Genomic DNA, 56243 nt, shown 5'->3' on the forward strand with positions numbered 1-56243 from the left:
GTGTTGTATTGTCATGCTGGCAGTAGCTTTTGCGAGATTGCAGCGTGGGATAAAAGAAAATCTTTCCTCTGTTGCATATCTTACATAGGGGGTGAAAAAAAAGTTACCAACGGTTTCAAGGGGGTTTTGGTAACCACCTTTGGTAACCACCTAGGTATACAGAGAGTTTATATAGGAACATGATGCTATGAATATTCTGTCAGTTGGCTTATTAGGTAAGTTATAGAGCCTGGGATTATCCCATCTGTGTTTGCTTTTTTAGGTAGATTGATTAAATAAACAGAGGTTAAGAATTGTTTACAGAACAAGATAGAAATTCTCCTGTCTCAGCCGGCGGTGTCCATGATGTCACAATTGATGGCATTGCCAGAGAGGGAGATGGAATAGCACATATACAGGGTTTAGTGATTTTTGTGCCAGACACGAAGATCGGAGACCATGTAACGATAAAGATCGAGCGGGTCATGCGAAAATTTGCAATTGCAGCCCTTGCTGAAAAGAACTAAGAAAATTAAATCAACGGAGATACATACATGAATTACGAAAATCGAGGCAGCGGCGGTTTCAGACCGAGTGGTCCGAGAGAGATGCACAAAGCAACCTGTGCAGACTGTCATCAGGAAACCGAAGTACCATTCAAACCATCCGGCGACAGGCCGGTATACTGCAGAGAATGCTACCAGAACCATAAACCAAAGAGATATTAAATAAATGCAAAACGGGCGCAGATATTACAATATCGCTGCCCGTATCTTTTTTATTATTTATTAGTGATTAATCTATATTTTTGCCTTATATTGAGGTTACATAACTGATCTGAGTAAGCATTAGCCCCAAACGTTTCTACATACGTAGGTGGCGTTTCCAGGGTATTGGTGATGGCGCTGGAAAATAATAATATGTGAAGGGAGCTGAAACTAAAGGTAGAATTGATCCTTACTTTTCCCAGGTTTATGCAAATAATCCTTATATGATGAAGGCAAATAAGGGACGCCATGAAACTCAGTTTCTCATCCCTAGCGCTCGTAAATGACCCATTTGACTGGGCTTATGACCTTGAAGAACTGGGCTTTACAGGCTGGGAAGTGGTTAGCGAAGGCAAGCAGCAGTTAAATGATGAAACGCTCTCAAAAATAAGGAACATTGTCGAAACCACAGATCTTGTTCTCACGCTCCATCTCCCTTTTTCAGACCTGAATCTTGCCAGCCTGAACCATCCCATCTGGAAAGAGACCACGAGGCAGATGTGCAAATGTCTTGAAAGAGCATCTGATTTTATAGAACTTGCGGTAGTCCATCCGGGGCACCTGTCGCCCCTTGGCATGCAGCTTCCGGAGATGGCGTGGCGGCAGAATATTGAAGGATTGCGGTCAGTATGCGATTTCGCAGGCGATTACGGCATTTCCATAGGGGTTGAGAATATGGTTAACATGCAGCATATTTTTGGAAAGCAGCCCGGTGAGATCCTGGGGATGATAGAATCTCTTGAGCGGGAGAATGCAGGACTCACGCTTGATATGGGACATGCCCATACAAACGGCATGGTAAGTGAGTTCCTGAAAGACCTGGGTAGGGTAATCCATGTCCATCTTCATGATAATAAGGGAAGGCGCGATGACCATCTCGAACTCGGTAAAGGCAACATAAAATGGGATGAAGTCATGGGGAAATTCGACGGATATAAAGGAAGGTTCGTGATCGAGGCGAGGACCGTGGAGGAAGGGACAGCCAGTCTAAAATATCTCCACAATCTTGATATGTAGAATATGGAAAAAGTCAATTTCAAGACAAAAGACGGGGTCACGATCGCTGGCAATTATTTCAAACCCCAGAAAGAACATGCACCGGCATTTCTTCTGCTGCATATGATGCCGGCTACCAAAGAGAGCTGGAACGATTTCGCATCTCGTCTTGAAAAAGGAGGTTTTGAGGCTCTTTCAATCGACCTGCGGGGGCACGGCGAGAGCATTTACAAGAACGGTAAGAAAATAGATTATAAAGATTTTAAGGATGCGGATCACAAAGAATCGATCATCGATATAGCCGCGGCCAGGGAATTCCTTAAAATTAAAGGGGCCGACACAACCAGATTTGCGATTGCCGGTGCGAGCATAGGTGCAAATCTTGCCATCTGGCACGCATCGATGGATAAGGATGTCAGGCTGCTCGTGCTGTTATCTCCGGGTCTTGACTACAGGGGAATAAAGACACCTGAGCTTGCAAGCAAATATTCAGGCCCGGTGTATATCCTCTCGAGTGAAGGGGATACCAAATCTGGAGATAGTGGCAGGATATTGTACGATATATTTCCGGACGATAAGAGACTGAATATCATTCAGGGAAGCTCGCATGGCACGGATATATTCATCTCAAGGCCAGAACTCATGGATGAAATATTGAATTGGTCAGTTTCAAGATTATTGTAATATTTCAATACGCTTTAGTGTTGAAAATCAACCTGATGGGCTTGCATTGCGGGATTTCATGAACCCTCAGATGAAGTGAGTTAAGTTAATATAATACTTGGTCAAATAATATTACGAGGGGAAAACATAATACCGCAACAATTTTTTTCAATCATAAACCCAAATTTAGGCTGTCCTAAGATAATTTCAGTCGATGAAATCCTTCATGGAAAAGTGACTATTGATATAATTATCGCAGAAAAGAATAATGATTTTATTTTTTATTCAAAAGACTCATTTAAAGATGCATTCAAGCTTGTATCCTCTTATCCGGAAGATTTGAAGAGTCAGATTGACCTGGAAGTTCTCGATGACCCAAAGGAAATGATCGAATGGAATAAACTCTTTGATTTTGCTAGCCCTGAGGAGACGCAATTGCTCATAAATAGTGAGGTTCACTATAACGTATTTGGTGAAGGGACAAGATACTGGCTGATCAAGACAGCGCCGAAGACCCTTGATTCGGAAGAGCGTGAATATGAAAAAATCTTGCGGAAGGGCAGGAATGGCGGATGGGCACCAACTCTGTACGATCTAGTTTATACCAATTCCAATACCAAAAACGTAAACTATCATGCTGTTCAATTTGTCGAGACTTATACAAATGGTCTCAATTTTATCCATCTGACCGATCTCCATCTCGCTCAGCGTAACGATGAAATTCTGGGAGAGGTACTGAAAGAATGCAGGAAAGGTGTCAGGAGCAGGAAAGAGATCGAAGAGAAGTATATCAACTTCAACGACAACTTCAGGAAATTCATTCACGTAGCTAATGAGCTGGCAGAGAGGGGAGAACTGGATTTTGTAATGATAACAGGAGATATAGTAGATTTTGCGGGTCATGGCTGGGAGGATGAAATCAGCCAATCGGAAAACAATTGGAAAATATTTATCGAAATGGTAACAGGACTTGAAATCAACAAAAGTTTCCGGTTGCGCAGCGGTGATAAAGAGCCTGACATGTTCAATCGTGGAATAAAGGTTGCAGTATTTACATCAACTGGCAACCATGACTGGCGTTTGCATCCGTATAGCCTGCTGCATTATGTCCCAGGGAGGTCGGGCGCATGTGAAAATTTTGGTCTCAGGGAAACTGAGGCTGAGAATTTCAATTACAAATCCTTCGATTCTTCTGAATACCCCTTGGATGAACGCAAGAATTTATCCGACGAATTGACAAAGGAGTCCTTAAAGAGGTTGAACTTAGATGCACTGGACGAAAAATGGTCAATCAACTCCGTTCGCGTATTGGAAGGAAGTTGGCTTAGAGGTCTTTTGAGCCCATTGGGCATTACTGGATTGATGGGTTTGGGAGGAGCAGTTGGAAGATTTTTCTCATTCGGCGCGGCTCTGATCGGGCTGGCAACACCTGTTGCAGTAAAGTGGTTTGCTGAATTTCACATAAGAAAGTGGATGGATTTTTTGATTGATAACCCTCTTCATGCCGAAGTTAAGGCAATGCATTATTATTTCACGAATATAAATCCCTATTTTGATTATGCATTCAGCATCGGGGATAACCACTTTATTCTGATGGATACAGGCGCGGATGTAGTGACAATCAGGGCCGGGGACCTTATGGATGGAAAGGAGTTAAAGGATTTGAAAAAAGTAAGTATCCAGGACAATTTGATTGGAATTTCACCCGATACAATGGCGTTCGATGATAGGGAAGCATACTATAATTGGTCACAGATCGTGTGGCTGGATAAAGTCCTTTCCACAGTAAGTCTTAAAAAGCAAAATGCAAAGAGCGGGAGAATAATTCTTGGTCTCCACTCCCCGCCTGTAAACAATGATCCAAAATGTAATATGGATATGTTGCTCGAAAGCAAAACACATGAGTACATCCCGGAAGACAAATGCAATCTTACCCATGGAACTATCAACCATTTTCTGAGCCAGTTCTTTTTCCTTTGTCAGGGTTTACGAGAGAATCCCGATAAAAAAAGCCAGAGAGTAAGCAACGATCTGGAGAAGGTTGATCTTGTTCTTTCGGGGCATGTTCATATGGACGCGGAATTCAGGCTTGGAGTAGGATACGATAAAGAAGTAAAGGAGAATAAAATCCGGATTTACCATGATAAATATAGCAGCAACCCCGGCCAGTTCGATGAAAAAAAGCCTTTTCTGGTGATAACTGCAGCTTGCGGCCCTCACCAGGGAAAAAATACCGGTACGCCTTACTGGAGGTCTATCAAGATAGACGAAAAAAATCGGATCAAATGCTTCAGACAGGAAAATCTTGAAGATTGGTTATTGTCTCATCCGTCTTAATCAGACCCGATGCAGTATATATGGCAAGGCTATCCTTCATAATGAAGCTCCGGGCATTTTTCAATACTCACACAATTCTGGATAGATCTATTTCAAACAACTCACTTTCGTAGCCGGGAGCGATTGCCATCCAGTCGAACCAAAATTGATAAATACTAAGAAAACAATTTTACATGATGAGGAGAAATGGGGTTTGTAAATTTATTTCTCTACATCTTATTCCACATCTTTATAATTGTATAAAAAGGAGGAAAATGGAAACTTTGCCAGCAACCGGGACTGTTCGAGGTGTGTTTTTCAGTCTAGGAACTACCCCGGCCACGAATGATTCCAAGTTTGACTGCGCAGGGGCAGTTATCGGCCTTTTCAACCAGGCAAAGAAGACGGCTCATATTGCCATATATTCCCTGACCGAGCCCGAGATTGTCAATGCAATGATTGCCGCCAATAAACGGGGTGTGAAGGTTGCGGTCTTGGCGGACGCAACGGAGAGCAAGAATGCGAATCAAGCTGCAATGATAAAAGCACTCACACAGGCAGGGATCGATGTTCGCCTCGCAGTTCGCCAGACGGCTTTGATGCACAATAAGATCGGCATCTTCGATGGGAAGACAATATGCACCGGTAGCTTCAACTGGACGACTAACGCAGAGAAGCATAACGATGAAAATCTGCTGGTCGTGGATGGTGTGGATCTGGCAGCAGATTATGAAAAATACGTCTTCCAGCGGATTCTTCAAAACGAAACGCTGATAAGAGCAAAGTAATAGAGCTTAAAAATTAAAAAGAAATTTAAAAGGAGTGAAATATATGCCAGAACAAAAGAAAGTTACAACAACAAAGAGTAGTGGAACGAAAAAATCCGGTTACGGGTGGGTGCCTGACTTACCCGATCATCGGGATTTTATGTATAGTGCAGTTCGAAAACCAGCCAAACTACCATCGTCCGTCGATCTGCGTCCCGGATGTTCCAAAGTCGAAGACCAGGGACAACTCGGCAGTTGTACAGGAAATGCCCTTGCGGGTGCACTGGAATTCCTGGAAATGAAGGACAAAGTTCCCTATATCGAATTGAGCAGACTGTTTATATACTACGATGAACGCGCCTTTGAACATACAGTAGCGTCGGATTCAGGCGCCCAGATCCGCGATGGGATAAAGACTCTTGCCAAAAAGGGAGTGTGTTCAGAAAATTGTTGGCCTTATGACATTTCGAAGTTCACTGTGAAGCCAAGCCCACCCTGTTACAAAGAGGCTGCAAGCCATAAAATTACATCATACCAGCGCATCCAGACAGTCGATGAAATGCGGGCCTGCCTTGCGGATGGATATCCATTTGTATTTGGCTTTTCAGTATACGAAAGTTTTGAGTCCCAGCAAGTCGCCCAGACGGGCATAGTACCAATGCCTCAGTCTGGCGAGCAGCAGGTAGGTGGCCATGCTGTGGTGGGGGTGGGTTATAACGATTCCACGAAACGATTTATCGTACGCAACTCCTGGGGGGAAGATTGGGGCATGAAAGGCTACTTCACAATACCTTATGACTATCTTGGGAACAGGAATTTGTCTGACGATTTCTGGACGATCAGACGTGAGGCAGGATTTTAGGTTCCACCCAAATGGAAGTGCCAGCCAAGATTGAGCTTAAGGCCGGAGAAAAATATACATTCAGGCTAAAAGGACTGGGAGCAGCAGGATATAATTGGGAGTACTCGATTGAAGAAACAAAAAAGGTGGTTTCTGTATCATTGGAATTTGTAGATGACCAGAAAAAGGCTAAAAGAATATTGCCCCCTGGTTATAGCAAGGATGTGATGGTTACAGTTGAGGCTAGGGAATCAGGGCAGGCAACAATTCGCTTTGTGCAGCGTCGGTCATGGGAAAAGGTCCTTTCAAGAGAACATATTATTGAAATCAGCGTGAACTAAACGAGCTTATCGTTGAACAGACACGCTGCACATCTGTGTCCCGTGCGCGAGAAGCGAGTGGGATATGTTCCGCCAAGAAAAGAATGCTTTAATCTTTAGCCGAACATTCTAAAAAAAATTTGTCCTAACCGAAAGTTTAATACATGATGATGAATTAGTCTAAACTGGAAGGTGGCGAATTTCCAAAGCGCATAAGCCAAGAAGTTTTACCTGAAACATGAGTGGATAAGAAAGTTTTAGAGTGGAGGTAAGTCTATGGTTAAAAAAAAAGTTATTGTAGAGATAAGGATACCGAAGGTACCAGAATCCAGATTAGCTGCATCAGCAATTGATCTGGTTTCTCAGCTTGACATACCTGGGTTTCAATTAGATAAAGATTCCAAACCAGTTCCTGTGAATCCGCCTGACTATCTTGCTGCGAGCTTCGCTGCCTCCAATGAAACCGTTATGCTTGTGCGGGGTGAGATAGAGGAGGGAAAGGAAAAAGAACTTGAGTCCAAACCAAATGTCATCAAGGTCTGGACTGATGCAAGAATAGAGCCTTCCTATGATTGTGATACGGACACATCAAAAGGGGACATTGACAGTGTTGCCAGATATTTGGGCGTGGATGAAATATGGGCAAAAGGGGTACGGGGAAAAGGCATCGTCATAGGGATATGCGATGATGGTGTCAATGCCCTGTCTTCTGATATCGTGGTTGACGGTTGGTCGCCCCCGAATTGTTCCCGCTATGGAGCAGAAGGCGGGCACGGCAACATGACAGCTACAGATGCAACAGGGATGTGCCCCGAAGCAAGAATTTATGATATTGGGGTTCTTAAGAACCCGCCTGGAAGCCTTCCTGATATCGGCGGTGCGATTTCCAATGCTATAGCCGGGTTCCAGTGGGCTATTGAGCGCCACAGGAAAGACGGCACCCCGCATATTCTTTCAAATAGCTGGAACTGTTACCAGGAGTCGTGGGCTCCCGATTATGCGAGGGATCCCAACCATCCCTTCACGAGAAAAGCCGTTGAGGCGATAAGGGAAGGAATAATAGTCTGCTTCAGTGCCGGGAATTGCGGCAAGAATTGCAAGGACAAAGATCCAAGGTGTGGTTCGGATGAAGGCCAAGGGCGTAGTATCTGGGGTGCGAATGGGCATCCGGAGGTTATAACAGTCGGCGCGGTGAATGTCAAGGGAGAGCTTGCAGGCTATTCAAGCCAGGGGCCTGCAGCCCTATCAAATGAAAAACCCGACTTCTGCGGGATTACGCATTTTAAAGGATACAACGATCCCGATACCGGGACATCGGCAGCGACACCGATAGTGGCGGGAGTTATCGGTCTTCTAAAATGTGCCAAGCCCACGCTGACACATGCAGAGGCAAAAGCCGTATTGAGAAAAACAGCTAAAGATATCGCCGGAACGGGTTTTGATGCAGAGTCGGGATACGGGATAATCCAGGCGCGCGCGGCTTTCGAACTCATAAAAGGGCAACCCAAACCTGAGCCTAAACCAAAGCCAAAGCCCAAACCTAAACCAAAGCCGAAAAAGGTAAAATAGGAAAGGAATGACGAAGCTCAATTTTGACCAAAGGTGTCTATGAAAATTACAGGTTTACGCTTCTAAAAGGCAGTTTACAGTAACTGACCTTTTGGATATAAAAGGGAGGAAAATATGTTGAAAAAGAGGTTGGAAATGAGATTTCCTAAAAATGTGGGAACTACGGAAAGAATGGGAACAACTGTTCGAAGCATTATCCCTCCGCATATGCTTAAGGAGCTCGCAAAGAGGGGAGATGATAAGCAGCGCGAAATGGCGTTAAGGCATTTGATGATATCCGAAAAGATACGCGGTCGGCGCGAAGCGTTCGGTGAATTCTATGTCGCAACGCCTGTGAGCGGCGTGAAGTGCCTGAATGTATATGACGCCAAGGAAGGACAGACACTTCCAGGGGATTCGATCCAGGATCCGGGTAACGGCAGCGACCCGGCCGCAAAAGAGGCTTATGATGGCGCAGAAGCCACGTATAATATGTACAATGATGTATACGGGAGGAACTCTATCGATGACAAGGGCATGTGCATAAACTCAAGCGTGCATTACGAGCAGGATTACGACAACGCTTTCTGGGACGGGCGGCAGATGGTCTACGGCGATGGCGACGGGAAATTATTCAATCGGTTTACTATATCCATAGACGTGATAGGGCACGAATTGACACATGGCGTTACCGAAAATGAGGCAGGGCTTGTTTATTCATACCAGCCTGGCGCGCTGAATGAATCAATATCTGACGTCTTCGGTTCTCTCGTGAAACAGCGCTCGCTCAACCAAACAGCTGATGAGGCAGACTGGCTTATCGGTGAAGGTCTTTTTACCTCAAGCGTAAATGGCAAAGCTCTGCGCTCGATGAAAGATCCGGGAACCGCCTATGATGACCCGAAGCTCGGCAAGGACCCGCAACCCGGGAATATGAAGAATTTCAAGAAGTTGCCTCAATCAGAAGATAACGGAGGAGTGCACATAAACTCAGGGATACCGAACCGTGCATTCTGCATGACCGCAATCGAGATCGGTGGAAATGCTTGGGAAGAGGCAGGGAAGATATGGTATATCACAATGAGGGACAGACTCAGGCCCCAATCCAATTTCCAGGATGCTGCGAACAAGACCTTCCAGGTGGCGGGGGTTGTGTTCGGCGCAGGGAGCAAAGAGCAGGGAGCTGTGAAAAAAGGCTGGGCAGCGGTCGGGATCAATGTGAGTGCAAAGAAATAGTAATTAAAGGATAAGGATTGTGGATGACAGTATGTTGATTCATCTGGAACGAAGTGGCGGCTTTGCGGGTATACGGACAGAGGTTACGCTGGATACCGAATCGCTCCCTGCTGAGGAAGCCAAAAAGCTGCTGGAATTGCTGGAATCAGCCGATTTTTTCAAGATGCCGGCAAAGTTCGCGCCCCCGAAACGAGGTGCGGATTACTTCCAGTACAGCCTTACGGCTAAAATTGAAGGTAAAGAGCATACAGTCGAGTTGAGTGAACCGTCTGTCCCAGAGAATCTCAAGCCGCTTCTTCGATCCCTGATGAAGTATGCAAAAAAGTGAAGGTAATGGATTCATCGTGTCATTTACTTTCCAAGCAGCTTGCATGTCTTGCATATGCTCTCGCTGCTTGGTTCAGCGCATATTTCGCATTGCTTTATCGGTGTGCCTGCCGAGCGCAGCGATTCCGAGATAGCCTCAAATCCCGCGAGCAAAGAATATTTTGTTCCGGGATGTTTTATCTCATAATTATTTATCATCCCGCGAATCTCATTACGAAGCGCCTGCCCGGCATACGGGCATTCATCCGTGCTCAGGGGCAGCTTATTTAAGAACCCGTAGAGAGCCACCTCTTTTTCAGGGATGCTTCGAAGCGGCTTGATCCTCAGAACCAGGCCGGGCTGCATTTCCCCTGACATTCTTTTCAGCCTATCCACATCCCCCCGCAGGTAGTTCATCAGAATGGTCTGGGATTCATCATCCAGATTATGACCCATAGCCAGCTTATCTGCGCCGAGTTCTCGAGCGGCTCTGTTCAGGAGGTTTTTCCTCAGCACTCCGCACGGAGTACAGGCAGCATGTTCATTTTTGCGGGTAAGCTCATCAAGAGTTATGCCGAAACCTTCCTTGAATGATTTTATCGTGAGAGGAATTCCAAGTTCGTTGGTGAGATTTACAGCGTGTTCAAGCGTATGTTCCCTGTATCCATGGATCCCTTCATCGATCGAAATGGCAAAAATTTCGAGGTCTTTCCTATTTTGAAAGATCTTATTGAGGACGTAGAGAAGAACAGTGCTATCCTTTCCACCGCTCAATGCGACAGCGATCCTTTCCCCCTTTCCGACCATTCTGAATTTCCTGATATCCCGCTTGACCTTTCTTTCCACATCCTCGATAAAATGTACTTTGCACAGGTGGGCATTGGAGTATTTCTGGAATAAGACCGCTGTTTTATTACATCGCTGGCATTTCATGTATCGGGATAAAATGCTATGCTTTTATTAATAATCTGTCATAACCTTAATTATGCCCCGGGCGCAAAGTTACAATGGAAGGATTTTCCATTATCCTGTATCCTTCATCCATGTCTTTTCCTATTTTGACATCTCCCTTCCGCCCGACTGTGGCGGTAAAAAGATAATCCTCCCCGCTATACACATCCACAGTTTGACCCGATAATTCTGCCACATTCAGAATCACAAATTTTTTTGTTCTCTCCACTCTTGGGATGAAACTTGAGATTCCGCTCTTCCTTTCAACTGTCTTTTTACCTTTTTCCGTGCGTTCTCTCTCGCGGATCTCCAGATGAATACCCAGCCTTTTCTCGATCTGATCAATATTCTTTCCACCCTTCCCTATAACACCGGGGATATCTTCCTCATCCATATATACTGTAGCGGAAGAATCGGAATCAACTTTTACGTCCACGGAGCCGCGGGTGAACTTCTGAATCTCTTTCCTCATGGCATCTGCGGCAAGTGTCCAGGTGCCTGGCCTTTTTTCTTTAATTTCGCTTACAGGCATCACTACGACCTGTTCCCCGTAGGTGTATATTTCATATTCAACACTCCATGTCTCGAAATCTGCCACTGTTATCACAGGCCTGGCCAGATCCTGTTCCACCATCCCGCTCGGAACTTTCACCGTGAATTCAATATCGTATACCTTTGCAACTTCCCCCTTTTCAATAAAAATAACGGTATCCACGACCTGGGGTATGATCCCGAGTTCAACGCGCCCTATCAGTCTCTGGATCGCATCCACTGCTCTCGTGGCATGTACCACGCCTATCATTCCTACGCCTGCCATCCTCATATCTGCGAAAACATGGAAATCCTTTGTTTTCCTGACTTCATCATATATCGTATAATCTGGTCTAACGAGTAGCATAATATCAGCTGTTTTTTCCATGTCGCGCTCTAATGGTGCGTACTGGGTTATGGCGTCAGAAACCTGCAGATCGCGCGGTGATTCCATAGTTTTCACGATAAAATCCTGCTTGTGAAGGAATTCTGCAAGACTGGCAGCAAAAGTGGATTTTCCTGCGCCGGGTGGGCCGGCGACAAGGATTCCCCTCTGCTTTTCCACAATTCTATCCTTAAGTTCCTTCCCGAGCCTGTAATCATCAAGGCGCACCACTGCAATCGGTCTTACTGCCGTTATTTCCATTCCGTCTGAAAACGGAGGCTGGGCCACAGCTATGCGCATTGAACCTATCTGTAACACTGTTGCACCGGAATAATCTATCTCCAGAAACGAGTCAGGGTCACGCTTCGTCCTCTCTATTAATTCTCTGGTTATTGCATGAAGCTCTGTTTCCGTGCAAACCTCATTCCGGATTTTCATGAGTTTTTGTTTTCCTACCGACCCTCTTTTTGCCATTGGAGGGACATTGACCTTTAGATGGATTGAAAGAGTATCTTCAGTGAAAAACCTGTTTATGCTGAGTTCTTTTAACTCTTCCATTCTTGGATACAGATATTCCACATTCAATCCTTTTGCACGGGCGACCTCTGCCTGCACTTTATCGCTGGTAATGAAAATCGCATTGTTTTCCACAGCTACGGCGCGAATAATGGCATCGATCTCACCGGAAGAAGCAAGTTTTATTTGCTCAAGAGATGGCCTTTTCCCGGTGAATTTAAGCTTTATCTCATCTTTTTTTGCCATCTCGCTGAGTTCTTTTAACTCGTCAAGCCCCTTAAAACCAATTTCTTTACCCTTGTTAGCCTGCGCTTCCAGCTCCGCTATCAACGCTTCAGCAATGATCACGGTCGCAGGTTTATATTCGCCTGCCTTTAATTTTGAGGTAATCCTCCCATCAATGATAACGCTTGTGTCAGGAACAATACAAGACTCATCTGTCATAACAAATAGATACACATCATAAAGCTAAAAATGTTCTGGCTTCGACCTAAAATTTCCCGCCTATAAGTACATCATAAAAGATAAGTAGTTTGATTGCGATTTAAAGCCCAGTCCCGTAGGGTAGTGGTCAATCCTTCTGGCCTTTGGAGCCGGAGACGACGGTTCGAATCCGCCCGGGACTATTTTTTTACTGATTTTACGCTATATTTGTCAATGCAAAAATGTGAGCATTACCATAATAACCATAAGAAAGGATAAATATTAATATATCATTAAGTATAGCTATGGGATTTTCCGACTTTATACTAGGAAAAAAGAAAAGCAATCCAGACAATGCGGTCAAAAACATGGAATCACCGAAACAGAAGGCGATTCCGGAAAAGATGAGCGACAAGTCCGGTGGCAATGGTACAGACTCAGCTAACACTTGGGGCAACAAGGGCAATACTCTGGTTGAAAGCAGCATGTATGCAGAAGCGATCCAGTGTTTTGATAAAGCCCTTGAGATAAATCCAAGATCAGCGGAGATATGGAATAATAAAGGCCTTGCGCTGGCTAGAACCGGTAGATTTGCAGATGCTATCAAGTGTTATGACAAGTCCCTGGAGCTTAAGCCTGGGGACGGAGAAGTGATTTATAATAAGGGAGTGACCCTGGCGCAGCTTGGGCAGACTTCCGAGGCAATAGCGTGTTATGACAAGCTTTTGGAGATGAATCCTCGCGACGCAGATGCCTGGTGCAGTAAAGGTGATGTGCTGTTTGAGAGTAACAATTTTGAAGAAGCTCTTCGTGCATATGATAAATCCATAGAGATCGACCCGAAGGATGAGACTGCATGGAATAACAGGGGATTGACGCTTGTAAAGCTTAACCGCCTGCCTGAGGCTGTTGAATCTTATGACAAAGCCCTTGAGATAAATCCAAAAGTCGAAAAGATATGGAGCAACAAAGGGCTTGTCATTGCAAGAATGAGGGAAAACGAAGAAAAAGTTGATTTGCTGAAAATCGCAAGTACAATGCCAGCGGAGGATAAGGTTACTTCGTCCCTCCAGCCAAAACCGGTTGAAAAAGTTAATGCAATACCTGAAAAGCATAAAATGGAATCGGATCCATTTGTTGGCGGACCGGAACCAGATGAAAATACAATAACTGATTTAAAATCTTTAATTTTAGATCCCGCACCTGTGGTAAATTCAGATCCTTTGATCTCAAAGCGCCCAGATCAACCATCCGAAATTTTTTCTGATAAACGCGACCCAAAACCCATGCAAGCGAATGAGAATTCAAGCTCATCTGCTCCTTCCAAGAATGGTTTGGAAAAAGTAGTTGTCCGTGTTGGGGAAGATGAAGATAAGATATCTGTTATCAGGGCGGACCAGGTCGGGCAGGATGTCCAATCAGTTAATATCAAAACCAAACCCCTGCAGCATGAAAGTAGTGGCCCATCAAATGTCAAAAAATCGGATGAAAATCTTGTCCTGGGAAACGCCATGTATTCCAAAGGCCAGTATCAGGATGCAATAGAATATTTCAATAAATCGCTTCAGATAGACCCTGAAAATAATACTATCTGGAACAATAAAGGGCTTGCTCTTGCCAAGCTAGGAAAAATCGATGAGGCCATCGAATGTTATGATAGAGCGCTTCGGATTAAATCAAAGGATTACGTTGTCTTGAACAATAAAGGTGGGGCCCTATATAAGAAAGGACAGGTTCAGGAAGCACTCGTTTGCTATAAATCCGCCTTTTCGTTGAATCCGGAAAGTAAGGCTGCGATGCGAGGGATGGATATCTGCCTGAAATCTATTAATTCCGGGAAACCGAGCGAAAATAAATCGGCGGATGGTACAAATCAAAAATAAGCTATAATTCAACCCGGAACTCCAATTCTCTCAACATCCTTAATAGGGTACTGTCTCGCGAAAATACTACAGATGTAACTGTTTTTTGAGTTAAGTTTAAGCCGGGTTTGCATTCCTGCCGTCCATTATAATGTAGATTTGAATATGCATTATTATCATGGTTAGCTTTATTATATAACAGTAATAAAAGTAATCCGAAGAAAAGAAATGGCAGCAGCAAAAAAGGCAGGTTCGGCTCAAACTCTTATATCACAATCCCAGGAGGTTCAGCCAAGCTCTTCGATCGCTGAAATTGTTCCGAAACAGGTCAATCGATCTACAGCGATCCCTATATTAGATCGTACCCTGGGAGGTGGATTACCATCGGGTGCGGTCGTATACATATTCGCGGATGCAAAATCCATGGCTGAAGTTTTCCTTTATCAGTTCACACAGGCACGAAAAACATATTATTTTTCAAACGAAAGGCATCCGAAGTACATATTGCGTGACATCAAGAATTATGGTTTCAAGACGGACAATATTAAATTCGTTGATATCTACAGTGCGTATTATCTTACGGCTCATGGAGAGATGGTTGACAATGTTGGAAATGAATTCGTCGATGCCAAGATTGTTGAATTCACTGAATCAAACGTAAAAAAAATTATGACGGAAGGAGAAGGGGAAATGGATATAAATCTGATCTTCGACTCCTTTTCCTTTTACCTGAACCTCAAAGTCAATCCGGGTATAATCAAGAGACTCATCAATGTGATATACGAAGTGACAAAAGACCTGAACTGCCTGTCTTTCTTATACGGCCTCAAAGATACTCATGAAAGGAACCTTGAAAACGAGATAATGAAATCCTGCGATGCAATATTCGAGGTAGACCTTGACAAGGATTCGGAGAAGCTATCAAGCCGCCTGTCAATGCCCAAATTGAGAGGCAGGACCCCCGCATCGGAGATGCTGAAGTTCAAGGTGGGAGAAGGTATCCAGATCGATACCACGAAAGATATCGCCTGAGTGCAAATGCGGATACTTCAGGTTTCAATATCTGTGGAAATATATCTCTTATACCACAGGTTTTGAACGGGCTATCCGTATCATATTACCGTTGATTGCACCATATTTGTGCCTGAGTTCTGAATATTTATATTCCAAGAATGCACTTAATTCAGGATGTGCTGTAGCTTTTATATATTCATCAGTAAAGATATTAATAATATTGTCATATTTTTTTCGCGAACTGCCGTGGGCGTAATTCTTACCTGAAAATCGTCTAACATCCCCATTAAATAATGGCGAGATATGATATAATTCATGCAACACGGTCGCAAGTTTGTTCTTATGATCTTTATGATTGAGGAAACGGGGTAAGTGGAAATATACTATATATAGAATGTCTTTTCCATTAATGTTTACTTCAGGCGTGATGTATTCAATCCCGCGATGTACTCTGGTTTTTGACCCGCCTTCATATCTCATGGGCCGCATTTTTGCGACAACACCATTCCTGCTTCCATTTGAGGGAGATATCGCAATAAGAATATTATTCAGCTGAATATGACTGAAAGAAGGGTGGGTTTTAGCAATATCCTCCACAAGAAGGGTCATGTTGCCAGTAAAGTCAAAACCCTCTGGATTATTTTTGTCTGAATTTCCTGGCCGCATCCTTCAATGCCTCGATCCCCGGGAGTTTTTCTCCTGCTAAAAAATCAATGCAAGCGCCGCCGCCAGTGCTCACATGGGAGAATCTACTGGAAATTCCCATCTGTTCTGCGGCAGCAGCGATATGCCCCCCGCCAATGACAGAGAATCCTGATTTTGCCCCGGCTTTCATGAGCTCATGAGTTCCAAGGGCAAACGCCTCTTTTTCAAATACTCCTGCAGGGCCGTTCATAACCACTGTTTTTGCGGAGCTTATTTCGCGCGAAAATTTGATCATTGTTTCGATACCTATGTCGTGAATTGGCAGCTCGGTTTTCAGATTTTGGACTTTTTCTTCCACACGTTTCTCATTTTTATTCAATGCCACATCCACTGGCACCCCGATATTTTCCCCGAAGCGGGAAAGAAGTTCGCGGGCTATGTTTATCTGATCGTTATAACCCTGTTTTTCAATAAAGCTCAAATTCAAGGGCCCAATGTTCACCCCAGATGCGGCAAGGAATACATTGGCTACGACACCTGTGACCAGGACCCTGTCGGCACATCCCCTTTCAAGCACATTCTTTGTGACCTTGATGGAATCGTCCACCTTCGTGCCCCCGAGCACATATATGCAGGGGCGTTCGCCGCAGGATAAGCCTTTGTTCAGCGAGTCTATTTCCTTTTCCATGACCCTTCCCGCGATGCTCGGCAGAACCTCAGTGAAACCTGTAACAGAAAGATGGGACCTGTGGGAAACAGAGAAGGCATCATTTATGAAAATATCGCAAACCGGAGCAAGCTTTTTTACCATATGGGTTCTGGTATGTTCTTTAGGAGCACGCTCAAGGGATTCTTCTGAATAGAACCGGGAATTTTCAAGCAGCAGGATGTCCCCATTGCTCATCCCATTTATGGATTCGACAGCATGGGAACCAAATATGTCATCGATATAATCTATGTTCCTGCGCATTAATTTTGACAAAAGTTTTGAATGCGGTTCCAAAGTGGTAAAATCGCTTTTACCCGGGCGGCTCTGATGGGACAGGATGACGACTTTAGAATCTTCCAGCCCTCTCAAAGTTGTAATGTGGCTTCTGAACCTGCTATCGTCGAGTATGATCCCTGTGGGATCCATCGGCGAGTTCAGATCCAGCCTGCATAAAACAGTCTTCCCCTCAGTATCAACGTCGTCAAGCGTAAGATAATCCCGAATCATATAGAGTGGGTTAATTCTTAGAAGATAGCTATATAAATAACGGATAGATTTTCTAATGAATATAATACCTGTTGAAGTATGAAATTGCTGTGTGTTTAAATGTTGATCTCGATACCGTACACCTTTTCAGGATTCTCTTTATGGATCTTCCAGAACGGCTCCTCACCCCATTCCGGAATGAGCTGTTTTGTCCTTTTCGGGACGGTCTTTGGCCCGAGAACCGAGCCCGGCCTTTTCAGGTCGTCTATGTAATCCGTTTCCATCATAAAACGCGTACCTTCGGAAAGGGCTTTTTCTATGGCATCTTCACCAGCCAGCACGCTTGGAAAAATACCATATTTCTCGCATGTTCTTACCATTGCAGGCGCGAAATGCTTCACTACCTTCTCAGGCGCCAATCCGGCATCTCTAGCTATTCTCACTATTTCCCCCAATCCTTCCTCAGTGGCGCTCTCGGTATGCAGCTGCACCGCGCAGCCAGCATCCTTTGCCAATTCAAAGCTGTGGCGCATGATTTCATTCGAGGCTTCCCAGAGCTTTGGTTCCACTTCATAATGAGGTCGCCCGGATTTCAAACCAATGGCAAGACCTTTATCCACATATTCGCGCGCCACTTCAAGCCCGCCTTTCATTACCTCCACAGAGCGCTCAAATCCCAGCCGCCCATAGTATTTGGTAAGCTCAGCGGGGTGAACGCCCAGAACAACGAACACCTTCACTTTTTCTGCTTCCTCGGCGCGCCGCGCTATTTTGCGGACTTTGTCAAACACCTGCCTGTAATCTTCGGGCGCGTTTATCTCGATGCCCAGCGACCAGGGCGGAAGCGATACAAGGACGATATGCGTACCCCCGGCGCGCGCGAATTCGCGGACTGCGTCGAGGCAGCGCCCGGAGGGGTTTAGGTGCATGTGGTTGTCCAGGATGGGGAGGGTGGGGGTCATGAGATTAAGGCTCTATCTTTAATCCTTTAGCTTGACTCCATTTTGCTTCCATAGCCGAACTCTTAGCTTCTCTATATTCACTTTTTTCGACTTCAATTCCGCTCGGGCCGAATTTAAACGTTTTGAACTGGTGATATAAGAGAATAAGGATCAGCAGGGCGATTAAAACGGTTGATTGAGCGGCGAATACCACATCAGAAAACTTAGTAGTAGTCAAAAATAAATAAAAAGATATAATTAGATATAACAATACTACTGTTGCAAAGAAAATCTGGATTTTGGAGATTTCTTGCCCAGAGATTTTCGTTGCGCTATCAAATTTCTCAAGCTCCCGAAGATTGCGCCTTGCCTTCATATTCATTGGATTAAAATCAATCGCCATTTTGAATTCTTTCTTAGCTTTTTCATATTGTTTTAATTTCACGTATACATAGCCGAGTTTATTATGATTTTCTGAGATTGAAGCATTCTCAATAGAAGCCGAATTTTTTAATGCCTCATGATATTCCTTCTCCGCCATTTCAAAATATTTCTCATCTGAAAGTATATCTCCCAGAATTATATGTGCGTGGAAGTTTGTTGGTTCAATTTTAAGTGAGGTTCTTACCTCATTCTCAGCTTCAATAAACAATTTTTTTTCCCTCAAAAAAATTGCATAGTTATTGTGTGCCCACAAATACTTGGGGTTTAATTCTATTACTCTTTTAAAGTATTCTTCAGCTTCGTTTTTCCTGCCGAGTTTTTTGAGTAAGAGTGCATAATTGTTTTGCGCTCGTATATATTTTGGATCTAATTCTATTGCTTTTTTGTAGTGTTGTATTGCTTCAGCTTTCTTACCAAGTTCTACGAGCAGGAGTGCATAATTATTATGAAAATCTACATCTTTCGGGTTTAATTTTATTGCTTTTTCATAATGTTCTTCAGCTTCAATTTTCCTGCCCAAGTCTTCAAGTAAGTTAGCATAATTGTAATGCGCGTCAGCATCTTTAGGGTCTATTTGTATCGCTTTTTTATAGTAATCTTCAGATTCTTTGAATTTTCCAATATAATTCGCTGCAATACCTGCATTAGAATACGCTCTTGCTTTGTTTTCTCCTTCCAGACCAAGTGCCGCCGCAAGTGTTATTATATATTCAGACTCATACTTCTCATCACGGCCGATCTTGACAGATAAATCTAGTAAATCCTCCGCCCCTATTCCCATCTCCCTCGCCACCCGCGCCGCCTCCTCCACGCACGCCTCAAGCTCGCCGCGCTCGATGCAGGGCGCGAGTTTTTTCAGGAATTCCTCAGCTTTGTTATCCATAATCGTTAAGCCATCTAATACTTTTCATTCTGTTCAAAATCGAATAAGGATTTAGCCTTCAATAGCCCTACGACCTCCTCCGTAGTATAAGCATCCGCAACACCCTGCTGTTTGAAATGCTTATCGTTCGACCATACCGCGCAATTTAACTGCAATGCCAGAGCCAGAAAAGGAGTATCTTTTTCATCTATGCTTTTCATTACTTCATAGGCGTAATTCATTCTATTGGAATATAATTCAGCAGGTATTACATGAACAGATTCGAGTATAAACTTCAAAGCGTACTCAAAGCTTTGTCTTTGTAAAATTTTCTTTCTTTTAGGATAAATATGTTTTTTATAATATTCTAATTCTTTTAATCCATCTTCAGGATAATATACGTCCAAAAATTCGGATTTCAATAATTTTGCCGTAAAGGTTTTGTCTTTTAGCAGAGCCGACAATAAAATATTGGTATCAACTACAAGCCGTATTTTTTCTTTGTTTCTTTCCATGCATCTTCTCTTGCTATTTCCAGTTCTTCCATATCTTTCTCACTCAATGAAAGCTCTTCTATGCATTTCTCAAACAAAACCCATTTTATTTCCTCCTCTTTTACCAGCTCATCGATCTTTCTTTTTAGATTGGATACTGGAATTTCTTTCGGAACTTGTATGATTATTTCGCTCATCTTAATTACCTGATGTTCTTACAGTGTTATATAAACTTGGAAGATGAGATAAACATTCTAACATTCATCCCAAACCATCAGTTTCTCCCCCCATCTCCCCCGCCAGCCGCGCCGCCTCCTCCACGCACGCCTCAAGCTCGCCGCGCTCGATGCAGGGCGCAAGTTTCAACAGGAATTCCTCGGTTTTGTTATTTTCAGGCATAATTTTTAAATTCGTTTTTGTTCTGATTTATTATCCAAAAATTTAAACAGTATTTTTTATAATCTTGTTCGAAGAAAGTTTTGGATTTTGTGCGTGCCATGTTACAATTTTAGTTTTTATTTTTTCCAAAGCTCTTTTTTAATCCTTTCCAGATTTTTCAAGTCCCGCTCTCTAATATCTAATTTTTCTTTTGTCTCTTCGATAATCTCACGTTTTTTCTGATTTTTGATATTTTTATCCAATGGCTGCACCATCCTTTGCAGAGTAGAGTAATTTACCTTTAAGAATTTCATTCACGAATGGATTCCCTTTTCTTCTTATCTCTTAAAATTCTTGTTCCGTATAGCACAGCGGTTCTATCGGCAGCTCTGTCATTTCAAGAATTTTATCAGTGCGGTCTAAAAAGCGTTCTCTGAAATCACCTATGATAGCAAGGTCGATATCGCTCCCTTTATTAAAGTCATTGCGCGCCACTGAACCGAACATATAGACCTTTTTAATATCGATATTAGAAGCAAGTTTCTCAACAAACCCATCTATCTTGCCAAGAAGTTCCTTACTTCTACTAATATCGATTCTGCATATTTTATGCATTTGTCCGCATCCTCTCTCGTATAGTATTCATAGGCGAGCCTGATGGAAGCGCATCCGGGTAGCGTGGGGGGATATAATGGTTGTCAAGCTCCCAGCCAGCTTCGCTATTTAAGAAAGAAAATAAGGCCTACAGCAGCCCCAGCCCATCAAGCTCTTCCACGATCTTCTCCACAGCGGCAACGGCATCCTCGGGTTTCTTACCTCCTGTGACCACGAGTTTTCCGGAACCGAAGAGCAGCATGACAACCTTGGGATTTGATAACCTGTACACGAGACCCGGGAACTGCTCAGGCTCATATTCTATATTCTCAAGCCCAAGACCAATGGCGATGGCATTCAGGTTAAGCACTGTCCCGAGGTCTGCAGATGCCACGATATTCTGTATCGTGATCTCTGGCTTCTTCGGGATGGAAACTCCCATAGCTTTTAATTTTTCAAAAACCTTTGTGAGCCCGCTGCTCACGTCCTCGATGCTCTTGGCCCCGGTACATACGATTTTCCCGCTTCCGAAAATGAGAGCTGCAGTTTTTGGGGAAGCGGTCCTGTAAACCACTCCGGGGAACCGTTCTTTATTATAATCCGCCCCTTCAAGAATCCTGATGACTTCATTAAGGTCAAGTTTTGCCCCTATACCCGTTGATGCAACTACATTCTCAATCTTTATCGTTTTTATTGGTTCTGTTGATTTTGACATAAACACCAGTATATAAAGGGTATTTAAAGCTTTAAATAGATTGGGGTAAAAAATCCGGATGGTTCGTGGTATCAGGAATCTTTAACTACAATGAGACCAGTTATGGCACCCAAGCGGCGGGATAAGATCCCGCAGGGATGTGGCCCTATTGGGCTGAACCGTAAAACAAAGGTGACTACAATGAAATCAATGTATGCGTACATAAGAGACGCGTGGAAAAAACCGGAGGAGTCCTACGTTGATGAACTCCTTTGGGAAAGAAGGCAGGAATGGAGACGAGAGCCCACAGTGACAAGAGTGGAACACCCTACAAGGCTTGACAGGGCAAGGGCCCTGGGCTACAAGGCAAAACAGGGGATAGTCGTCGCACGTGTGAAAGTAAGAAGGGGCGGAAGGCGCAAGTCAAGATATGTGCGTGGGCGAAGAACAAAACACATGGGCGTGAACAAAATAACACCTGGAAAGAGCATCCAGAGCATAGCTGAAGAGCGCGTTGCAAGAAGATTTCCGAATTTGCAGGTTTTGAATAGCTACTGGGTTGGCCAGGACGGCAAGCATAAGTGGTACGAGACCATACTTGTGGATACAAGCCATCCCGTAATTAAAAGCGACAAGAACCTGAAATGGATAACGAATAATACCCAGAAAGGCCGTGTTTTCAGGGGAAAGACAAGTGCGGGCAGGAAAGGCAGAGGTCAGAGCACAAAAGGCAGAGGAACTGAAAAGACGAGACCGAGCTTAAGTTCGCACCAGAACAAAGGCAAATGATAGAGTGAATGGATATAAATAATATCACACTTCGAGCAATTGTTCAGGCAACAGAAAGTGAAGACAGGGTATGTACTGCTCTGTCGCTTTTTCTTTTTGACAGCGAGATAGAAAGGATTAGAACGGAAGGGCATTTCGGGAATCCGATCACCATCCTCCAAGCGCGCATAACAGGAAAAAAATGCAGCCAATTTATTGAACTTCTAAAATCAAAGCTGCCAGAAAGTGATTTAGAAAAATTGAAAAATGAACGCTGTGAAAGGATAGACGAGGATTGTTGCTTTCATATCAGATTTCATAAACAGGCTGCATATAATGGGAAAGTACAATTGGCTACAACAACAGATACTATAGCGGCTGAGATCAAGATCAAGGTGTATCCTGCTAAACGGGAGAAAGCCCTGGCTGTTTCCGAAACGATTTTTTAGCAAAGCATTTGCTTTGTTTCACGGCGTTCTGGAACAAAACATTTATCCTTTTCAGATACATTAACGGGGATACCCCATCGTTAAACCCCGTATTTAAATACGGGGATTCAAGGTGCCTGGGTGGGGTAGCTGGTCATCCTATGGGACTGTGGATCCTACGACTCGGGTTCGAATCCCGACCCGGGCCCCATTTCAATACTTTATGAAATGCTGTTGATAATCGTATTGTAAATTCGATATATTTATATATTAAAAAAAAGGATTTAATTTCGAGGGTATCTATGGAAGACAAATGTCCGAAATGCGGTAATACTTTAATAACGAAGACGATCACTAAAGAACTGGCCCTCGGCAGTATTGACTATCCTGTTGCACAAATATGTCCGAATTGCAATTGGACCAGGGATTTGACCGGGGCAAGCGATATAATCTATAAACCGTCCCCGATGGAGAAAAGTGAAATAAGAAAGGTGGAGGAAAAACCGAAAGCTATTAAGCCTCCAAAAGCGCAGCCAAAGCCCGGGCCTTCTTTTGAAATTAATAAAATAGTGATAATAGCTCTGGCAATAATTGTTCTTGCAGGGATGGTATGGGCGTTTTACCCGCCATCGCAGAAACAGGTGCCAATACCCCCAACACCCACTCCAACGCCAACAATTACAGCAACACCCTCGTCTGTTATCAGTACGCCTGTCCCTGAAATTACACAAACGGGTAATACATCAACTGGTAAGTCGGCTTTGGTGAAATTGAATTATTACAGGGGCTTCATGCCGGTTACCCAGACAATCAAGCCAGGTGATGAAATCCTCTGGGAGAATTATGAAGTAGAAACTCTAACCCTGGTGAGCAGTGAAGGTCTCTTTGATCCCTGGACATTGCCATACGGCAAACGCGCAACATATATATTCAAAAAGACAGGAACATATATGTTTTATCTTAAAGAAAATAAAAACCTGAACGGGACCATTGTTGTAGAACCTTAAACCATGGTCCAATCAAGCTGAAGACCATCCAGGGTCATAAGTATTATTTTTTGGGTGATGCCCGGAAGTTCGTAGGGCGTATCTTCATAGCCTATATACAATTCATCTCCCTGGTTGATCTCTGGTGGCGGGTTGATAACCTTCCCAAAGAAATATTTCTTATTTGTCTTGATATCCACGACCACGACATTTCGCCATGCTTTGGCCTGCGCGACACGGACCACAGTGCATTTCCTTTTGATTTTTTTCAATTTCTTTTTGATTCCGCCGATTTCTGTTTCGGTCATCTGGACAACATCAACATCTTTATCGTTCATTTTTAATCCACCGTAAGATACCTTGATATACCCGTTTCATGTATTAAAGTTACTATTGAGGTGATCAATATGGGACTTCCACCAACAAAACGACATTTGATAGAATTACTCCATAAATTTAAACTTACTTATGAACAGGTAGGCAAATACTCCGGGATTCCGACAGAAAGAATCAAAGCAATCAAGAAAGGTGAAGAACCTACCCCCGAAGAATGTATTAAAATAAAAGAAGTCGCATATTCTCTTTCCCAGCTTCTCCAGAAAGACACTGGCGAAACAATGGATTAATTCGTAGTGCAGGGTTTAAACGAACATCCCTGCAACTTCTTCTTTTGTTTCTTTGACTATCATCTTGTTATAGGCGTCCTTGAAGTCTGACATTGTGACGGCTTTACCTTTTCGCCTGATTACAAACATTCCTGCCTCGGTGACGATTGCCTTTAGATCGGCCCCGCTTAAACCTTCAGTCAATTCCACAAGTTCATTCAGGTCAACGTCCTCCAGCTTCATATTTCGTGATTGTATCTTGAATATTTCCAGGCGCCCTTCAGCATTCGGCAGGGGTATCTCTATTATCCTGTCAAACCTTCCGGGCCGCAATAGTGCCGGATCAAGAAGATCGATGCGGTTCGTAGCCGCAACGATTTTAACATCCCCGCGCTTATCGAAGCCATCGAGTTCTGCAAGCAACTGAACCATGGTCCTGTTGACTTCGGAAGAGCCGGTGGTGCCGTCGTAAGTTCGCCGGCTTCCAACGGCATCTATCTCATCAATAAAAACGATACTCGGGGCTTTTTCACGTGCAATATCGAATACATCTCTTACAAGCCTTGCTCCCTCTCCGATGTATTTTTGAACAAGCTCTGTCCCGCTCATCCTGATAAAAGTGGCCTTAGCCCTGTGCGCCACGGCTTTGGCAATGAGTGTTTTTCCTGTACCGGGAGGGCCGTAAAGCAGGATGCCATGAGGGGGTTCGATCCCAACTTCAATAAAAAGCTCAGGATTTGTTAGGGGAAGCTCAAGGGTTTCGATAACTTCCTCTATCTGCTTCTGCAGGCCGCCTATCATATTGTAATCGACGTCCGGGGCTTCTATCAGTTCCATCACGCGTGCCCTGACGTCGGCGGATCGTGAAAATACTTTGACGATTGAAAGATTTCCTGTAACAGCGACACGTCCTCCTGCTTCCATATCCGGCTTTATTTCATCGGGTATTTTTGTAATAATTTCCTGATTGCTGCCATGCTGCCTTAACAGCGCCATATCATCAAAAAGTTCCACTACGGTGCAGATGAACAGGGGCGGTTTCTTCAACTGCTCAATCTGCTTCTGATAATCCTGTATCGTTTGAACATATTTATTATTCAGAACGGCTGCCTCAAGTAATCGCGAATGCATCTCCTTTATCTGGTTTTTAAGGGATTCTACGGTCTCCTGCAATTCTTTTAATTCAATCTCGCCATCGTTTTTTATTGCGCTGCCCACAGCAGGACTTTTTGCCATTGCATCTTCCATACGGGTTATATTTCGGGCTTATTACATATAAACATTAGGTGGATACATTTATCATCTACCAGCCAAATTAACCCGTTCCATGAAACTTATTGCATTTGTCGGCATGCCGGCTTCCGGAAAATCGGAAGCGGCAGCTGTAGCAAGGCGCCTATCCATCCCTGTAGTCAGCATGGGCGATATTGTAAGACAGGAGGCTGCAAAGAGCGGACTGTCTCCCACAGACGAGAACCTTGGCGGAACGGGGACAAAGTTGCGCAGGGAAGAAGGAATGGATGCAATTGCAAAACGCTGTGTTCCTGTAATACGCTCGCATGACTCTCCTGTCGTAGTGGTTGATGGCACACGGAATATTGAGGAAATTAATTATTTCAAAAAGGAATTTGGGAGCGATTTTCTCCTTATAGCGATCCAGGCACCGTTCGAACTGCGGTTCGAAAGGGTAAAAACCCGTGTGCGTTCTGACGATATGTGCAGCGTTGAGGAATTAAGAAAACGCGATGAGCGCGAAAAGGGCTGGGGACTGGACAAGGCGATCGAAATAGCGGAAGTAAGTGTCAATAATACCGCATCCCTTCAAAAATTCCGCAAAGAAATAGAAAAAAAGCTCCGGATCTTATGAACGTAATCGTAAGGATCTCTGCATTAGTCTATCCAACTGAGATTGAAGAAAAAGTTAGTACCGCCATAACAAATTTATTTCCTGTGATATTACAGCGGCAGGATTTTGGGACGCCGCGTCTTTACGGCGAGGGGGACATTGAAAGCCTAAGACGGCTGCATCGCCTTTTAAGAGAGGAGCAGGTGCTCGATACGGCGCGTCACATTCTTCTTTCGGGCATTGAAGGGAATGCCACGCAATTTAGATTGAATAAACAGGTCGCTTTCGTGGGAAAATTGAATTTTCCTTCCGGAGAGGAGAGCCTGGGTTCAATATATGTTGAGTTATGTGCAGATAATGAAAAAGACCTTATGAAAATTATCGACTGGCTTGCGCCTGAGACAGTTGAAGGTGAACCAGTTGTGGAGATTGAACTTTAATGAGTTTTTCACAATACCTGGCCGCAAGGGAATACCTAGCTTTCATAGGTCAGCCTCTAATCACTTATATTTTGATATTGTCTTTGTTTCAGATTTTTTTTTCCATACTATACTTCGTGAAAAAAAAGGCATATTCTGATTATTTAGTAAAATGTCTGTACATTAACACCGCTCTCTATGTCCTTGGTTTTATTTTTCTAATCTGGTTCCACATACAAATATACACTGCTGTTTTGATCGAATATCCGGCGATTTTGAGGCAGATGATACCTGTTGAGAACAGCAGGTTTGTCATACCATTGTGGATAGAATCTGAAAAACTGTATTTTTGGGCGATGACGACCTCGATCTTTGCAATGACAATCCGAAGGAAAGACATCATTTCCTTTCTTAGCCTGGTATTGGCTCTTTTTTCGATAATAATTTATTTTTTCTCAAATCCTTTTAAAGACCCTCTACCGATACTGAACAGCGAAATTACTGCGTGGTATGCCGGCCAGGTTTCAGGAGATGTGAGCATCTTTCAAATCGCTGGAACCCTTTATGGGCGCATAGAATATTACTATAATTCAACCTATATGTGGCTTCATCCGCCAATGCTGTTCATCGCATATGCATCACTCATAATTACCTTTGCAGCATGCGTTTACATGCTGTTGCGCCGTGACACGCTATATGATGATATCGCGTACGGGTTTGCAAAGCCGGGCTACATTTTGCTTACGATGGGAATGCTCATAGGCTATCCATGGGCTGTCGAAGCTTGGAAAGACAGCGCCTGGTGGTGGGACCCCAAAATCAGCGGCTCTATCATGATGTGGGTGCTTTACAGCGCATACCTGCATGCTCACATATATGTAGGTAAAGCAAAAATGTGGAACGTTACTGCCTGCCTTGGCATAATCTGTTTTGCATCATTGATATTTACGTATCTGCTCACTTATATCGTCCCGGGAATACACTCGGTGGTGCAGCCATGAGATTTTTCAAGAATTACGACTATTATTTGATCATCCTGACAACGCTTATCCTTTTTGCGATAGGGTTGGTATGTGTTTACGGCATTGCTTATTATAATTACCTCTCAGTGAACCCGGGGTGGACAAAAACGATTCAATATGACCAGTATCTAAATCAAATGAATTCATATCTATATCCTTTTTTAGTTATGCTTCTATTGTCTTTGGGTCTTTGTATACCGAAAAGGCTTTTCGAGCAGGATGTACTCATAAAATTCAGCGTTATAATCATGGGAGTTACAGTTTTTTTGACTTTCTCACTGGGTATTGATAAGGGATTGTTTTTCGTACTTGCAACAATGACAGTGGTACAGTTCATTGTCCTTGCGTTAACCCTTAAAAGAAGCAAGGTGATCAGGATTGAAAAACAAAGGTATATCGGCAGGCTGGGATCAGCGCTCCTGCATCTTGGGCTTGTCATACTGATCCTTGATTTTGTGGGCCTGAGAGAAAGCTATCTCCATATTTCAATATTCTGGATAGGGGTGATATTGATCTCAGTTGGCAACATTTTCTCTTTTTATCCCGATAGAATAACCTCGTTCCTGCATACTGGATAACCCGTATTGTAATGACATAATATAAATATTGCAATACCTAATTAGTGTGCGATGGAAACCATTCTGGAATACGGGATAAAGAAGGTCAGGCCCACAGTAAGAATGCTGTTTGAAATGAAAGACGTCATTTACGATAAGGAATGGCTTTCCAGGGCGAACGATTTTGAATTATATTACATGTATCGCGAGTTGTCACTGAGTAAAAATGATGCGATAACAATGAGAGAACATGGACTGAGGTATGATATTACGGTCATTCCGCCGCGGATGTTGGGATGCGAATTCGTGAAAACGGCTGGGCATTATCATCCAATAGTACCAGGGACCGATATAACATTTCCAGAAATATATGAAGTCTTGAGCGGGGAAGCAAATTATATGATGCAGAGATCAGAAGATGATAAAATAAAAGATGTTATAATGATAAGAGCAAAACAGGGGGATAAAGTTGTTATCCCTCCGGGTTACGGCCATCTTACTATCAATGCATCGAACAGAATACTTAAAATGGCTAACTGGGTTGCTACGGATTTTGAATCGATATATTCACCGATGAAGGAGAAGGGGGGTGGAGCATATTATCAGCTTCAACAGGGGATGATTAAGAACCCCCGTTATGATCATGTGCCAGAGATACGTTTTTTTGGCCCCACAAATTTAAAGGAACTGGGATTTACAAGAAATAAGGAGATGTACGGGCTTGTGAGGGATATCAGGAAACTTGAGTTTTTAACAAGACCTCAGGATTACGGATTGTTGTTTGAAGAAATATACGGGATGTGACCACGTTCTTACCCTATAGCGACCGTAAATATTAATAGGAAATAATGTCTATTAGGTGGAGATGAGTGAAATAGAGGCATTTGACTCAACCGGGAGCCCTTTGCAGGTGGGAAGCGTTGTGCTCTACAGTGCAACAGGGACAAAAGGCACTGTTACTGAAATAATGTCTGATAAGGACGGGACGTGGGCTCTTATCGACAAGACCAACCTCTATTATAAAACCGAAGTCCTGGAAACTGTAAGGAGAATTGAAGATAAAGAACTCCTGGAAAAAGAATTCACTCGTGAAGAAATAAGTGAAACGTTGGAAAAGCATAAGGAAGCCTCTAAAGCGGAAATGAGTGACGTCAGCTTGGAGAGCGGCGGTTAAATATATATTAAAAGTTACAACCGAAGAGCAAAAAGCATGAGGCGTCGCCTTGATTTAGTTTATAACGTATTATCATGATTGATTCGCAAACTTTAAGTACTTTAAGTGAATAGGTATGGGATACAAGGGATTGTAATGGTAGAACGATGCAATAAAAAACAATATTCTGGAGTTAAATAGGACTGAAGTATCTTTTTTTGAGTTCTATACTCTGAATGTTGTTCTTCGCTCTTGTTGTGTCGCTACCAAGTGATCAATTTCTTGGGAAACAAAAAATAGGAGGTAAATAAACGTGGCTGACACAATAGACCTATATAGCGACAGAGGAGCAAAACTTCAATCAGGCGTGGACCTAAGTGCCATAAGCCCAATGAAGAATGCCGCTATTAAGAAAATAGTCACCGGTATAAAGCGAACAGCAGCCGTTGACTTAGCAGGAATCGAGAAAACCTTAGCAACCTCAGCAATTGGTGGCAAGGGCAGAAAGATTCCCGGAAGAGAAATGAAATTGGACATTGTAAAGAATGCAGCGAAGATCCAGAGTGCAGTTGCCGACATGATAAAGGTAGAGAACGGCGACGACACCAATGTAGAATCCTTGAACGGTGGAAAACAGCTCATTGTTCAGGTGCCTTCCCAGAGGATCGATGTAGCAGCAGAGTATGTATCATCACTGACCTGCTCAGCATCAGCAGTAACACAGGCTATCATAACCCAGTTCAATATCGGAATGTTCGATGCACCAACCATCAAGTCCGCAGTCTGGGGACAGTACCCGCAGACCCTTGATATGGTCGGCGGAAACGTAAAGTCCATCGTCGAAATCCCACAGAAAGATGAAGGCTTTGGTTATACGCTCAGAAACGTCATGGCAAACCACCTTGCAGCAACCTGTAAGTTCAATGCTATGAACACAGCAGCTCTTTGCTCGATCCTTGAGAACACCGGTGTCTTCGAAATGGGAGACGCAATCGGTATCCAGGAAAGACATAGATTACTGGCATTCTCACACCAGGGCTTGAATGCAAACAACATGGTATATGGAACTGTAAAAGCCCTGGGCAAGACAGGTACCATCGGTACAGCTGTGCATGCATGCGTCGAAAAGGCAATTGCAGATAAGGTTATCAGCGCAGATAAGAAATTTGCATCTGGCTATACAACCTACAAGACCAATGATGTCGGAAAGTGGAATGCATATTGTGCAGCAGGCACAATGGTTGCAACACTTATCAACTGCGGTGCAATGAGGGCCCCACAGTCAGTATCAGCAGTATTGCTGTATTTCAACGACCTCATTGAGAAAGAGACCTCACTGCCAGGTTGCGACTTTGGTAAGGTAGAGGGTGCAGCGGTCGGATTCTCCTTCTTCTCACACTCCATATACGGAGGCGGAGGACCTGGAGTCTTCAACGGCAATCACGTCGTTACCAGACACTCAAAGGGTCTTGCAGTACCATGCGTAGCAGCAGCAGTTGCTCTTGACGCAGGTGTGCAGATCTACAGCCCGGCAAAGACCTCTCAGCTCGTAGGAGATGTCTTCAGCTCAGTCGATGAATTCAGAGAGCCGATCAAGGCTGTAGCGGGGGCCGTATAAATTCGGAGAATTGAATGGTAAAAACTGCTTCAGTCACGGATAAACCCATCCAGGTAAAGGTATTTCCAAAACGATTATTACTGCCAGAGACCGCTGAGAGAGCCTTGAATGAGATCGATCAGGTCAAGGGTGTAATAAGAATGCTCATAAATGGCAAAAATCTGCCAAGAAAGGTCACAAGTGGACCCGGTACAGGTACAGACGTAAACCATCCCGAAAGGAAAATAATCCATGTAGGGGAATGTGCATTGGAATTGCATATTATAGTGGGAGAGATATTAGTCGAAGTTGAAGATGAAAGTGCTGTAGAGGGGGTCAGAAAAGCGTGTGAGCGAGCGTTTCCCTTCTCGTTTGAATTCAAGCGCGGGCACTTCATGAAGAGGAAACCGACTTTGACTGATTACGGCAAGTATGGGTTCAGGAGCAGGACTGACGAGAGTATCAATCTTGAGGATGAACGCTTACTGGGCTTGATAGACCCACATGCAAATGCGGAAAGCAATCTTTGTGTAATTGACACAGAGGAAAAACCTTGAGTTTATCTTTGGAAGAGCAGAAGGAACCGATTCAACCAAAATAAGGAGGAAAAAATATGGCTTATAAACCACAATACTACCCAGGCAATACCTCAGTTGCAAAGAATAGAAGAAAACACATGTCAGATGATGTTGAGAAACTGCGCGATATATCAGATGAGGACTTAACCGCACTTCTCGGACACAGAGCGCCCGGCTCGGACTATCCAAGCACCCATCCACCACTTGCGGAAATGGGAGAGCCGGATGATCCAGTAAGAGAGGTTGTTGAACCAACCCCAGGTGCAGCAGCAGGCGACAGGGTCAGATACTCACAGTTCTCTGACTCGATGTACAATGCGCCATCAACCCCATACTGGAGATCGTATCATGCAGCGATCAACTTCAGAGGAGTTGACCCAGGTACCCTGTCAGGCAGACAGGTCAATGAAATGAGAGAGAGAGATCTTGAAGAGTATACCAAGAGACAGGCAGAGACCGAAATGACTGACTGGGGTCTTGCAGGTCTAAGAGGCTGTACAGTTCACGGACACTCCCTCAGACTTCAGGAAGACGGCGTAATGTTCGATATGCTGGACAGGCGCAGACTCGAAGGCGGCGTAATGGTAATGGACAAGGACCAGGTCGGCGTACCAATTGACAGGAAGGTCAACCTTGGGAAACCAATGAGCGAGTCCGAAGCTGCCAAGAGAACCACCATATATAGAGTGGACAATGTACCCTTCAGAAGCGACAAAGAAGTCGTCGAACATGTGCAGAGAGTCTGGGAGTTAAGAACCAAATATGGCTTCCAGCCAAAGGCGTGAGGTGATTCAAAATGGCAGATCCAAAATTTAAGAAAGCAATGGAAACAAAGTACGCAAAAGAATGGGGATCCAACAAGTGCGGCTCCACTGCAAAGAACAAAATAACAGATAAGAAGACCAAATACCTCAGATTGGGATATACACAGAACCCAAGAAAGGTAGAAATGACAAAGTGCGGAGCGGCAATCACCAAGAAGAGAGGATTACAGGCATATGATCCAAAGTTGCATCTTGCCGGTATCCCAATGGGTCAGAGACAGTTGACCCCGTATACAATATCTGGAACAGATATCGTATGCGATGGTGACGATCTACACTTCGTCAACAATGCTGCAATGCAGCAGGAATGGGACGATATCAGGAGAACATGTGTGGTAGGACTTGACCTCGCACATGAGACTCTTGAGAAGAGATTGGGCAAAGAAGTTACCCCCGAGACCATCAACTACTACCTCGAAGTCTTAAACCATGCAATGCCTGGCGCAGCAATCGTTCAGGAACACATGGTCGAGACACACCCGGCACTGGTTGATGACTGCTATGTGAAAGTATTCACAGGCGACGAATCCCTCCAGGATGAAATCGACAAGCAGTTCGTTATCAATATCGACAACGAATTCCCGGCAAACCAGGCAAAACAAGTTAAGGCAGCAATGGGCAAGACCTCCTGGCAGGCAGTGCACATCCCGACCATAGTCACAAGGACTGAGGACGGACCAGGCACAAGCCGCTGGATGGCAATGCAGGTCGGTATGACCTTTATCAGCGCATATCATATGTGCGCCGGTGAAGCAGCAGTCGGTGAACTTGCATTCACAGCAAAGCACGCTGGACTTGTTGAAATGGGTGATATGATCCCGGCCCGCAGAGCCAGGGGACCAAATGAGCCCGGAGGATTATCCTTCGGTCATATGGCAGATATCGTTCAGACCAACAGGAAAACACCAGAGGACCCGGTAAATGTTGTCTTACAGGTAGCAAGCGCAGCAACCATGCTGTATGACCAGATATGGCTCGGCGGCTACATGTCAGGCGGTGTCGGATTCACAATGTATGCAACACCAGCATACACCAATGATATCCTGGATGACTACTGCTATTGGGGCAAAGAATACGCAGATAAGAAATACGGTGGACCAAGAAAGGCCAAAGCCACAATCGAAGTTGTCAAAGACATCGGCACAGAGGTAACCCTCTACGGTATTGAATCGTATGAGAAGTACCCGACAACACTCGAGGACCACTTCGGAGGCTCGCAGCGCGCTACAGTACTTGCTCTCGCAGCCGGTACTACAGCAGCAGCGGCAACCGGACACAGCAATGCCGGTCTATCCGCATGGTATCTCTCCATGTACCTCCACAAAGAGGCATGGGGCAGACTTGGATTCTACGGATACGATCTGCAGGATCAGTGCGGTGCCACCAACGTGTTCTCGATCGGCTCAGATGAAGGCTGCATAGGCGAATGCAGAGGTGCAAACTACCCGAACTACGCTATGAACGTAGGTCACCAGGGTGGATACACCGCCGTAGTCGCAGCAGCACACGCTGGCACAGATGCCTTCGTTGTGAACCCGTTAGTCAAGACCTGCTTCGCAGATGACCTGGTCAACTTTGACTTCGCGGATCCAAGAGGAGCATTCGGCAAGGCGGCACTCAGAGAGTGGGACCGCTGCGCCGGTGAGAGAGCATTCGTTATCCCAGCAAAGTAAATCCATAAGTAGGCTTCATGCCTACTTTTTCTTATTTTTTTTGGGATATTCGAGATAAAAAGGAAAAATATAAGTTATGCTTTGATGTTCATAGTGGTGTGATTTAAAATGGCGGAAGCAAAAGTAGAAAAGAAACGAGCGCCGAAAGTACCCGGTTTAGTAACATGCATGTACTGTGACGGGACAGGAAAGCAGGAAGGCAAGACATGCATTGTTTGCGGCGGAAAAGGAAAGGTAGAAGTCGTAGATTCATCAAGAAAATGCCAGTGGTGCAAGGGCAGAGGTTACTTGATGAAAGGAATTCCATGCACAAACTGTGGTGGAACGGGCTATACCAGACCTATCGGTAGAGAGCGCCTGTTCTAAAGGGAAAGAGGGGATAAACCCCTACTCCTTATTGAATAATTTGATACAAAAATAAATATTATAAGTAATCTTACGATTTCTTGTAATTATACTTTTCACTTAATTTTTGATAGATGTAGTCATGCGCATTATTCACCGCTTCCAATTCACCTCGCAGCACAAGTAGATTTTCCGGGTCTACATCTATTGTTTTAACTGCGCATTTCCGATGGGCAATTTCCAGATTGAATTTATCCACGGCTTCAATGATCACTTTATGCGGCAATCCCGGTGGCAGAACCAGGTCATACATGCCTTCAAGGGCTTTTTCTTCCGGACTAACATTTTCTTTTGTCTCTTCTTCGAATTCATCTCCAACGTATTTGGATTTAGTTTTTTCCATAGTAATCACTTTTGATATGAAATCTTTATTAAGTCACATAAAGCTTATGGTGCATTATGCTTACAAAATTATTATTTCCTCCACAATGGATTCCTACCCAGCCTTATTTAAGTCTTCCATCTCTCACAGCTTTCCTGAAATCCAATAATTGTAACGTTGAACAGGCGGATATCAATATAGCATTCTTTGATGACCTGTTGAGTAAAAAGGGCATGCGTGAATTTTATGAGAAGGCCTATTCTAAATTCCAGGATATTGAATCTAAAGAAGAGTTACCCCCTGAACTCCAGAGGCAATACGCAGCCTTGAGCAGCTCTATACTTTTTGGTGAGAGCATTATTGATGAGGTGGACGAAGCAAAAAAACTATTGAAGGATAAAGAGGGTTTTTACGAGATCGATGAATTATTCAGGGCATTCAAGGTTCTTGAACTTGGCCTCAAGCTTGCATCTTCCGCTTACTATCCCACGAACCTGACCTTTCATTCTTATGACATGCGTTACTCATGCCGTTCGAGCAATGACGTGCTATCAGCAATAAATGATGATGAAGAGAATCTCTTTATAGACTATTTTAAGAAAAACACGGTCGCTGATATCCTGAGAAACAAACCCGATTTAATAGGCATTTCCATTATTAATACAAGCCAACTGATCCCAGGATTGACGCTTGCCAATCTGATTAAGAAATCCGACGGGAATGTTCATATAAACATTGGAGGCAGTGTTTTTACGCGTCTCATCCCTGAGATCAGCCATAATAAAGAACTTTTTTCAGTTTTTGACAGCGTAATCGTCCATGAAGGTGAGACTGCTTTATTGAATCTGATTTCATATTTAAAGAACGAATTCGATATAAATTCCATCACCAATCTCATTTACAGGAATGGTTCTGAAATCAGGGTCAATGAATTAAATTCACAGGGGGAAGACATCGATCAATTGCCAACTCCATGCTTTGATGGTTTCCCTCTGGACCGGTATTTTTCACCGGAACTTATCCTTCCTGTACTTTCTTCAAGGGGATGCTATTGGAGGCGGTGCACTTTTTGCGACCACGGCTATGGTTATTCAGGGAAATACAGGCCAAGGGATGTTGATCTGCTTTACAAAGACCTGGATAACTTAAAGACAAAATATAAGACCGGGTTTTTTACATTCCAGGATGAGGGCCTTGCCCCAAAATTGGTTAAAGCATTATCTGATAAATTAATTGAAAGTTCCCTGGAAATATCGTGGTTAGCCGATTCGAGATTTGAATCAGCGTTTTCTCCCGAACTGGGCAGAAAACTTGCCAGTGCAGGGTGTAAGATGATCTATTTTGGGCTGGAGTCTGCAAATGAACGGATTCTGACATGCATGGATAAGGGAATAAAAAAGGAAAATGTCTTAAAAATCTGCAAATACAGTACAGATGCAGGTATCTGGACGCACCTTTTTTTGATATTCGGATTTCCCACTGAGACCAGGGATGAAGCAAAGGAAACAATGGATTTTATTTTAGAGAACAATGAAGTAATCCGTTCAATGTCATTCGGTAGTTTCCAGCTTACCAGGCACTCAAAGGTTTATGAAAACCCGACAGCTTTTGAGGTTACCAAAGTAGTCCAGGATGACAGTATTGATCTCTCATTATGGTTTGATTATGAAATCAAAAGCGGGCTGTCTAAGAAGGAAACGGATGAGATCATAAAGGAATTCTACAGCAAACTTTCCATGAGGTACGGGGATTTTCCTATATGGAGCAATCTCGACCGGGAGCATCTTTTTCTATATATTTCCCATTACAAGAAGTCAAGGGATAAAGCCCCGGATCTGTCTTTCCTGATCGAAAAAGCCCATAAGAAACAATTAAAGAATAAGCCCACATATATCGATCCTGCAAACAATGAGTATTATCCTTTTCTCGGGGAGGGTGTTTTTGCTGGAAGGTTCAATTTCAATCTGGCACAACTAATCCATGCGATGATGTCAGGAAACGGATTGAAGAACAAGATGCAAAGAGAAAGAACGAATGTATTGTTCGATACCGACAATAACAGGATTTTTACTGTTACTGATTTTGCAAGAGATGTACTTGACAGATGCGATGGTGAACATAAATTATCTGAAATAATAGGATTCATAAAAGGAAAATATCAAATGTCATTTCCTGAAGCGGATTCTAAATGCAGGAACTTTTTGAATGGGCTGATAGCAAAGAATATAATCTGCAGCAATACTGAATAAATAATTTCCGTATCTGCGATATTTAAGCTGCCCTTGGTTTTATTTCCTTTGACCCGCAGTTCGGGCATTCGGTTGCGCCTTTCTTCATGAACGTCTTCTTGCATGACCTGCACCAGAACATCCCGCTTTCTTTTGCCATCCTTTCAAGGTCTTCAGGCATCAACGAGAATGGCGTATATGTGCTGCACATGATTCTTACCTCCTAAATCATGATTATGTATGATGTTATTTACTTTGATATTAAAGTATTGTATAATCTGGTTGCCAGATTAAAAAATACGGTCAATAGACGTATGGAAAAGGTCACGATGGAATGGCTATATCATATTTTATCATCAACCCCGACAACCTCCTTCACACGCCTATTGTACTGGTCCTCGTATTAATTGAAGCTCCCGGTCTTCAATATTATGCTTCTGGCTGCGGCGCGGAGCGGCTTCTCAATTGTTCATAGAACTTTGCCTGTCTCTCCCTTTCGGCTTCGTCAACTTCCGGCTTTTTGACCTTCTTGGCAGCTTCAGCCTGGTCCATTGAGCTTTCCAGTCCAACCATTGTTTTTCACCTCCTCTTATTTGTAAGTCGTATTACAGATTTATATTAATTCCATCTTTTGAAATTTTCGGCGCTGCTACTGATATCAATGCCCCCTTTTCCCGTGGAGCAAAGGAAATTTTGTATTTAATAATTTATGTATTTCATGATTAATAGTTTTTGATAACAGAATAGGTAAAAAAGATGTCAACCGGAAATATGTTCAGCATGATTGAAGCATGGCAAGAATTTCGAAAATTGCGCGAGATCCAGGATGATCTGAGCCAAAATCATTCTGAAAAAAAAGTCCTGGAAACATTTCTTTGCGCTAAATTTTCAAATCTTGCGCCCTATTTTTCCTGACATCATTAAAAAAGTTCATTAGAGAATACTTGACGCGCTCTGGCGCAACATCAATGATCTCACCACGCTCTTGTTCCGGAAAAATATTGAACACTGAATATTTTCCCCAGCGCTTTACTGACGAGGATAAGTATCGCCCATCCAGAAGCACTCTGACACCATAATCATCCGGAGAACGGACGACCCTTCCCAGCGCCTGCCTTACTTTCCTTATCGTAGGTATCTCGATGGCATAATCCCAGCCGTGCCCGAATTCTGCTTCGTATGCCGATTCTACCGCGCGTGTCCTGTCATTCAGGGCAGGGTAGCCAACGCCCACTATCACCACGGTTCTTCCTCTCCCATCCTTGTAATCCACTCCTTCCGTTAGCGTTCCCCACATATAAGAAATAAGCACAGCCTTCTTGCCGCTTTCTCCAATTTTGAAGAACTCATCCCTGATAGCCTGGGCAGACACACCAACTTCGTCCAGGAATACCGGGACATTGCATTTTATCCTGTTCTTATACTGGCTGGCCTCATTGAAGCTGGGAAAGAAGATCAATACGTTCCCGTCAGACTGCTCTATTATATCGTTCAAAACCCGCGTGACGATCTCCTTTGTCTGGGGATTGTCCCTGTCCTTTGCAAAAAGAGGAGGGACTGATACCGCAATCGTAAGACGTTTCTCTTTCGGGAAGGTGAGGCCGAAAGACAATTCACATGTCTCTCGCGCAATCCCGAGCGTTGCTTTGATGGTCTCAAAAGGTGCAAGCGTGGCCGACATTAGCACAGCTGCATGGACGGCATCAAATAGGGGTGCAGTGACATTTTTCGGAATGCAAGTGAATAATTCAAGCCGCCCATAGATCTCATTGCTCTGCCGCCTGACGCTGAGGATAGGGTAATAGGCCCTGTCGTTTGAGAATTTCATGTAATTTGAAAGGAAGGTTGCAGCGACCAGACTGCTGGATATTTTTTTTACCGGACTTTTTCCCTCTATAAATTGTTTTTCATAGGACTGATCGATCTTTAACCCCAGGCTCCTTAAATTTTCTATTGCTTCTTCCGGCTTTTTGACGCCCGCGCTCTCCAGTGCCTTCAAAAGCTTGATCCTGAATAAATCTACACGTTCCTCGGGGTCAGCTATCCTCAGGTCATACCATTCGCTGCCCACCCTTTCGCGTTCTCCAAATTTGAACCTCATATTGTAGGTGGCTCTTAACGTATCAAGTAGAACTCGCAGGAAAGTCTCAACTTCCTGTAATGGCAAAATGTCTTTATCCGCTTCGACCTCATCAAGCGCCCTGTTAATGGCAATTTCCGTGAGTGTCATTGATGAATGCGATCGAGCGGCGGATTCTAAATTGTGGGCTTCATCAAAGATCACTATGGTGTCTTTGAGGCCCTTATCCATCCACCCCAGAACATTGGTGCGTATATCTTCGCTTAACAGGTGATGGTAATTACATATAAGAAGATCAGCTTCCTTCATGAACCTTTTCAACAATTCATATCCGCAGCTGTTATTTGACAAAGCCCATTCTGCGACCTCTTCAGGCGTCCTTACTCCTGAGAATAACCATCTGCGAAAATCATCATTATCATTTTTGAGTATTTGAAGGAGCTTGTCACATGAATTTTTCTGCAATTCATGCATCTGCCTTTCATATTTGTCTGATTCCCTGCTAAGTTCCCGCTGAAGTTCTATCAGACCCGTGTCTTTAAGCCTCTTTTGCTTGTCTTTGACCGACCTTATTTCGTTCTTCAATTGTGCAGAATCTTTTTCCTGCTCAAGCAATTTGTAGGTATTATCCCTTAGCAGGCTGCACGAGTCATAATCCATATTCGGTTTCGGACACATCAGCATTTTACCTTTCAGGACAATTGCTTTGATATTTTTTTGTTTATGTATCTCCCTTGCCTCTTCTATGAACTGGGCCATTTGTTGATGGACATTTGTGACAATGACTACTGTTTTCTTCTCCTGCGTGGCCACATGGAGAGACGGAGCAAGGGCGCTCAGGGTTTTTCCTGTCCCGCACGCTCCCTCGAACAGGACGATATGCTTTTTTATGAGAGCTTCATGGATAGCGTCCATGGCTTCCAGCTGGTTCGGATAAGGAGAGCTCTTAGGAAAATAACTGAGGTATTCCCGTTTCATTAACGGCTATACTATGCAGGCATGATATAAATCGTGCGATTGCATGTGTGATTTTAAAGAACATAGCATAATAACAAAGTAGTAGCACCATAGTAGTACTATTATATATATCGATGATAACCTGTATGTAAGTTGATAAAAAATGGAACAATTTAAAAAACAGGGGGAAAAAACGATTAATTCATTAGCTGTTGTAAGAGCTGATGAGATGTCAAAAGTCAAAACAGCTTTGTGCGACCTAGTTCGATATGCCCGTTTGACTTTTGCAGATAAGGCACGAAGACTTGAACCTGCTTTTGCGGACAATATCCTTGTCCATGTCATGAAAAGCCCATTGAGGTCATGCTGCGAAGCGGCATCCATAGTGCCTTTGAATGAGGAAGCAAGCGCTGCGATAGGGAGGCTTCGGAAAATCCATCCGCCGGCACATGTTATAATCGTTAGTCCAAGACACGAAATATTCCACGAACTTGTCAACTATGTGGACATATTGCCGGAAATTGACCTCACACTGGAACCAAAGGCTGAGTTCGAACCTGTCCAGGTGCCAGTCGAAGCAAAATTCTGAACATTTTTGTTTATCATTTTTTGTCTTGCTAATTCGGATTAGCGTTTGATTTATCTCTTTTTTTTGTATTCTTATCAAATCGAACAAAATCACATACTTTTTAAACAAGGAAGGTAATTAACAAACATAACATTAAAAAAGAGGGTTCAGATGACATTAAAGGTAACTTTGATAACAGGAAGAACAATCAATCAGGGAGCAAATCTTGAAAACAAAACCTCTTCTGATTATCTTGAAGCCACGGCTTATTGTGAGTTGAATTCCAAGGATTTGGCACTTTTAGGAAAATCCGGGGAACATGTAAGGGTTAAGACAGCCCATGGGGATGTAGTGGTGAAATTGAAGGAAAACAACGGCAATCCCGATGGACTGGCATTCATCCCAATGGGCCCGTGGGCAAACGCAGTGGTTGACCCTGATACTAAGGGCTGCGGGATGCCAGGATTCAAGGGTATTCCGGCAGATATAGAGTGTAAGGATAAGAAAATACTTTTAATGAAAGAACTGATTGCGAGGTATAAGCAATGACGACAGTAATAACCGATGCCCTTTGCCCATTTTGCGGCTGCACGTGCGACGATATCACGATTGTGGTGGAGGATAATAAGATAATAGAGGCAAAACACGCCTGCAAGCTCGGTGCTGCAAAAATAATGGGGCATCACAGGATAAAAGCGCCAATGATGCGGTCCGACAAAAACAGCGATTTCAAGGAAGTCTCGTACGAAGAGGCGATCGATGCGGCAGCCAGGATATTTGCCAAATCAAAAAGACCTCTGATGTATGGCTGGGCGTCGACGCTATGTGAGGTTCATAAAAAAGGTATCCTTCTTGCCGAGGATCTGGGCGCAATCATAGATAACACAGCTACTGTTTGTCATGGCCCTTCAACGCTCGCAGTCCATGAGAAGGGCCTACCGACTTCCACTCTTGGCCAGATAAAGAACCGGGCCGATGTTGTTGTATTCTGGGGGAGCAACCCCGTACACGCCCATCCAAGACATATGGGACGCTATTCCGTTTTCGCCAGGGGATTTTTCTCGGATAAAGGAAGAAAGGGGCGCAAAATAATCGTTGTGGATGTGCGAAAGACCGATACTGCAAATGTAGCCGATGAATATATTCAGGTGCAGCAGGGCAGCGATTATCTGGTGGTTTCGGCTCTCCGTGCGATACTATCAGGACACACAGACGTAGTCCCGGAGTCGGTCGGAGGTGTGCCGAAAGAACAGCTCGCAAAACTTGTGGAGACATTGAAAGCAGCGAAGTTCGGCGCGATCTTTTTCGGCATGGGTCTCACCCAGAGTGCGTCCAGGTATAAGAATATCGATAACGCCATTTCTCTCACATTTGAATTGAACTCATTTACAAAATACGTTATCATGCCGATGCGAGGACATTATAATGTAACTGGCTTCGGGCAGGTCTGTACCTGGGAAACAGGTTATGCCACTGCGGTGGATTTCTCGCGCGGGGCACCGTACTACAACCCTGGCGAGACAGCCTCCAACGATGTCCTTTACAGGAAAGAAGTAGATGCAGCAATGATCATTGCGGGGGACGCAGGAGCTCATTTCCCGGCAAACTCGGTCCGCCACCTTGCGAAGATACCTGTGGTGCAGATTGATCCTTACTGGAATCCCACCACAGAGATCTCCAATGTGGTGATACCAACGGCCATATGCGGCGTTGAGGTAGAGGGCACGGCTTACAGGATGGATGGGGTTTCTTTGCGTTACAGGAAGATGATAGAACCAACACATCCAACAGATCTTGAGGTACTTGAAAGAATACACGAACGTGTCAGAGAATTAAGGGGTGAGTAACATGGAGCTTCTAATAAAGAACGGGGCGTTATTTGACCCGGTCAATGGAATCAAAGGCGACAAAACGGATATCCCGATCAAAGATGGAAAAATCGTAGACAAGGTCAGCAGCAGGGCGTCTTTGTTAGATGCAGGCGGCAGGCTTGTAATGGCGGGCGGAGTCGATGCCCATTCCCACATAGCTGGCGCAAAAGTGAACGTGGGAAGAGTAATGCGTCCCGAAGATACACGGTCGGGAATAAAACCAAGGACAAAAATAACAAGACCGTACACAGGTTACACGGTCCCGAATGTTTATGCTATGGGGTACCGCTACGCCCAGATGGGTTATACAACTGTCTTTGAGGCGGCCCAGGCGATAATGAAAGCACGCCACACACATGAGGAACTTGAGGAGATACCCATCATCGACAAGGGTGCCCTCACGCTTTTCGGGAGCAACTGGCCCACGATGGACTATGTTCGCGAGAAAAATATGGATAAGCTGGCAGCGTATGTGGCGTGGGGATTGCTTGCTTCCAGAGGCTTCGGCGTAAAGGTCGTGAACCCCGGCGGCGGCGAGATGTGGGGATTCGGCAAGAACGTGACAGGTCTTGATGACGTCGTCCCAAATTTTGAAGTCACGCCAAGAGAAATTATCGTGTCATTAATGAAAGCCAATGAAATGCTGGGGCTTCCGCATTCCGTGCATCTTCATTGCAACAACCTGGGAAAACCTGGGAATTACAAGACAACTCTTGCCAGCATGGAGCTTGCAAAACAGGTGAAACCCAGCAAGGATAGGCAGGTTCTTCATGTGACCCATCTTACATTCAACGCATGGGGAGGTACGAATTGGGGAGACTTCGAATCCAAAGCAGATGAAATCGCAAATTTCCTCAATAACAGCGAGAACGTGACTAGCGATATGGGTCAGCTTATCTTTGGCAGCGCGACCACTATGACGGCTGATGGCCCGGTGCAGTACGCCAACGCAAAATTATTGCATGAAAAATGGGGTAACGGGGATGTAGAACTTGAAGATGCATCTGGCGTTGTGCCCATCTTCTATGCCAAGCAGGTCTCTATTCATGCCATAATGTGGGCGATAGGGCTTGAGCTGGCTCTCCTCACAAAAGATCCATACAAAGTGTTGATGACCACTGACCATCCGAATGGCGGCCCGTTCGTGAACTATCCCGAGGTCATGGCCCTTCTCATGAGCAATAGGAAGCGGCAGGAAGAGATCAAGACCCTGCATGAAGCGGTCCATAAACGGACTAAGATACCGGGAATTGATCGGGAACTTGACTGGAGCGAGATAGCGATAATGACAAGGGCAGGCCCTGCGAAAGTGCTCGGGCTGCTTGATACAAAAGGTCATCTGGGAGCTGGGGCGGATGCTGATATTTCAATATATGACATTAAGCCTGACCAGATAGACCCATCAGTGGAACATGCGAAGGTGAAAAGTGCCCTCCAATCCGCGGCTTACACAATCAAAGGCGGCGAGGTAGTGGTTAAAGACGGGCAGATAGTTGCAACGCCCGCGGGCAGGACTTTCTGGGTGGATGCGGGGGTTCCCGAGCAGCACATGGACGAGGTCATGAAAGACCTCCGTCTGAAATTCAGGAACTATTACTCTATACAGCTTGCCAACTATATGGTGCAAGATGCGTATGTCACCCATCCGAGAGTGGTGAAAGCGGGTGTAATGCCTGTTATGGCGGAGGTGAGCTGATGCAGGAAGTTTTCATAAAGCCCAAAATGAAATTCGAGATATCCGTGGAGGCTGAAAACGTTTCTCCGGATAAGTTCTCGGGAAAGACAGAAAAAGAGATCCAGTCGCTGGAGGCCTGGATGGGAAATCAAAAGACCATGCTCGGTGAGCTTTTCTTGATCAGGGTGAACGGAGCAGGAGCTGCGGCGGATACGAAAATCGTCATGGAAGGCGATTTCTCGCGTGTTAAAAGGATAGGCGAAGGAATGACAGCCGGGTTGATAATGATAAAAGGGAACGTGGATATGCACCTTGGCTCAAAGATGAGCGGCGGAAAAATATCCGTATCTGGAAATGTGGATTCCTGGGCAGGCAGGGAGATGAAAGGCGGGGAGATCATTATCGAAGGTGATGCCGCTTATTATCTTGGAGCTGGATACCGCGGAGAAAAATGTGGTATGCGAGGAGGTAAGATCACAGTTCTGGGGAATACACTTGACTTCGTGGGCGAGCATATGTGCGGTGGGGAGATCGTTGTGAAAGGCAACGCAGGGATACTTGCCGGATTGAGCAACAACGGCGGCAAGATCGTGATCGAAGGTAATACCAGCAGGCCGGGGAGCGAGATGGTGAAAGGTACAATAATAGTCAACGGTGCCGTTGATGAGATGATGCCTGTTTTCAAGCTTGAAGGCACGGAGGCCGTGGACGGCGCCACTTACAGGAAATATACGGGGGATGTCATAGTAAATGGAAAAGGTCTGCTGTACGTGAAGTAATAGATTCATGGTGCAAGACTGCCATCTTAAGGGATGTCCCCCCGGCAGGGTTGCTCGCCTAATGGCGTAAAGATTTGAAGGACAGCCATACGGAGCGAAATCCCGAAGTTGTCAAAGAAATAACTTATGAAAGTATGCTATAATAAATTATTAATAGAATTAGAATGATTGTTGAAATTAGTAAGGCCATATCCAAAATTTTTTGGAAATAAATTTTCTTCTCTTTTTCATTTTCGATAATGGATGCGATATAGTCATCGATAGGTCTGCATACTTCTGGATTCTTTTGCTCAAAGCTTTCGATAGCAGATTTACCAATCGATGTAAGCACGCAATTTTGAAAATATTTTATATCCCCTTCTTTCATTAGCTTGTAAACATGTTTCTCAACCACCATTGTCCTTATCTGGAGCGCTTTCGAGATATGGTTAATGGTCTTGAATCCATAAGCAATAGCCTTCAGGATAGCATAATCCACTTCCCCGAACTCCTTATCAGAATCAATTGCATCATGACTTCCTTGTTGAATTTCGATTCTTGACTTTGTCTCGACATAAGGCTCTTTTTTAAGGATAACATCATCTGAAGAAATGGTCTCATGTTTTTCTTCTATACCCGGCATTTTTTCTGTGGTTTTTTTCTTAGGGATGATTTTTTCATACCATGGGCTGTCATCCATAAAAAAATCCAAGATTTTTTTGTTTTCTGTCCTATCCATAGTTATCTGAAAAACCTCTCAAAAATGCTCTTTTTCGGGGGTATATCGCATAATTTTTCAGCTATTCTCATCACTGCTTTTGCGGCAGAGGATTTTGGCTTTAATGAAATGAGCGGTTTCCTGGCATCCCTTGCTTTGATGATGGCATCATCTTCGGGTATGATGCCGAACACAGGCAACCCTAGCTTTACCCCGATATCTTCATAGATGCTCTTCTTATATTTGTTCACAATGACACCCGCGATGTTGATGCCGGCAAGCCCTGAAACAGCTTTCACCTTCTGCGCATCAGAAATAGAAGCAGGATCTGGATTGACAATGATCAAAACCTCATCTGAGTACGTCATGGGCAGTATGCTGAACTTGGAAAGGCCTGCTGCAACATCCAGGATTATGAAATCATATTCTCTCTTCCTTAACGCTGAAATAACATCCTCTAATTTATCTATGTTCGCATCCCGGAGGGTCTGCAGCGAAGAACCACATGGCAGGATATTGAGCCCCATCTGGATTGTGTATATCGCATTTTGGATCTCCGCTGTTCCATTGAGCACTTCAAGAAGCGTGACTATCGGTTTTTCAAGACCCGTATAGAGATCGAGATCCGGTAGGGATACATCAGTATCCACTACAAGGACTTTCTTTTTCAATGACGCGAGTGCAAATCCTATGTTCAATGCAACGGTTGTTTTCCCTACACCGCCTTTTCCTGAACCCATAGCGATTATTTTTGGAGCCATATTATCACTTTGATCTCTTCTTTAAATACAATCTTAATGCAAGTATGAATATGATAACTATGGAAAGTCCAATTATGGGTTTAAGCTGTGGTTTTTTTTCGATTTCAGGTACTGCGGTCACAGTGGGAGCGGTGGTAGCTGCCTCTACAAAAAATACCTTGCTCAGAGCCGAATTTCCTATCGTTACTCTGTACGCGCCGAGGTCAGATCTCGTGACAGTGAACTTAATATCCTCTATTTCCGAAAAATTCAGATATACCTCGCGTTCCTCTTGCAGGGCATCATTGATGAAAATATCCACGGGCTGTGATCCGTCCTTACCTGTATTTTCCACGGTCACAGAAATGGTCACTGTTTGATTTGGCGGAACGCTCAAATGATCTATCTGTATATCCTTAAAATCGAATGCGGTAGGTATTTCGATCTTTTTTTCAGCGCTTACATTGAAGACCGTGGATAGTTCTAGACCTACCGTGTTATTCCCCGTAGGGATGATCTCCAAGCTGTGGTTCCCAACGGTTTCCGATGAGACCGTGAACGAGACCGGCTGGCTTTGGTAAGCTCCTATTTCGATCGTGGTATTGTCTATTAATTTACCGTCAAGTAACAGGGAAAGGGAGGTCGTTCCTGCCTCATAAAAAGTATTTGTGACATCAGCGCTCACGAGAACAGGTTCATTCGGGAACACACTCCTTCTGTCAAGTACGATGTTTTCTACTTTGAACCTGTCCACGGGGTATTTGCTTGCATATCTGTCTATATAAAAGTTCTTATTGATCGAGATCTCCTGTGTATTTAATAATCCGCTCTCATTTGTTATATCACTCCGGTCTAAGTACGGGATATCTGGTTTACTGCTTCCGTTCAGATATGAAAAGGTCACATCAGAATAGTACTGATCCATAATGGAATCATTGAGAAGGTCAAAAATATGGATCTCTGCGGTATAAATGCCGTCCTCCCAGCTCGTCGGCACTTCCCTTGAATAGGTGATGAAATCATTCTCCCTGTAATCCTCGTATCTGTCACTGTACGCTGCAGTATCCACTATGTTATTATTAGAATCCCTGATAATGAATACATAATCCACACCTACTTCGCGCCTGTGATTTACTCCATTAGCTTCGGCGTAGATCTTTAGGATGCTGCCCGGGGGAAATCTATCGTTCCAGTGCAGGTCGTAGTCCTGTAATCCCCTTACGTTGTAGACTATTCTGGCATATCCGGTATCTATTGCCAATGAGGGGAGAGGTAATATTGCGAGCATAATAACCAGAATTATCATGGGTATATAATTCATGGACAACATAATACAAATTTGCTTATAAAGATTTTGAAAAAATTTGCATATGCAACGCATGAATTTTTTGTTCATAGACTCTTTTCGAGCATTGCTCCATGGGCATTGAGCAAAATATAAAAAATCAAAATGGATGACCGCTCATCTCCCTCTTAGTATATGGCACCGCAGAGAGTTCTATTCTTCCTGAAAATACTTCTGATCCAACTATTAAAATTGGTGAAAGCATTTTATTTTTTCCAGGCATAACCATTCTCGGGATTTTTTTTTTCTTTCTCTAATTTATGTTCAAGCTTCATAATTGAAGCCTCGAACAATTCTTTAAATAATCCTTTTTGTTGCAATGCAAAAAAACCGCTTTCTATGGTTTCGGGCTTCCTTGGGGCAATAAAGGGCAGACTTCCTGTGGATGAATATACAGCCCAGAGATAATAAATAAATGTGTAAATACCCACGAAAACGTACATTGTAGCCATCATTACATTATAATTCAAAAGGTTGCCCAGGAGCATTACGGTTACTGGTATGGCAAGGATTGGCAAAAAAACCATGGACCATGCGGTAGCCTCTTTCCAGAGACCGTATTCGTTTGTAATGAATACCCACCACATGATAAATATCAGAAGAATTGCATAGGGTGTGATGCCACTGAGGTTGAAATTTACAAAGAACATGAACGCGGCCATTGTTACTGTCATTAAAAAGATCGTTTTGATCGCAAATTTGATGGAGGTCCCCACCGCAATGGGCTCCTGCATGAGATCTTTTGATCTTATATCCCTTTCATACCGTTCTTCCAGGATATTCTGGACCTTTAGATCGATATTTGACAATCGGTCCAGGACGACATTCGTTCCAATGTGAGCCTGTGCGATGTTTTCGATCAGGGGCTCCAATCTTGCGTAGACCCCATCCTGGAATGCTGTATCGATCAATACCTCGGTAACGATTCTTCTCTTGAATGTTCTAAAAATAAAATATATCGGACCAATGAATATTATAATAAGAGATATATCTATTAATGCATAAAGATAATTTGCGCTGGCAAAATCAATAAAAAAGGAAACGGCTGAAAATAGCAATATTGCTATCGTAATGATCAAAGCGCTTATCAAGCCTATTTTCTCAAAGAATTGCAAATGCTGGATTGGCTTTTCAGATATATCCTCATCAACATCGAGCAAAGGGTTCTTCATTTTATCACGGCTATTGCTGGGTCCCATTAATATATATGGTTACCTGAGGCTCTGTATATATTTTGAAGTGTAATGAATTATTCGGAACAGGATTGTTGGTGTTCTTGCATGCCATGCAGAGATACGATTGAATAAATGCCGGCTCCGCACCAATTGAATTTTCTATACCACCCATTGCAGTGCTATTGTAGACGGGAATTTGCGCATTTTCATTCAGATTTACAAGAAGATCGGGTTTGCCATGGCAATCCAAGCAGGTTATCTGAATTGCACCATGGTTTGGAGAGTTAAATGGATACGCAGGATATGGTGTGGTTCCATTGCTGTTCTGGGTGCTGGGTCTATGACAGGATTTGCAGTAAGAATTCATATCTGTATAATCAGTAAAATTATGTTTCTGTTTCCATTGTTCATTGGAATGCCCACCAGAAATCACGGCATCGTTTATATCACTGTGGCAGGATATGCAATCAATCCCGGATATATCTGAGATATTATGTATTTTTCCATTTAAATATTTTGTCACATTTACTTCTTTTGTAAGCCCATAAGTAAGATTCTCTATCGTCCAGGTACCTGACGAATCCACAACGTCCCATTCGATAAAACTTGGTCTCGTAAAACTTATGTTCGTATTGAAACTCGAATGGCATGACGTGCATGCGACATCATTTCCTGTGGATATGTTGCTGTTATTAGCGCTTATGACAAATGGGATATGCGCATCCGGTCCATTCAGGTCACCTGCGTAAACAGGTGCAGTTCTCGCTGGATTACCATTCTGGTCAGTTACGTTCAGCGGTGTAGCACCATGGCAATAGAGGCATGGAGGTACGCTTGAGGCATGATATGAGGAATATAGCTGATGGCATGAGCCGCATGAAAAATCTTTGTGATGGAAAGAGCTGTTTAGCTGGTCTCTCGTTTCTGAATGGCATTTTTCGCATTTCAGCTGTGTTAGGGCAGGGAATTCATGTATACCCGTAGATTCGTTGTCCTGTATCAATAAATGCCTGCTAAAATCATTCTTTGAATAATTTGACAGCTGCCATGAGCTATCGTTTGTCCTGTCAGCATTGAATTCATACGTTAAAGCATATAGCATCGAGATAGTAAGCGACTTGGCGGTATGGCACGAAACACACGCCTCGTTCTCTCCTTTCAGGAATGGAGATGAATTGGCACCCGTTATGAAAGGATTGTGAGATTCATCATTCATAATATTCTCCCCGAAAACCTTGGCTAGTGGAGAAACGCTTGTGTTCCCGTCGGAATCAACCGTTCGGTTCGAGGTTCCATGGCAATCAAGGCATCGGGGACTGATCACATTCCCATGCGTGAGGTTTGAGCTGGTATTCAGGACATGGCAGTTTTCGCATGTGAAAGATGTGTGGATTCCGGAGAGAAGAAGTTCAGACTTTATGTCCGAATGGCACTTAACGCAATAAGAATTATTTGAATCATAGAACCAGTGCTGACCTCCCAGAAGTGAAAAGATCGCGGGTATAGCGAGAATAGCGATCGAGAAAAGAGCCGTGACAAGAAAGAAGTGCCGAAGTTCCATGGTTTATCCCTGCGTTGCAGACCTTATCTACTTTGCCATGGCTTTTGTTTCATCGTCAGGCCGACGTACAGAAGGAGAGAGAATGCCGCTATAACATAACCATAGATCTTCACGACCTGGAAGAAAAGGAAATATTTATTGTAGTCAGTTCCAAAAGGACCGAAATCCTGGTGCCTATCATCCACTATGAAAAATTTTCCATACCCTTTGATAACTATTGGTTTCCCATTCATCAGGATAGCTTTTCCCAGGATATCTTCTTTTTTGATGTCCCACCAGTCCACCTGGCCTGTGGCATCCCCGGCCGTATGAATGCCTTCTTTGGTGATGCTTACGATCCGGTGCGAAACCGGATTCGAGGTATCGGGCCGTTCGAACATTATTATATCTCCGGTTTTGTAGGTGTGCTCTATATTCTGCATCAGGATAATATCGTTAGTATTGAATGTCGGGGACATGCTCCCCGATGCCACAGCCGTTAAAAAGATCGCTTTTGTGGAGAGCAGGCCCATTATGAGCAATACGCACATGAGTGCCGATGCCTCTTTAAAGAACACCTTCTGAAAATCCAGAGGTCGCCTGTTTATTTTTTTGATATATCTGTCCATTCTCTGCTTTCTGCCAAATTCCCAGTATCGTTGCCTGATGGTTTCAAGGACGTCCGTATTTTGTACGATTTTTCTGTAAACAAGCATCAAGAAAATACCGAGCGATACCAGGAACAGTATATCATTTAGTGGTATATACATAAGGTATTCACATTTGTTTCATATTTATTACTTCAGGGATTGAGGGGGTCCCATCCTATTGGGGTCGGAGATATAGAGATCACAGGTTGTGTCGAATTGTTTACTCCGCCGGACTGGTTGCCGTATGTCTGTATGAAAGCTGATCCTTCGATCGTGAAGTTGCCAACTGTCCATGTACGGCTGCCGTCCGAGGACATGTTCTCCTGTGCATCAAAGGCTATTTTGTACGCTTTCGTCCAGTTGATATCTACGGCTACGTGCGTGTGGCATGCGATACATGCTTCATTGGCTCCCTTTAGCAGGGAAGAGTTGCTAGCCGCGTTTGCGAACGGCTTGTGGACCTCCTCAGGTCCATTGAGAATATTTGTTGCGTTCAATCCAGGTTCGAATGATGCGTTATGGCAGTCCAGGCAGGCGGGAGATGCAGCCGCATGGAATTGACCACCTGTTAAATCAGGGGGTCCATTAACGATACCTTCTTTTTGCATCGCTGTCGTCATATGGCATCCTTCGCAGCCGTATGCCCTGTGGGCTGCATTGACCCCCCCTGGCTGTTTTAGCTCTGCAAAGATATCGGCATGACATTTTCCGCAGGGAATATTGGTTGTAGTTCCTCCTCCATAAACATTATTGCTTATCGTATCATAGAAATTATGCTGGCCTACGAATAACGCAAGTGTCTGTGGCAGAGCTACAAGTCCCACAGCTGCTATTGCCAGCCCGATTAACATCAATTTGGTAGCCATTTATTCTGGTACCTCTTCCTATCCGGAATTATAAAGGCGTATTTTATATATCTTCTTATGGGAAATATACTTTCCGATTTCAAAACACATGACATGATTTTAATAAGTTTTATAATTATATGCTCCTTGCCTTTATTAAAAATGCTGGCATGGGAAAAAAAATAGAAATATTCAATGGCTCAAACATAAAAAAATAAATAGGAAAAATTTTTTTTTCCTATTTACGGAGTGCTCGGGTCCCATCCTGGCGGTGTTGGCGATACAGTTACAACCGGTGCGGTAGAAGCATTATTTTCACCTGACATGTTACCATAGGTCGTTATATTGGCGGAGCCCTGAATTCCAAAGCTGCTGATATTCCATGAATGGGTGCCGCTGCCGTCAGTGGCCATTTGTGCTACTGAGGTAAAGTTCATCATGTATGCCTTTGACCAGCTGATATTCACGGCCACATGCGTGTGGCATGCGACACATGCTTCGTTAGCCCCCTTCAAAAGGGAAATATTATTGGTCTGATTTGCAAATGATGCATGAACTTCTACATTGGTTATAACTCCCGTTGTGTTAGTAACAATTCCAAAAATATTACGTGCATCGTTTATGCCTGTGCTATTTCCATCATGGCAATCTAAACAGGCAGGAGCTGCAGCAGCGTGGAACTGCCCTGTAGGCCCGTTATAGAAACCTTCCTTTTGGAGCGCTAGCATGTGGCATCCTCCGCAGCCCTGTTGAAGGTGAACTGAATTTACCGCTCCAGCCTGTTTCAACTCTGCATATACATCAGCATGGCATTTTCCGCAAGGGATATTGCTTCCGTTGCCAAAATTGTAGAAATTAGTCGTCATCGTATCGTAGAAATTATGCTGCCCTGCGAATAAAGCCAGCGTCTGCGGCAGCGCGACCAATCCTACTGCCGCGACTGCAAATCCCATGAGCACAAGTTTGTTCACCATAATTTAAGTCACCTATTCTTACCTGGATTAAAATTCAGACAATCGATTTATCTTTTTTAAAGGATTTATACTTATCTATTAATACTTTAACGCGAGCTGTTGAATCATTATTGTCGCAATTATTTCCAGAACATATTATCCACTACATAGCCTATCCTGTTCCCGTCTTTATCGACAACGATAATGGAAATATGCACGATGTCGCCGGATACGGGATTATGATCCTCCTGGAAACCTATGTTGAAAGAATATTTTCCGTTTCCCTTGTAGGTCAGCATTTCCCATGGACCGATAGTGCTGTTTGGACCTTTAGATATCATCGTCCTGGCACCTATGGCCGGGAAAGAATCAGCCTCCGTGTTTCTCGGTCTGTTGAGGTAGGCCACAGTTCCCTGAGTCAATGTGTAGTTCTGAGCGACGACAATTCCCTGGTTTTCCACAAAGGCAATATTTACTTTCACAACAGGCACCTGCTTGGCAGGATTGGTTATACATCCTGAGAATAGTATCACGGGAAGGATCAACAATATCATAAGAATTTTTTTCATAAGATTACCTTATCATTTGAAACAGCGAATCTATCATTTTTCCTATCAACTGACCGATAGTGGGATACTCAAGAGCGGCAGCGGCCTGAAGGTTTGGCACAGAGGGTGGTGGCATTTTCTGGCCTGCAAACGTCTCTCCGAACTCACCATGGCATGCAACGCACATTTTTTCAAGCCTTTTGCCATGGACCACATGCGGATCGCCGCCGTGGCAGTCCGAGCATTTTGTCTTCTCTGGTTTTTGAACCGTATTGTTCATAAATGTATGGCAGCTACGGCATGACACGTTGCTCATAATCCTGTGGAAATCCGCTGCGGTAACATTATTCCCATCTTTATTCCCCACATGGCACTTGATGCACACTATATCCTTATGGATTTCGAAGATCTGGGCCATATCCACTTTTAACCCTTGAGCATTTTTTGGCTTGTAATCATGGCATTTACATCCATTGGATATTGACTGTGCTTTCTCGGTTCCAAGTAGCGTGTAATGGCAGGGGATACAATAGCTCCCGGGATGCCAACTTTCGGTCAATCCATCCGTGAATTGCGGTCTTTCGTATGCATTTGAAGGCATCGCCAGGATAAACGGGATTATGAGGGAAAAGATCAAAATTATCTTCTGAAACTCATATACTGCATTCCTTTTTAAACTATTTTCACTGGACATGGATCCATTAATATGTGATTTATCTTCTGAAATTATGTCTTTTTATTAACCATATAACTATGAAAAGCATGATAAAAATATATCCCTGGAATCCGGACGCCGGTTTTGGCGTCGTGACAGGCGTCCCGGTGATCCCTGGAGTGGCGGTCTGCACCGGGATACGGGTAACTTCAATAGCAGGGCCTTCCAGCTTCAAAGGTTCCCTGACATCCAAAACAAGATAGTTTGAAACAGCCCTCTGCGTGTACCTTTCATCCAGATAGAGAAACTGGTCCAAAACTATCGCCTTTGCAGGAGGGATAACAAAACTGCCCGAAGCATTTGCATTGAGTGCATAAGAGAAGGATGCCGATTCCCCGGAATGAAGCACAACCGTATTTAAAACAACCTTATATTTTTCAGGCGACGCGTTTGAGATGGAGTTGTCAGGTGGTAGGCCATCACTCAGTTTTACTATCGCGGTGGCGTCCCCCTGGTTTTTTGCCTCCACTGTAACACTGATATTCTCTCCCACAACAGGATTGATAATGTTTGCGGATTTGACCAATACCACATAAGGACCATTAACTATCAGCTTGGCAGGTTTTTCATTGTACCCGAATCCCCCCGGGTATTCGAAAATCGAGCTTCCGGGCATTAATAGATAAGTCCCTGGCTTTTGTGGTTTTATAGCATAGGATATCAATTTATGCTCAAGAGGTCCCAGCGAAAAATTCCATGAAAGGTTCGTATCCAGCGGTTCAAGGTCCGGGGGCAGACTGTCGGTGAGGCTCACGTTATCGATCGGCAGGCTGAGATTGTTGGTAAGGCTTAATGAAACCACGGCAATATCACCCATGTATATTTTTTCGGAAACAAATTTTCCAAACATTATCCTTTTATCCATCTCCCTTACTTCGATATAGGTTGAATCAACGGCCTTGTAGGCTCTTCTCAGAACGTCATTTCCGTTTACCTCAGCTGAGATCTGGAAGGACTTGCCCTCTGTTATATACGGAGCTTTGAACCTGACTGTGATAATATCAGATTCATTTCCAGCTTTCAATTCGGGCAATTCATAGTCGAGTCTCTCATGCGCTAGCGGAGGTAATGACGTATTGATTTGTAAAGTCGGGCTTCTTAACGAGCCTTTGCCGTCATTCCTGATGGTAAAATTGATCGAGATCTCAGAGCCTGGAGCAAATATGCGACTTACAATCGTTCTATTATTGAAATGCTTCTCAGCAGGGAGGACTGATAATTTAGGTAACGGGGTACCCGGGACTCGTGTCCGGATCTTTACCCACTGGTCCGCGATCGCATTTACTCCATGGGCTGCACCGATGTTCGCGAACCTGTCCTGAAGATCAATAATTGTAATATTCAACCTGTTATCAATAGAAAAAGAATCATTGATCCGCGTAATGTTACTTGTAACCAGCCTGTGGTCAGAATCGTACACTGTTATCAGGGCCATGAGATCCTTGAAATCCGTATTATTATAGAAACCCGTTGCCTCGATCTGGAAACCTTCTCTGGTGAAAGAATCGGTAAATCTCAATGTTTTTTCCTGCGGGTCGACCCATTCTATCTCATCTGCGAATGCAGGATAAATACCTGTGTAAATCAAAATTAAAACTATCACTATTTTGTAGAGGTATTTCATCGATTCACCATTATCGTTTTCCTATTAATGACATCATTTTCGGATACATTTATAGAACGTGTAGAATTGTCATATTTCAATTCGTAGCCTTAAACATTTGCGTTTCATAATGCTATTGCATTTTAATAAAATTCATTACTTAATTAATTTTTTTATCGATATCGCCAGAATAAGTCCCATAATGCCAATCAGAAAATAGAATCCCGGTATTCTAGCCGGTGGTGTTTTCTCAGGTACTTCACTGCCGAGATATGTGATCGTCCTTTTCTCTGTTCTGATATTACCAGCTTTATCTACCGCCACTATAGTTATTATATTAGTGCCGTTTGAAAGGGTAATTACAGAATTCCAGTTATTTGTCCCGGCGTTCACCCCATTGACCGTCACTAACAGGATGCCACT

Annotated in this window: 66 protein-coding genes and 2 tRNA genes (1 of these 68 running past the window's edge); 37 read left to right on the plus strand and 31 right to left on the minus strand. The window is 43.9% G+C overall.

Translation table 11 applies throughout. The features are described from left to right. From O8C65_03255 to O8C65_03310, 12 genes are all read left to right on the plus strand, one after another. On the plus strand, positions 1-183 hold a 183-nt coding region (locus O8C65_03255), incomplete at its 5' end, for a hypothetical protein (GenBank protein MCZ7355928.1). 110 nt (positions 184-293) lie between these two features. Beyond that, positions 294-506, plus strand: a complete 213-nt coding sequence (locus tag O8C65_03260) for a TRAM domain-containing protein (GenBank protein MCZ7355929.1) — start codon at positions 294-296, stop codon at positions 504-506. A gap of 27 nt (positions 507-533) precedes the next feature. After that, positions 534-707 carry a hypothetical protein gene (locus O8C65_03265; GenBank protein ID MCZ7355930.1) on the plus strand — a complete coding sequence of 58 codons (174 nt, stop codon included), beginning with the start codon at positions 534-536 and terminating at the stop codon, positions 705-707. Between the two features lie 288 nt (positions 708-995). Beyond that, on the plus strand, positions 996-1763 hold the full coding sequence (locus tag O8C65_03270) for a sugar phosphate isomerase/epimerase (protein ID MCZ7355931.1): 768 nt from the start codon (positions 996-998) through the stop codon (positions 1761-1763). A gap of 3 nt (positions 1764-1766) precedes the next feature. Continuing rightward, the gene (locus O8C65_03275; GenBank protein ID MCZ7355932.1) at positions 1767-2426 is read left to right on the plus strand and encodes an alpha/beta fold hydrolase; all 660 of its coding nucleotides are present in this window, start codon (positions 1767-1769) and stop codon (positions 2424-2426) included. Positions 2427-2639: 213 nt separating this feature from the next. Beyond that, positions 2640-4742 carry a metallophosphoesterase gene (locus tag O8C65_03280; protein ID MCZ7355933.1) on the plus strand — a complete coding sequence of 701 codons (2103 nt, stop codon included), beginning with the start codon at positions 2640-2642 and terminating at the stop codon, positions 4740-4742. A 254-nt stretch (positions 4743-4996) separates the two neighbouring features. Next, positions 4997-5509 (plus strand): phospholipase D-like domain-containing protein, encoded by a 513-nt coding sequence (locus O8C65_03285; protein MCZ7355934.1) that lies wholly within the window; start codon positions 4997-4999, stop codon positions 5507-5509. Between the two features lie 43 nt (positions 5510-5552). Beyond that, positions 5553-6350: a C1 family peptidase gene (locus O8C65_03290; GenBank protein MCZ7355935.1), complete on the plus strand. Its 798-nt coding sequence runs from the start codon at positions 5553-5555 to the stop codon at positions 6348-6350. An 11-nt stretch (positions 6351-6361) separates the two neighbouring features. After that, positions 6362-6670 (plus strand): protease inhibitor I42 family protein, encoded by a 309-nt coding sequence (locus O8C65_03295; GenBank protein ID MCZ7355936.1) that lies wholly within the window; start codon positions 6362-6364, stop codon positions 6668-6670. A gap of 255 nt (positions 6671-6925) precedes the next feature. Continuing rightward, positions 6926-8218, plus strand: a complete 1293-nt coding sequence (locus tag O8C65_03300; protein ID MCZ7355937.1) for a S8 family serine peptidase — start codon at positions 6926-6928, stop codon at positions 8216-8218. Positions 8219-8353: 135 nt separating this feature from the next. Next, positions 8354-9433, plus strand: coding sequence for a M4 family metallopeptidase (locus O8C65_03305; GenBank protein MCZ7355938.1), 1080 nt, complete (start codon positions 8354-8356; stop codon positions 9431-9433). 19 nt (positions 9434-9452) lie between these two features. Then, positions 9453-9761 (plus strand): hypothetical protein, encoded by a 309-nt coding sequence (locus O8C65_03310; protein ID MCZ7355939.1) that lies wholly within the window; start codon positions 9453-9455, stop codon positions 9759-9761. A gap of 23 nt (positions 9762-9784) precedes the next feature. Here O8C65_03310 and O8C65_03315 read toward each other — a convergent pair whose 3' ends face one another. Both O8C65_03315 and O8C65_03320 read right to left on the minus strand, forming a co-directional pair. Continuing rightward, positions 9785-10672 carry a TIGR00269 family protein gene (locus tag O8C65_03315; GenBank protein ID MCZ7355940.1) on the minus strand — a complete coding sequence of 296 codons (888 nt, stop codon included), beginning with the start codon at positions 10670-10672 and terminating at the stop codon, positions 9785-9787. A gap of 46 nt (positions 10673-10718) precedes the next feature. Beyond that, entirely contained in the window at positions 10719-12566 is a 1848-nt protein-coding gene (locus tag O8C65_03320) for a PINc/VapC family ATPase (GenBank protein ID MCZ7355941.1), read from the minus strand. Between the two features lie 109 nt (positions 12567-12675). Between O8C65_03320 and O8C65_03325 the strand changes: the two genes are divergently transcribed. The 3 genes from O8C65_03325 to O8C65_03335 all read left to right on the plus strand — a co-directional run bounded on the left by O8C65_03325 (position 12676) and on the right by O8C65_03335 (position 15439). After that, a tRNA-Gln gene (locus O8C65_03325) sits at positions 12676-12748 on the plus strand. Positions 12749-12850: 102 nt separating this feature from the next. Next, a complete protein-coding gene (locus tag O8C65_03330) occupies positions 12851-14428 on the plus strand; it encodes a tetratricopeptide repeat protein (protein MCZ7355942.1) in 1578 nt (525 codons plus the stop codon). A gap of 207 nt (positions 14429-14635) precedes the next feature. Continuing rightward, a complete protein-coding gene (locus tag O8C65_03335) occupies positions 14636-15439 on the plus strand; it encodes a recombinase RecA (GenBank protein MCZ7355943.1) in 804 nt (267 codons plus the stop codon). 48 nt (positions 15440-15487) lie between these two features. Here O8C65_03335 and O8C65_03340 read toward each other — a convergent pair whose 3' ends face one another. From O8C65_03340 to O8C65_03385, 10 genes are all read right to left on the minus strand, one after another. Continuing rightward, a complete protein-coding gene (locus O8C65_03340) occupies positions 15488-16087 on the minus strand; it encodes a putative metallopeptidase (GenBank protein ID MCZ7355944.1) in 600 nt (199 codons plus the stop codon). Further along, positions 16059-17282 (minus strand): phosphoglycerate kinase, encoded by a 1224-nt coding sequence (gene pgk / locus O8C65_03345; protein ID MCZ7355945.1) that lies wholly within the window; start codon positions 17280-17282, stop codon positions 16059-16061. Before pgk ends, O8C65_03340 begins: the two co-directional genes overlap by 29 nt. Positions 17283-17377: 95 nt before the next feature. Next, positions 17378-18223 carry a TatD family hydrolase gene (locus tag O8C65_03350; protein MCZ7355946.1) on the minus strand — a complete coding sequence of 282 codons (846 nt, stop codon included), beginning with the start codon at positions 18221-18223 and terminating at the stop codon, positions 17378-17380. Between the two features lie 4 nt (positions 18224-18227). Beyond that, the gene (locus tag O8C65_03355) at positions 18228-19529 is read right to left on the minus strand and encodes a tetratricopeptide repeat protein (protein MCZ7355947.1); all 1302 of its coding nucleotides are present in this window, start codon (positions 19527-19529) and stop codon (positions 18228-18230) included. 14 nt (positions 19530-19543) lie between these two features. Continuing rightward, complete coding sequence (locus O8C65_03360; GenBank protein ID MCZ7355948.1) at positions 19544-20023, minus strand: PIN domain-containing protein; 480 nt, start codon at positions 20021-20023, stop codon at positions 19544-19546. After that, a complete protein-coding gene (locus O8C65_03365; protein ID MCZ7355949.1) occupies positions 19990-20199 on the minus strand; it encodes a hypothetical protein in 210 nt (69 codons plus the stop codon). Before O8C65_03365 ends, O8C65_03360 begins: the two co-directional genes overlap by 34 nt. Before the next feature lie 64 nt (positions 20200-20263). Beyond that, positions 20264-20401 (minus strand): hypothetical protein, encoded by a 138-nt coding sequence (locus O8C65_03370; protein ID MCZ7355950.1) that lies wholly within the window; start codon positions 20399-20401, stop codon positions 20264-20266. Between the two features lie 116 nt (positions 20402-20517). Next, the gene (locus tag O8C65_03375) at positions 20518-20643 is read right to left on the minus strand and encodes a hypothetical protein (GenBank protein MCZ7355951.1); all 126 of its coding nucleotides are present in this window, start codon (positions 20641-20643) and stop codon (positions 20518-20520) included. Positions 20644-20725: 82 nt separating this feature from the next. After that, on the minus strand, positions 20726-20995 hold the full coding sequence (locus O8C65_03380) for a nucleotidyltransferase domain-containing protein (protein MCZ7355952.1): 270 nt from the start codon (positions 20993-20995) through the stop codon (positions 20726-20728). Positions 20996-21122: 127 nt separating this feature from the next. Continuing rightward, positions 21123-21689 carry a TATA-box-binding protein gene (locus O8C65_03385; GenBank protein ID MCZ7355953.1) on the minus strand — a complete coding sequence of 189 codons (567 nt, stop codon included), beginning with the start codon at positions 21687-21689 and terminating at the stop codon, positions 21123-21125. A 180-nt stretch (positions 21690-21869) separates the two neighbouring features. On the opposite strand from O8C65_03385, the gene O8C65_03390 reads away from it, so the two are divergent. The 4 genes from O8C65_03390 to O8C65_03405 all read left to right on the plus strand — a co-directional run bounded on the left by O8C65_03390 (position 21870) and on the right by O8C65_03405 (position 23871). Next, positions 21870-22457: a 50S ribosomal protein L15e gene (locus O8C65_03390; GenBank protein MCZ7355954.1), complete on the plus strand. Its 588-nt coding sequence runs from the start codon at positions 21870-21872 to the stop codon at positions 22455-22457. Positions 22458-22465: 8 nt separating this feature from the next. Beyond that, on the plus strand, positions 22466-22885 hold the full coding sequence (locus O8C65_03395; protein MCZ7355955.1) for an exosome subunit: 420 nt from the start codon (positions 22466-22468) through the stop codon (positions 22883-22885). A gap of 114 nt (positions 22886-22999) precedes the next feature. Then, positions 23000-23075 (plus strand) — tRNA-His (locus O8C65_03400). Positions 23076-23166: 91 nt separating this feature from the next. Then, entirely contained in the window at positions 23167-23871 is a 705-nt protein-coding gene (locus O8C65_03405; GenBank protein ID MCZ7355956.1) for a hypothetical protein, read from the plus strand. Here O8C65_03405 and O8C65_03410 read toward each other — a convergent pair. Further along, positions 23868-24188 carry a hypothetical protein gene (locus O8C65_03410; protein MCZ7355957.1) on the minus strand — a complete coding sequence of 107 codons (321 nt, stop codon included), beginning with the start codon at positions 24186-24188 and terminating at the stop codon, positions 23868-23870. The two genes, O8C65_03405 and O8C65_03410, sit on opposite strands and share 4 nt — an antisense overlap. Positions 24189-24257: 69 nt before the next feature. Here O8C65_03410 and O8C65_03415 point away from each other — a divergent pair, with 69 nt between their 5' ends. Continuing rightward, on the plus strand, positions 24258-24476 hold the full coding sequence (locus O8C65_03415; protein MCZ7355958.1) for a sigma factor-like helix-turn-helix DNA-binding protein: 219 nt from the start codon (positions 24258-24260) through the stop codon (positions 24474-24476). 15 nt (positions 24477-24491) lie between these two features. Here the strand turns inward: O8C65_03415 and O8C65_03420 are convergent, their stop codons facing one another. Further along, positions 24492-25703, minus strand: coding sequence for a proteasome-activating nucleotidase (locus O8C65_03420; GenBank protein ID MCZ7355959.1), 1212 nt, complete (start codon positions 25701-25703; stop codon positions 24492-24494). A gap of 79 nt (positions 25704-25782) precedes the next feature. Between O8C65_03420 and O8C65_03425 the strand changes: the two genes are divergently transcribed. The 11 genes from O8C65_03425 (at position 25783) to O8C65_03475 (ending at position 34490) form a co-directional block, all read left to right on the plus strand. Beyond that, the gene (locus O8C65_03425) at positions 25783-26322 is read left to right on the plus strand and encodes an AAA family ATPase (GenBank protein MCZ7355960.1); all 540 of its coding nucleotides are present in this window, start codon (positions 25783-25785) and stop codon (positions 26320-26322) included. Beyond that, a complete protein-coding gene (locus O8C65_03430; GenBank protein MCZ7355961.1) occupies positions 26319-26741 on the plus strand; it encodes a hypothetical protein in 423 nt (140 codons plus the stop codon). Before O8C65_03425 ends, O8C65_03430 begins: the two co-directional genes overlap by 4 nt. Before the next feature lie 116 nt (positions 26742-26857). Then, complete coding sequence (ccsA, locus tag O8C65_03435; protein ID MCZ7355962.1) at positions 26858-27721, plus strand: cytochrome c biogenesis protein CcsA; 864 nt, start codon at positions 26858-26860, stop codon at positions 27719-27721. Beyond that, the gene (locus O8C65_03440; protein ID MCZ7355963.1) at positions 27718-28320 is read left to right on the plus strand and encodes a hypothetical protein; all 603 of its coding nucleotides are present in this window, start codon (positions 27718-27720) and stop codon (positions 28318-28320) included. The genes ccsA and O8C65_03440 overlap by 4 nt, the downstream gene beginning before the upstream one ends. 51 nt (positions 28321-28371) lie before the next feature. Further along, positions 28372-29103 (plus strand): glucose-6-phosphate isomerase, encoded by a 732-nt coding sequence (locus O8C65_03445; GenBank protein ID MCZ7355964.1) that lies wholly within the window; start codon positions 28372-28374, stop codon positions 29101-29103. A gap of 61 nt (positions 29104-29164) precedes the next feature. Then, positions 29165-29473: a DUF2098 family protein gene (locus O8C65_03450; protein ID MCZ7355965.1), complete on the plus strand. Its 309-nt coding sequence runs from the start codon at positions 29165-29167 to the stop codon at positions 29471-29473. A gap of 292 nt (positions 29474-29765) precedes the next feature. Then, positions 29766-31070 carry a coenzyme-B sulfoethylthiotransferase subunit beta gene (mcrB, locus tag O8C65_03455; protein ID MCZ7355966.1) on the plus strand — a complete coding sequence of 435 codons (1305 nt, stop codon included), beginning with the start codon at positions 29766-29768 and terminating at the stop codon, positions 31068-31070. A 14-nt stretch (positions 31071-31084) separates the two neighbouring features. Then, positions 31085-31606 (plus strand): methyl-coenzyme M reductase operon protein D, encoded by a 522-nt coding sequence (gene mcrD, locus O8C65_03460; GenBank protein ID MCZ7355967.1) that lies wholly within the window; start codon positions 31085-31087, stop codon positions 31604-31606. A 56-nt stretch (positions 31607-31662) separates the two neighbouring features. After that, entirely contained in the window at positions 31663-32412 is a 750-nt protein-coding gene (gene mcrG / locus O8C65_03465) for a coenzyme-B sulfoethylthiotransferase subunit gamma (protein MCZ7355968.1), read from the plus strand. Between the two features lie 11 nt (positions 32413-32423). Then, complete coding sequence (gene mcrA, locus O8C65_03470) at positions 32424-34124, plus strand: coenzyme-B sulfoethylthiotransferase subunit alpha (protein MCZ7355969.1); 1701 nt, start codon at positions 32424-32426, stop codon at positions 34122-34124. A gap of 108 nt (positions 34125-34232) precedes the next feature. Beyond that, on the plus strand, positions 34233-34490 hold the full coding sequence (locus tag O8C65_03475; GenBank protein MCZ7355970.1) for a hypothetical protein: 258 nt from the start codon (positions 34233-34235) through the stop codon (positions 34488-34490). A 70-nt stretch (positions 34491-34560) separates the two neighbouring features. Here O8C65_03475 and O8C65_03480 read toward each other — a convergent pair whose 3' ends face one another. Next, the gene (locus tag O8C65_03480) at positions 34561-34872 is read right to left on the minus strand and encodes a hypothetical protein (GenBank protein MCZ7355971.1); all 312 of its coding nucleotides are present in this window, start codon (positions 34870-34872) and stop codon (positions 34561-34563) included. 56 nt (positions 34873-34928) lie between these two features. Between O8C65_03480 and O8C65_03485 the strand changes: the two genes are divergently transcribed. Beyond that, positions 34929-37100 (plus strand): PqqD family peptide modification chaperone, encoded by a 2172-nt coding sequence (locus O8C65_03485; GenBank protein ID MCZ7355972.1) that lies wholly within the window; start codon positions 34929-34931, stop codon positions 37098-37100. Positions 37101-37122: 22 nt separating this feature from the next. On the opposite strand, the gene O8C65_03490 is transcribed toward O8C65_03485, so the two are convergent. The 3 genes from O8C65_03490 to O8C65_03500 all read right to left on the minus strand — a co-directional run bounded on the left by O8C65_03490 (position 37123) and on the right by O8C65_03500 (position 40137). After that, positions 37123-37290, minus strand: a complete 168-nt coding sequence (locus O8C65_03490) for a hypothetical protein (protein MCZ7355973.1) — start codon at positions 37288-37290, stop codon at positions 37123-37125. Positions 37291-37508: 218 nt separating this feature from the next. Then, positions 37509-37652 carry a hypothetical protein gene (locus O8C65_03495; GenBank protein MCZ7355974.1) on the minus strand — a complete coding sequence of 48 codons (144 nt, stop codon included), beginning with the start codon at positions 37650-37652 and terminating at the stop codon, positions 37509-37511. 307 nt (positions 37653-37959) lie between these two features. Next, positions 37960-40137 carry an ATP-dependent DNA helicase gene (locus O8C65_03500; protein ID MCZ7355975.1) on the minus strand — a complete coding sequence of 726 codons (2178 nt, stop codon included), beginning with the start codon at positions 40135-40137 and terminating at the stop codon, positions 37960-37962. A gap of 142 nt (positions 40138-40279) precedes the next feature. Between O8C65_03500 and O8C65_03505 the strand changes: the two genes are divergently transcribed. The 5 genes from O8C65_03505 (at position 40280) to O8C65_03525 (ending at position 45009) form a co-directional block, all read left to right on the plus strand. Beyond that, positions 40280-40705: a DUF356 domain-containing protein gene (locus tag O8C65_03505; protein ID MCZ7355976.1), complete on the plus strand. Its 426-nt coding sequence runs from the start codon at positions 40280-40282 to the stop codon at positions 40703-40705. Between the two features lie 150 nt (positions 40706-40855). Further along, on the plus strand, positions 40856-41233 hold the full coding sequence (locus O8C65_03510) for a tRNA CCA-pyrophosphorylase (protein ID MCZ7355977.1): 378 nt from the start codon (positions 40856-40858) through the stop codon (positions 41231-41233). Beyond that, a complete protein-coding gene (locus tag O8C65_03515) occupies positions 41230-42531 on the plus strand; it encodes a formylmethanofuran dehydrogenase subunit B (GenBank protein MCZ7355978.1) in 1302 nt (433 codons plus the stop codon). The genes O8C65_03510 and O8C65_03515 overlap by 4 nt, the downstream gene beginning before the upstream one ends. Before the next feature lies 1 nt (position 42532). After that, the gene (locus tag O8C65_03520; GenBank protein MCZ7355979.1) at positions 42533-44251 is read left to right on the plus strand and encodes a formylmethanofuran dehydrogenase subunit A; all 1719 of its coding nucleotides are present in this window, start codon (positions 42533-42535) and stop codon (positions 44249-44251) included. Next, on the plus strand, positions 44251-45009 hold the full coding sequence (locus O8C65_03525) for a formylmethanofuran dehydrogenase subunit C (protein ID MCZ7355980.1): 759 nt from the start codon (positions 44251-44253) through the stop codon (positions 45007-45009). The genes O8C65_03520 and O8C65_03525 overlap by 1 nt, the downstream gene beginning before the upstream one ends. A 124-nt stretch (positions 45010-45133) precedes the next feature. Here the strand turns inward: O8C65_03525 and O8C65_03530 are convergent, their stop codons facing one another. The 13 genes from O8C65_03530 to O8C65_03590 form a co-directional block, all read right to left on the minus strand. After that, positions 45134-45727, minus strand: coding sequence for a hypothetical protein (locus O8C65_03530; GenBank protein MCZ7355981.1), 594 nt, complete (start codon positions 45725-45727; stop codon positions 45134-45136). A gap of 2 nt (positions 45728-45729) precedes the next feature. Further along, complete coding sequence (gene minD / locus O8C65_03535) at positions 45730-46467, minus strand: cell division ATPase MinD (protein ID MCZ7355982.1); 738 nt, start codon at positions 46465-46467, stop codon at positions 45730-45732. 4 nt (positions 46468-46471) lie between these two features. After that, a complete protein-coding gene (locus O8C65_03540; protein ID MCZ7355983.1) occupies positions 46472-47767 on the minus strand; it encodes a hypothetical protein in 1296 nt (431 codons plus the stop codon). A 124-nt stretch (positions 47768-47891) separates the two neighbouring features. Beyond that, positions 47892-48014 carry a hypothetical protein gene (locus O8C65_03545; GenBank protein ID MCZ7355984.1) on the minus strand — a complete coding sequence of 41 codons (123 nt, stop codon included), beginning with the start codon at positions 48012-48014 and terminating at the stop codon, positions 47892-47894. Continuing rightward, entirely contained in the window at positions 47998-48990 is a 993-nt protein-coding gene (locus O8C65_03550) for a hypothetical protein (protein ID MCZ7355985.1), read from the minus strand. Before O8C65_03550 ends, O8C65_03545 begins: the two co-directional genes overlap by 17 nt. Next, positions 48974-50527, minus strand: a complete 1554-nt coding sequence (locus tag O8C65_03555) for a hypothetical protein (protein MCZ7355986.1) — start codon at positions 50525-50527, stop codon at positions 48974-48976. Before O8C65_03555 ends, O8C65_03550 begins: the two co-directional genes overlap by 17 nt. Positions 50528-50550: 23 nt before the next feature. Next, positions 50551-51276, minus strand: a complete 726-nt coding sequence (locus O8C65_03560) for a signal peptidase I (protein ID MCZ7355987.1) — start codon at positions 51274-51276, stop codon at positions 50551-50553. A gap of 32 nt (positions 51277-51308) precedes the next feature. Beyond that, positions 51309-52022: a cytochrome c3 family protein gene (locus tag O8C65_03565; protein MCZ7355988.1), complete on the minus strand. Its 714-nt coding sequence runs from the start codon at positions 52020-52022 to the stop codon at positions 51309-51311. Between the two features lie 221 nt (positions 52023-52243). Next, a complete protein-coding gene (locus tag O8C65_03570; protein MCZ7355989.1) occupies positions 52244-52975 on the minus strand; it encodes a hypothetical protein in 732 nt (243 codons plus the stop codon). A gap of 119 nt (positions 52976-53094) precedes the next feature. Next, positions 53095-53523 (minus strand): hypothetical protein, encoded by a 429-nt coding sequence (locus O8C65_03575; protein MCZ7355990.1) that lies wholly within the window; start codon positions 53521-53523, stop codon positions 53095-53097. A gap of 4 nt (positions 53524-53527) precedes the next feature. Then, positions 53528-54196, minus strand: a complete 669-nt coding sequence (locus O8C65_03580) for a multiheme c-type cytochrome (protein MCZ7355991.1) — start codon at positions 54194-54196, stop codon at positions 53528-53530. Positions 54197-54215: 19 nt separating this feature from the next. Then, complete coding sequence (locus tag O8C65_03585; protein MCZ7355992.1) at positions 54216-55841, minus strand: hypothetical protein; 1626 nt, start codon at positions 55839-55841, stop codon at positions 54216-54218. A 135-nt stretch (positions 55842-55976) separates the two neighbouring features. Further along, a protein-coding gene (locus tag O8C65_03590; protein MCZ7355993.1) for a PQQ-binding-like beta-propeller repeat protein crosses the window boundary here: on the minus strand, positions 55977-56243 show its final stretch. Its footprint extends 1200 nt past the window's final position; only the last 267 of its 1467 coding nucleotides appear in the window; its start codon lies beyond the right edge, outside the window; its stop codon occupies positions 55977-55979.

Origin of the sequence: Candidatus Methanoperedens sp. (genome assembly GCA_027460535.1) — an archaeon.
Lineage (GTDB): Archaea > Halobacteriota > Methanosarcinia > Methanosarcinales > Methanoperedenaceae > Methanoperedens.

What these genes read in the sequence shown, in the direction of transcription:
- O8C65_03265 (MCZ7355930.1), top strand. Translation starts at nt 534, where the DNA reads ATGAATTACGAAAATCGAGGCAGCGGCGGTTTCAGACCGAGTGGTCCG.
- O8C65_03270 (MCZ7355931.1), top strand. Translation starts at nt 996, where the DNA reads ATGAAACTCAGTTTCTCATCCCTAGCGCTCGTAAATGACCCATTTGAC.
- O8C65_03275 (MCZ7355932.1), top strand. Translation starts at nt 1,767, where the DNA reads ATGGAAAAAGTCAATTTCAAGACAAAAGACGGGGTCACGATCGCTGGC.
- O8C65_03285 (MCZ7355934.1), top strand. Translation starts at nt 4,997, where the DNA reads ATGGAAACTTTGCCAGCAACCGGGACTGTTCGAGGTGTGTTTTTCAGT.
- O8C65_03290 (MCZ7355935.1), top strand. Translation starts at nt 5,553, where the DNA reads ATGCCAGAACAAAAGAAAGTTACAACAACAAAGAGTAGTGGAACGAAA.
- O8C65_03295 (MCZ7355936.1), top strand. Translation starts at nt 6,362, where the DNA reads ATGGAAGTGCCAGCCAAGATTGAGCTTAAGGCCGGAGAAAAATATACA.
- O8C65_03300 (MCZ7355937.1), top strand. Translation starts at nt 6,926, where the DNA reads ATGGTTAAAAAAAAAGTTATTGTAGAGATAAGGATACCGAAGGTACCA.
- O8C65_03305 (MCZ7355938.1), top strand. Translation starts at nt 8,354, where the DNA reads ATGAGATTTCCTAAAAATGTGGGAACTACGGAAAGAATGGGAACAACT.
- O8C65_03315 (MCZ7355940.1), bottom strand. Translation starts at nt 10,672, where the DNA reads ATGAAATGCCAGCGATGTAATAAAACAGCGGTCTTATTCCAGAAATAC.
- O8C65_03320 (MCZ7355941.1), bottom strand. Translation starts at nt 12,566, where the DNA reads ATGACAGATGAGTCTTGTATTGTTCCTGACACAAGCGTTATCATTGAT.
- O8C65_03330 (MCZ7355942.1), top strand. Translation starts at nt 12,851, where the DNA reads ATGGGATTTTCCGACTTTATACTAGGAAAAAAGAAAAGCAATCCAGAC.
- O8C65_03335 (MCZ7355943.1), top strand. Translation starts at nt 14,636, where the DNA reads ATGGCAGCAGCAAAAAAGGCAGGTTCGGCTCAAACTCTTATATCACAA.
- O8C65_03340 (MCZ7355944.1), bottom strand. Translation starts at nt 16,087, where the DNA reads ATGCGGCCAGGAAATTCAGACAAAAATAATCCAGAGGGTTTTGACTTT.
- pgk (MCZ7355945.1), bottom strand. Translation starts at nt 17,282, where the DNA reads ATGATTCGGGATTATCTTACGCTTGACGACGTTGATACTGAGGGGAAG.
- O8C65_03350 (MCZ7355946.1), bottom strand. Translation starts at nt 18,223, where the DNA reads ATGACCCCCACCCTCCCCATCCTGGACAACCACATGCACCTAAACCCC.
- O8C65_03355 (MCZ7355947.1), bottom strand. Translation starts at nt 19,529, where the DNA reads ATGGATAACAAAGCTGAGGAATTCCTGAAAAAACTCGCGCCCTGCATC.
- O8C65_03360 (MCZ7355948.1), bottom strand. Translation starts at nt 20,023, where the DNA reads ATGGAAAGAAACAAAGAAAAAATACGGCTTGTAGTTGATACCAATATT.
- O8C65_03365 (MCZ7355949.1), bottom strand. Translation starts at nt 20,199, where the DNA reads ATGAGCGAAATAATCATACAAGTTCCGAAAGAAATTCCAGTATCCAAT.
- O8C65_03370 (MCZ7355950.1), bottom strand. Translation starts at nt 20,401, where the DNA reads ATGCCTGAAAATAACAAAACCGAGGAATTCCTGTTGAAACTTGCGCCC.
- O8C65_03380 (MCZ7355952.1), bottom strand. Translation starts at nt 20,995, where the DNA reads ATGCATAAAATATGCAGAATCGATATTAGTAGAAGTAAGGAACTTCTT.
- O8C65_03385 (MCZ7355953.1), bottom strand. Translation starts at nt 21,689, where the DNA reads ATGTCAAAATCAACAGAACCAATAAAAACGATAAAGATTGAGAATGTA.
- O8C65_03390 (MCZ7355954.1), top strand. Translation starts at nt 21,870, where the DNA reads ATGAAATCAATGTATGCGTACATAAGAGACGCGTGGAAAAAACCGGAG.
- O8C65_03395 (MCZ7355955.1), top strand. Translation starts at nt 22,466, where the DNA reads ATGGATATAAATAATATCACACTTCGAGCAATTGTTCAGGCAACAGAA.
- O8C65_03405 (MCZ7355956.1), top strand. Translation starts at nt 23,167, where the DNA reads ATGGAAGACAAATGTCCGAAATGCGGTAATACTTTAATAACGAAGACG.
- O8C65_03410 (MCZ7355957.1), bottom strand. Translation starts at nt 24,188, where the DNA reads ATGAACGATAAAGATGTTGATGTTGTCCAGATGACCGAAACAGAAATC.
- O8C65_03415 (MCZ7355958.1), top strand. Translation starts at nt 24,258, where the DNA reads ATGGGACTTCCACCAACAAAACGACATTTGATAGAATTACTCCATAAA.
- O8C65_03420 (MCZ7355959.1), bottom strand. Translation starts at nt 25,703, where the DNA reads ATGGAAGATGCAATGGCAAAAAGTCCTGCTGTGGGCAGCGCAATAAAA.
- O8C65_03425 (MCZ7355960.1), top strand. Translation starts at nt 25,783, where the DNA reads ATGAAACTTATTGCATTTGTCGGCATGCCGGCTTCCGGAAAATCGGAA.
- O8C65_03430 (MCZ7355961.1), top strand. Translation starts at nt 26,319, where the DNA reads ATGAACGTAATCGTAAGGATCTCTGCATTAGTCTATCCAACTGAGATT.
- O8C65_03440 (MCZ7355963.1), top strand. Translation starts at nt 27,718, where the DNA reads ATGAGATTTTTCAAGAATTACGACTATTATTTGATCATCCTGACAACG.
- O8C65_03445 (MCZ7355964.1), top strand. Translation starts at nt 28,372, where the DNA reads ATGGAAACCATTCTGGAATACGGGATAAAGAAGGTCAGGCCCACAGTA.
- O8C65_03450 (MCZ7355965.1), top strand. Translation starts at nt 29,165, where the DNA reads ATGAGTGAAATAGAGGCATTTGACTCAACCGGGAGCCCTTTGCAGGTG.
- mcrD (MCZ7355967.1), top strand. Translation starts at nt 31,085, where the DNA reads ATGGTAAAAACTGCTTCAGTCACGGATAAACCCATCCAGGTAAAGGTA.
- mcrG (MCZ7355968.1), top strand. Translation starts at nt 31,663, where the DNA reads ATGGCTTATAAACCACAATACTACCCAGGCAATACCTCAGTTGCAAAG.
- mcrA (MCZ7355969.1), top strand. Translation starts at nt 32,424, where the DNA reads ATGGCAGATCCAAAATTTAAGAAAGCAATGGAAACAAAGTACGCAAAA.
- O8C65_03475 (MCZ7355970.1), top strand. Translation starts at nt 34,233, where the DNA reads ATGGCGGAAGCAAAAGTAGAAAAGAAACGAGCGCCGAAAGTACCCGGT.
- O8C65_03480 (MCZ7355971.1), bottom strand. Translation starts at nt 34,872, where the DNA reads ATGGAAAAAACTAAATCCAAATACGTTGGAGATGAATTCGAAGAAGAG.
- O8C65_03485 (MCZ7355972.1), top strand. Translation starts at nt 34,929, where the DNA reads ATGCTTACAAAATTATTATTTCCTCCACAATGGATTCCTACCCAGCCT.
- O8C65_03490 (MCZ7355973.1), bottom strand. Translation starts at nt 37,290, where the DNA reads ATGTGCAGCACATATACGCCATTCTCGTTGATGCCTGAAGACCTTGAA.
- O8C65_03495 (MCZ7355974.1), bottom strand. Translation starts at nt 37,652, where the DNA reads ATGGTTGGACTGGAAAGCTCAATGGACCAGGCTGAAGCTGCCAAGAAG.
- O8C65_03500 (MCZ7355975.1), bottom strand. Translation starts at nt 40,137, where the DNA reads ATGAAACGGGAATACCTCAGTTATTTTCCTAAGAGCTCTCCTTATCCG.
- O8C65_03505 (MCZ7355976.1), top strand. Translation starts at nt 40,280, where the DNA reads ATGGAACAATTTAAAAAACAGGGGGAAAAAACGATTAATTCATTAGCT.
- O8C65_03510 (MCZ7355977.1), top strand. Translation starts at nt 40,856, where the DNA reads ATGACATTAAAGGTAACTTTGATAACAGGAAGAACAATCAATCAGGGA.
- O8C65_03515 (MCZ7355978.1), top strand. Translation starts at nt 41,230, where the DNA reads ATGACGACAGTAATAACCGATGCCCTTTGCCCATTTTGCGGCTGCACG.
- O8C65_03520 (MCZ7355979.1), top strand. Translation starts at nt 42,533, where the DNA reads ATGGAGCTTCTAATAAAGAACGGGGCGTTATTTGACCCGGTCAATGGA.
- O8C65_03525 (MCZ7355980.1), top strand. Translation starts at nt 44,251, where the DNA reads ATGCAGGAAGTTTTCATAAAGCCCAAAATGAAATTCGAGATATCCGTG.
- O8C65_03530 (MCZ7355981.1), bottom strand. Translation starts at nt 45,727, where the DNA reads ATGGATAGGACAGAAAACAAAAAAATCTTGGATTTTTTTATGGATGAC.
- minD (MCZ7355982.1), bottom strand. Translation starts at nt 46,467, where the DNA reads ATGGCTCCAAAAATAATCGCTATGGGTTCAGGAAAAGGCGGTGTAGGG.
- O8C65_03540 (MCZ7355983.1), bottom strand. Translation starts at nt 47,767, where the DNA reads ATGAATTATATACCCATGATAATTCTGGTTATTATGCTCGCAATATTA.
- O8C65_03545 (MCZ7355984.1), bottom strand. Translation starts at nt 48,014, where the DNA reads ATGCCTGGAAAAAATAAAATGCTTTCACCAATTTTAATAGTTGGATCA.
- O8C65_03550 (MCZ7355985.1), bottom strand. Translation starts at nt 48,990, where the DNA reads ATGGGACCCAGCAATAGCCGTGATAAAATGAAGAACCCTTTGCTCGAT.
- O8C65_03555 (MCZ7355986.1), bottom strand. Translation starts at nt 50,527, where the DNA reads ATGGAACTTCGGCACTTCTTTCTTGTCACGGCTCTTTTCTCGATCGCT.
- O8C65_03560 (MCZ7355987.1), bottom strand. Translation starts at nt 51,276, where the DNA reads ATGTATATACCACTAAATGATATACTGTTCCTGGTATCGCTCGGTATT.
- O8C65_03565 (MCZ7355988.1), bottom strand. Translation starts at nt 52,022, where the DNA reads ATGGCTACCAAATTGATGTTAATCGGGCTGGCAATAGCAGCTGTGGGA.
- O8C65_03570 (MCZ7355989.1), bottom strand. Translation starts at nt 52,975, where the DNA reads ATGGTGAACAAACTTGTGCTCATGGGATTTGCAGTCGCGGCAGTAGGA.
- O8C65_03575 (MCZ7355990.1), bottom strand. Translation starts at nt 53,523, where the DNA reads ATGAAAAAAATTCTTATGATATTGTTGATCCTTCCCGTGATACTATTC.
- O8C65_03580 (MCZ7355991.1), bottom strand. Translation starts at nt 54,196, where the DNA reads ATGTCCAGTGAAAATAGTTTAAAAAGGAATGCAGTATATGAGTTTCAG.
- O8C65_03585 (MCZ7355992.1), bottom strand. Translation starts at nt 55,841, where the DNA reads ATGAAATACCTCTACAAAATAGTGATAGTTTTAATTTTGATTTACACA.